The following is a 56,090-nucleotide window of genomic DNA, read 5'->3' on the forward strand; positions in this document are numbered from 1 at the left end:
CACCGCCGAACACAACGTACGAGTGTGGCCCCCGAATCACCGATTCGGGGGCCACACTCATATACACGACCCGGCCCGGTATTCGACCACCATCGAATACCGGGCCAGAGTCATATCCAGACCCATTTCGCTCGAGTCGCCTCACCGGTTCTAGGCGTGGTGAACTCGAATCGCTCGTCGTGTCCGGTACTCATACCGGCTCGGACTGGAGTGCGGGGCCGAGGAACAGTCCGCCGTCGATGACGTATTCGGATCCGGTGATGAACGACGCTTCTGATGACGTGAGGAACAGCAGAAGACGGCTGACATCGTCGGGGTCTCCGAGCCGAGGGATCGCGAACGGATCAGGGGAGTAGAAGTCGGCGATCGCCGAGGTGGCGCCCACCGCCGGTTGGTGGATGAACGGCGTGGAGATCACGCCGGGATGGATCGTGTTCACCCGGATCTGGTCGCGTCCGAGTTCGAGCGCTGCCGTTTGCGTGAGTCCCCGCACGGCCCACTTGCTGGCAACGTACGGCGCATAGTGCGCCGTACCGCCCATACCCATGATCGAGGCGATGTTGACGATGGAACCGCCGGCTGCGCGGCGCAGGGCCGGGGCTGCGACCTTGATCCCGAGGAAGCTCCCCGTCAGATTGATGTCCAGTATGCGCGACCACGTGGCCTGGTCTGTGTGTTCGATCGGTGCGGGCGGGTTCTGCACTCCGGCGTTGTTGACGAGTACGTTCAGGCCGCCGAAGGTGTTCTCGGCGGCCATGACCGCAGCAGACCACGAGCTCTGGTCGGTGACGTCGAGCCGAATGAATCGAACGCGGGCGCCGAGCTCATCCGCGAGATCGGCGCCGCGTTCCTCGTCGAGGCCACCGATCATCACGTTTGCTCCTTCCGCGTGAAAGGCGCGTACGTGGCTCGTTCCCTGGCCGCCGGTCCCGCCGGTGATGAGTACGGTCTGGTTGTCGAAGCGCGGCATCAGTTGTTCCTTCGTTACATGGGCACGGTGGGCGGAGATGGGGTGCGCAAGTGGTGAGCCGCGTGACTCGCCACTCCGAGGCTAGGACGGCATACGAGGTGAGTCAAGCCACTCACCTCGTATGCTGAGTCGATGAGCAGTTCCGTGACGACGTATCACCAGCGGGTGGCCGAAGAGAAGCGCGCGCTGATCGTGCAGGCTGCGACGGAATTGTTTCTCGAGCTCGGGTACGACCGGACCTCCTTGGCGCGTATCGCGGAGTGCTCGGGAGTATCGCGGGCAACCTTGTTCAAGCAGTTCCCGAGCAAGGCTGCCTTGTTCGACGCGATCGTGACGGAGTCGTGGTCGACAGCTGACGAGGAGGAGGCTCCGCCGGCAGGGGATGTCGTCAGGGGGCTCGGCGTCATCGGCCGCAGGTACGCAGCGTTGTTGGGCCGCGCCCAGATGAGCGATCTGTTCAGGATCGTCATCGCAGAGCTGCCGCGGTTTCCGGAGCTGGCCGACGCGCAATTCTCGAACGGCAAGATGCCGTACTTCGAGTCCCTACGCAGCTACCTCTTGGCCGAGCACGATGCGGGAACGGTGCGGATCGACGACGTGGATCTCGCGGCAACCCAGTTCTTGGGCATGATCTCCAACTACGTGTTCTGGCCCGCGCTCCTGGTGCCGGGCTGGGAGGTGAGCTCCGAACGTACCGCGCAGGTGGTCGAGGAGGCAGTCCGTACCTTCGCTGCTCGGTATGCCACGGCTGAGCCGTAAGTGGCCGTCGGCGTCCGGGCGACGCCCGCGGCAGAGGGAGCACGGGCCCCAATTGCTGCGGGGTTACACATGCAACGCTGTGACCGACCGCGGAGAGCGTCCTCAGGCAGCGTGCCCGGTGATGTGGTTGGCCGCGGCGCCAATCGCCGCGCCGTCGGAGACCATGGTGCGCATGAAGCGCTGACTCCGTCGTTCACCGCGGTCGGCGGCTCGACGGCGTCCGCCGGGAAGCGTCATCGCCGCGATGGATTCGACGAGATTGACGGGCAATCGAACTACCGGATACCAGGGCAGGCTGAAGGCAGGAAGTCCGAGTGAACGCATCCCGCCCGGCCCGAGGAATGCGCTGGTGATCCCCAGATGCTGAGCACGGGCGAGGCGTCGTCGGATGGTCGGGAACCGGTCGTAGTGCCATGCCAGAGGGTCCTCGACCATGGGCAACGAGAGTTGACGGGTGGTCTCGTCGGGCGTCGAGAGCGCCAGAGACGTGTGGTAAAGCACTCGGATGCAGTCGCGGAAGTCGGTCGGTAGGAACTCGTCGTCGATGCCCATCAGCCAACCGACGTATCGGGTCAGATGTGCCACGGCCCCGTATTCGCTGGGCCGATTGATCAGTCCCAGCCCGACGCCGCCGACCGACGGTGCGACCAGTGCGCCGACGATGGTGGCGGCCATGTCCGTCTGGTTGATCGGTAGACCGAACGCGTCGGCATCCCAATCAGGCAGGGCGGCCACATGTTTACGGACCATCGAGTGGATGAGGCGGACGCGCAATGTCGAACAGTAGCCGGCGCCACCTCGGTCCAGCCCACCTTCGGAGATGACGTCGGTGGCCCATTGCGAGGTCTCGGCGAACCGCTGGTTGGAACCCTTCTCGAGTGCGCCAGTTCGCAACAGCGTCTGATTGAACCCCGCGAACATATAGCCACCGAGGAGGGCCACGTCTCGGGCGACGTACAGCCCGTCGGCGCCGCCGCTACGCATCACCTGACCGGCGACCTCGAGTCGGCGCCGGTCGACCCATTGGGGAGTGGCCTCGACCAAGGAAAAGAACTCGACCAAGGGCTCGGGCGCGTCGGGGATGCTGTCCACCCCATGCACGAGGGCGCGCTCGAAGAGCGGTCTCGTGGTGGCCATCCCGGTCGCCGACATCCAGTCCACCAGGCGATCGGCCGGCTCGTCGCCGACGGTCAGGCATTCACCGAGTCTGCGGAACTCGGCATCGGTGGGCGGTTGGAGCCCGAGTGCGAGCGCGAAGGCGCGGATACCGATCGGGATCGCACACGGTTGGTCTGGATGTCGCGTGGGAATGGTCATCGATCCGCTCCTTCAGGCGTCCGAGATCACGCGCCCAGACGCTCGTCTCGACCGTAGCATGGACGCGAGACGATCATTCGTATGCGTCTCAAACCGCAGGCAGGGTGGATATCGAGACTAACGGGGGTGCTCCAGACGGCGGCCCTCCACGAGCAGGGCGGACTGGGGTCGATCGGAGGCGGCCACTCGTCGGCCGGTGTCCGTATGCCCTTGTTGCACGACGAAAGCACATGGATCACCGTTGACGGGTGTCGTTCGTTGTCCATGAGTATCCGGGGCCGGCCATCGTCGTGATGGGTGTGTCGGGATGCGGCAAGTCTTTGGTCGGTGAACTGTTGGCGGCGCGCCTCGGGGCGGCTTTCGCCGACGCCGACGACTTCCACAGCGAGACGAACCGAGAAAAGATGGCCGCCGGGATCCCTCTCACCGACGCCGATCGGCTACCTTGGTTGACGCGATTGGCGAGGTGGCTGCACACCGAACGGGAGCGCGGGCAGCGCCCGGTGCTGGCATGCTCGAGCCTTCGTCGGCCGTACCGCGACGTCCTGCGCAGTCTCGATGATCGGATCCTCTTCGTGCATCTCTTGGTACCGATCGACGTCGTCCGGGTGCGGGTACGTGAGCGCAGCGATCACCACTTCATGCCCGAATCGCTCGTCGACTCCCAATTCCTGGCGCTCGAACCACTGGCCGCCGACGAACCCGGCATCACCGTGGACGCTGACGTGTCACCGTCCGCGTTGGTGGATGGCATCCTCCGTCGACTCCGTTCTGCCGACGACACGCAATGACCGCGGGCTGAGCGTCAACCCGGCGAGTGATCAGTCCGGACCGCCACCCACCCCGATCTCGTTGCCGTCCGGGTCGCGGAAGACGACCTTCCGGACCCCGTTGTCGTAGGTCTCCTGAGATTGCGGTTCGACGCCACGGTCTGCGGCCGCCGACAGGAATCCGTCCAGGTCATCGAGGAACAAGGTCACGCGACCATGGCCGGCGTCTTCGGGCGCGACCACCGCATACAGATGACCGTGCTCGGTGACCGTCCATACGCGTTCGACGTCATTGGGGTCGAACGACTCGACATCACCCAGTAGTCGCTCGAACCAGGCGGCCGCCCTGGACAGGTCGCTGACCGCGATCCCGGCGAACAGATCCATTGTCATCGCCTCCTGATCAGGTCGACTCCGACGGGCGACGGAACTCATCGGGGCGATGTGCCGGGCCCGCGACGGAGCGGAGTGCTTGACTCGTGCGGCTCTGCCGAGGATGGGCCCGATGACCATTCCGATCCCGCGCGTGCCCACCGACCTCCGACTCATCGTCACCGACATGGACGGCACCCTGCTCGACGAGTCCAAGCGGACTCCGGACTCGCTGTGGCCTCTGCTCGACGAACTCACTCGCCGCGGCATCGTGTTCGGTCTCGCGAGCGGCCGGCAGGCGGCGACTCTGCCGGATCAGCTGGGGCATGCGGTGCCCGGCCTCGTGGTGATCGCCGAAAACGGGTCCGTGGTCGCCCGAGGCGACGAGATGCTCCACGTGGCGCCACTCGACGCAGGCGTCGGATCTGTGCTCGTGCGGTCGCTCCTCCCGAGATCCTCGCTGCAGCACGATATGTCGCTGCGAGGAACGACGCGAACGGCGCAGTGCGGACGATCGCTGTGGCCGTGGGGCAACCGGATCCGGGCTGAAAGTTCGCGTGACGGTGCCGAGGACGTCGGCTGAGGGGTCACACCGGTCGGAACACATGCATGACCGGTGGGGCCGACTCCAGGTCGATGGCCGTGGTCATCTCGAGCGTGCCGTCGGCGAGTGCCGCGTTGATGCGGTCGACTGTTCCAGAAACATCGTCGGGGTCGATCTCGTAGATGGCGAGGTATGGGTTGGCGGGCGCCGGTGTCTCGGCGCCCTGATCCGCATCGATCCGGTAGCGGCGGGCGCCCAATACGCCGGGAACACGTTCGATCAACTGCGGGATGTGTATCTCGTCGTACCAGCGGTTGAGCTCCTGCTCGTCCGAGGTGTCGGCGGGCCGGACGAAGGCGAGTAGCACGGCGTTTGCGGTCATGGGATCTCCGGATTCAGGCTTGCGAGTTGACGATCCAGCTGCGTGCGGCCGTGTCGACAACGGGGCGGAAAACGTGACGTGTGCGGCAACCTGAATGGTTCCAGCGTTGCCTTTCAATCATTGCAATGATAGACAAATGTAACGGGTATCACAGTTGGAATCGAGGAGTCGCTGTATGAAAACCAGGGGAGCGCTCTTGTGGGAGCCCGGGACGAAGTCCGGATGGTCGGTCGAGGACATAGAGATCGACGATCCGCAGGACCGCGAAGTCCTCGTGCGCTTGGCGGCCACCGGTATCTGCCACTCTGACGATCACGTCGATACCGGCGACATCCCTCTGGACTGGGCGCCACTGCTCGGCGGCCACGAGGGCGCAGGCATCGTGGAGCAAGTCGGTTCAGGTGTTACGGATCTCGCCGTCGGCGATCATGTCGTCTTCTCTTTCCTGCCTGCCTGTGGAAAGTGCAAGCCTTGTGTCGCAGGCGAACAGAACCTCTGTGACCTCGGAGCCGGCGTTTTGGGTGGCGTCACCCTTGATGGCGATCATCGGATTCACGCTCGTGGCCAGGGAGTCGGGGCGATGTGCTTCTTGGGTACCTTCAGCCCCTATGTGGTCGCGCCGATCGACTCGGTGATCAAGATCGACAAGGCGATTCCGCTCGACATCGCCGCATTGGTCGGATGCGGAGTGCCGACCGGATGGGGTTCTGCCGTCTACGCCGCCGAAACACAGATCGGCGACACTGTGGTGGTCTTCGGGGTTGGCGGAGTCGGCATGAACGCGGTAGGGCGCGAAGTTCGCCGGCGCCACACAGATCGTCGCGGTCGACCCAATCCCGTTCAAGCGTGAGAAGGCGATCGAATTCGGTGCCACCCACACCGCCGCGGATGCGATGGAGGCTCTCGCACTCGTCGAAGAGATCACCAACGGGCGTCTGGCCGATCGGGCCATCTTCACGGTGGGGGTTGCGGACGGCAAACTGATCCAGGGCATGCACGCCCTCGTGCGCAAGGGGGGCGTCATGGTGTGTACGTCGGCTGCGCCCGCGTTGCAGACTGAGATCAGCATCGATCTGCTCAGCCTGACGATGTCGGGAAAGCGATTGCAGGGAGCGCTGTTCGGTTCGTGCGCACCGCGCAACGACATCCCGATGTTGCTGGACCTGTATATGCGTGGCGCGTTGAAACTGGAGGAATTGGTCACCACTCGGTACGGCCTCGAGGACATCAATCTGGCGATCGCAGATCTGCGTGCGGGCACCAATATCCGCGGGTTGATCGTCTACGACTAGATCGTCATCGTGCGGCCTCCGGCGCGCTTACGGGGAGGCATCGGTTGCTGTCGCGGGAAATCTGGTTGCTGTGGCGGGGTTTTCGGTTGCTGTCGCGAGGTGGGTGCGCAGGAAACCCAGGAGTCGCGTGCCGGCCTCCTCGACCGTGCCATCGTTGACGATCTCCAGATCGACGGCATGGTCGGGTGCGGGATCGGGGCGCGTCAACCGTGCGGCGGCGGCATCGACGTCCTCGCGTCCGCGCTGTGCCAGACGGTCCCGGCGTACCTCCTCGGACACCGTGACCCGCACGACGGCGAACCGTGGGAACCGATGTGGCAGATCGCCGAGCACGGTGCGGGAAACGTTGACCACGGCGACGGCGCCGGCCGCGACCCGGTCCGCGGTGTCGGTGCCGATCCCGTACCGCAGGGCGTGCGCCCGCCAGGAGAGCGCGAAGGCCCCTGCGTCGTCAAGCGCGGCGAACTCGGAGTCGCTCACGGCCACATGGTCTTCACCGGGACCTTCGGGACGGGTGATCACCCGGCGCGGGAACACCACGCCGGGAACATCCGCGAGCTGTTCGCGCGCAACATCGATCACCGAGTCCTTACCGGCCCCACTGGGCCCGACGACGGCGACGAACACGCCGGTCACGACACCCGCCGTCCCGTCCGCCACACACCGCGCACGATCGGCACCTGGTCGACCGGTCCCACCCCTTCGGCCACCTGCGCCTGGTGTAGGTGGACCCGCACCAGGTCGGCGCGCCGACCTGGTGCCACGATGCCGCGGTCGTCGAGCCCGACGGCCGCAGCGGGGTTGGCGCTCACCAGCGCGACGCTTTCCGGCAGCGACAGCGCGCCACTGTCGGTCAGCGAGAACGCGGCCTGCAGAGGACTCGACGGCACATAATCGCTCGACAGTACGTCGAGAAGACCGGCCGCGACCAGGTCGGTCGCGGCGACGTTCCCCGAATGTGATCCCCCTCGAACAACATTCGGGGCACCCATCACCACCACCTGCCCGGCCGCGCGAGCGGCGTCGGCGGCCACGAGAGTGGTGGGGAACTCGGAGATGCGCACACCGAGCGCTGACGACTCGGCGACGTGGTCGGCCGTGGCGTCGTCGTGCGCGGCGATGGTGATCCCGCGATCGCGGGCCCGCGCCGCCAGCGCCACTCGATTGGTGTCGGAGTACTGCTCGGCCCGCGTGTGCAACTGGGCGACGTGGGCGTCGAAACCCTCGGGGCTGAGCCGGTGCTTGCCGACCATGTAGGTGCGGAAGGCCTCGATGTCGGCGTACTGCCGTTGGCCGGGTGTGTGGTCCATCAGGGAGACCAGACGCACCCGCTCGTGCGTACCGAGTTCGTCGAACGCATCGAGGACATCGGGAGTCCCCACCTCACAGCGCAGGTGGATGAAATGCTCGGCACGCAGCAACCCCGCCGTCTGCGCGTGCGTGACGGCGCCGGCCAGCGTGCCGGCGTCCCGACTGATCGTCGTGTCCCCGGGGCCGCTGCCGATACGCAATGCGTCCAGAACCGTCGTCACGCCGGAGGCGGCCATCTGGGCATCGTGTGCGACGACGGCGGGCACCGGAGCCCAGAAGCGTTGTGGCCGCGGCTGGTAATGGCTCTCCACCTGATCGGTGTGGAGTTCGACGACGCCGGGGAGCAGGTAGTCGCCGTCGAGGTCCTCGCCCGCGCTGGTCGACGTACCCGCGGAGACGTCGGTGATGACTCCGTCGACGACACGTACCGAACCGTGGATCACGTCATCCGACAGCACGATTCGCGCATTCCGGAGGATCATCTCTGAGGCAGTCATCGGTCCTTCTCTACGAGGTGGGTGCGGCCGCGGTGGCCGGCAGCGGGTGGGTGGACAACGGTCGGAAGGGATGACCGGGTTCGGGCTCGACGCAGACCGTGAGCGAGGTGAGCGCGACGTCGCATCCGACGATCTCGGCGAAATGGCGCCCGATCGCCGCATCGACGGCCGGTGCACGGGCGGCCGACAACCGATCGGTGAGCGTCATGTGAAATCGGAACTCATCGAGCACGTAGGGATACCCCCACGCCTCGAGCAACTGTCGTTGGCGCGAGGACAGTCGATCGGGACGCCGCCGCGCGCGATCGACGTCGTCGAGTGGCGCACGCAGATGGTCGAGTCCGCACACGACCTCGGCGGCGAGGGCGTCGATGTCCGCGGTCGGTCCTGACGGCACCAACGCGCGGAAGGCGCCGATGGCCGTGGGCCGCAACGAGTGCAGCGTCACCTGTCGTTGCGCGTCGGCCAGATCGGCGACCGCATCGACGATCATGTGCTCGCTCACCCCCGCGGCCGGACGGAACGGTGCCTTGATCGTGCCGTGGAATCCGTAGCGCCGGGCGTCGGTGGTGACGTCATGGAGTTCGGCCCTCGCCAACCAGGCATCGGCTGCCCTGCGCAATGCTGCTGCCGGCTCCGTCGCGCCGACGTCGATGCCGGGTATCGCATACACCGCATACCGGGTCATGCCACGGCCCCTGCCGACACCCGCGCCGGGTCCGGAGAGAACCCCGTGACGTCGACGATCATGTCGGCGACCTCTTCGCGGACCGTGGCGTCATGGAAGATCGCCAGCATGCCGACCCCACGAGCAAGGCGTTCCCGGATCAGTTCGATGACGACCGCACGGTTGGCGGCATCCAACGATGCGGTCGGCTCGTCCAGCAGCAGCAGGGGCCGTTCGGCGACGAAACCGCGGGCGATGTTCACGCGCTGCTGTTCGCCACCGGAGAAGGTCGCCGGTGGCAGGTCCCACAGGCGGCGCGGAATACCCAAGCGTTCCAACAGTTCCGCGGCATCACGTCCGGCGTCTTCGTCGGACGCTCCGCGCTCGATGAGCGGTTCGGCGACCACGTCCAGGGCACTCACGCGGGGGACCGCGCGCAGGAACTGGCTGACATATCCCACGGAGTCGCGACGGGCGGCGATGATCTCGCGCGGTTGCGCGGTCACCAGGTCGAGGATGCGGTCGCCGCGACGTATCAGAATCTGTCCACGGTCGGCGCCGTAGCTGCCGTACACCATCTTGAGGATGGTGCTCTTTCCCGCACCCGACTCGCCGCCCAGGACGACGCAGGCGCCTCGCGGGACCGCGACGTCCACGTTGCGAAGCACGGGAAGCCGTTGTCCTCCTTGGAGATGCAATGTGAAGGTCTTGGCGACGTCGACGAGTTCGAGTGCCAGGTCGTCATCCATCATGCTGGTCATCCGTTCAGCCCTGCAGAATCGAGGACACGAGTAGTTGTGTGTAGGGGGTCTGCGGGTCTTCGAGCACGCGGTCGGTGAGACCCTGCTCGATGATCCCGCCGTCTTTCATCACGAGGGTGCGATGCGAGATGAGGCGTGCGACGGCGAGGTCGTGCGTCACGATCACCACGGCCAACCCGAGATCGGCGACCAGTGAACGGATGAGATCGAGCAACCGTGCCTGGACCGATACGTCCAACCCGCTCGTCGGTTCATCCATGAACACCAGCCGGGGACCGAACACGAGATTGCGGGCGATCTGCACGCGCTGTCGCATGCCGCCGGAGAAGGTTGCCGGTGTGTCGTCCATGCGCTCCAGCGGGATCTCGACGCGTTCGAGCCACTGTCCTGCGCGCTCCCTGATGCGTCCGTAATGGCGCCAGCCGTTGGCCATCAGTGGCTCGCCCACGTTGCCGCCCGCGCTGACATGCATGCGCAGTCCGTCGGCGGCATCCTGATGGACGAACCCCCACTCGGTGCGCCACAGCCGCCGTATCTCGCGATCGCTGCGTGACGAGAGGTCGGTCAGTGCGTCGTCGATCCGGTAGCGGACGCTGCCCTCGTCGGTGGACAGTTGCTGGGCGAGCATCCCCATCAGGGTGGATTTGCCCGACCCCGACTCGCCCACAACGGCGAGTACCTCGCCCGGCCAGAGGTCGAAACCCACTCCTCGACAACCGAATCGGGAGCCGTAGCGGTGACCTGCGTCCGTGACACTCAGCAGTGGCATCTCGGCGTTCATGCGTCGACCTCTTCGTTGTCGTCGGTGGCGGTCCGATCCGCGGAGGCGCCCTCACAGTGGTCGGTGTCTGAACACACGTACATGGCGCCGCCCTGGTCGTCGAGGATCACCTCGTCGAGGTACACGTTGCGTGATCCGCAGATCTCGCAAGGGGTTTCGAACCGCTGTGGTTCGAAAGGGTGATCCTCGAATCCGAGGCTCTGCACGTCGGTGTAGGGAGGGACCGCGTAGATCCGTTTCTCTCGACCGGCACCGAACAGCTGCAATGCCGGGCTCTGGTCCATCTTGGGATTGTCGAAGCTCGGGATCGGTGAGGGTGCCATCACGTAGCGGCCGTTGACCAGCACCGGGTAGTCGTAGGTCCGCGCGATGCGACCGTAGCGGGCGATGTCCTCGTAGAGCCGGACGAACATCAACCCGTATTCCTCGAGAGCGTGCAGACGACGGGTCTCGGTCTCACGCGGCTCCAACGACCGCAGCGGTTCCGGTTGTGGCACTTGATAAACAATGATCTGCCCGTCGCGGAGGTCCGTCTCGGGGATGCGGTGGCGCGTCTGGATGACCGTCGCCTCGGCCGTGTGCGTGGTGGTCGCGACGTCGGCCACCTTCTCGAAGAACTGACGGATCGAGACGGCGTTGGTGGTGTCGTCGGCGCCCTGGTCGATCACCTTGAGCGTGTCCGCGGAGCCGATCACCGACGCGGTCACCTGGACACCCCCGGTGCCCCAGCCACGGGGCATGGGGACCTCGCGGGAGGCGAAGGGCACCTGGAAGCCCGGGATGGCCACCGCCTTCAACAGCGATCGGCGCACAACGCGTTTCGTCTGCTCGTCGAGGTAACCCTCGTTGTACACGATGCGTGGCTCGGTCACGACAGAACCTCCTGGTCGCTCTCGGTGGGCGTGGGTGTGGCCGGGGTTCGGTGACGTCGGTCGAAGTCGCGACGCAGACCGCGCAGCATCATGAGTTCGGCCTGGAAATCGACGTAGTGCGGGAGTTTGAGATGCTCGACGAATCCGGCGGCCTGCACGTTGTCGGCGTGGCTGATCACGAATTCCTCGTCCTGTGCGGGCGATTCGGTGCGTTCGCCGAACTCGTCTGCCCGCAGGGCGCGGTCGACGAGCGCCATGGACATCGCCTTGCGTTCGGAGCGGCCGAAGACGAGGCCGTACCCGCGGGTGAACTGCGGCGGTTGATCCTGGCCGCCGACGAACTGATTGACCATCTGGCATTCGGTCAGTTCGATCCGTCCGATAGGGAGGGCGTACCCGATCTCGGGTGCGAGGAACTCGACTTCGACCTCGCCGATCCTGATCTCGCCGGCGAACGGATGATTGTTGCCGAACCCACGTTGGGTGGAGTAGCCGAGAGCCAACAGGAATCCCTCGTCGCCGCGGGTGAGGGCCTGCAGTCGGCCGGCGCGGGTCATCGGGAACAGGGTCGGCTCTCGCGTCAGATCGTCGGGCTCCGGATCGTCCCACTCTCCCGCAGGTCGTTCGGGTTCGACGAGTGCGCCTGCGCCGAGAACGTCGGTCACCCGGGGCATGGGCTCGTGGACTGTCTCGTCGTCGGTCACCACGGCGGTCGCACCGGCGGCCGGATCATCGGCCAGCAATCGGTGCGTGTAATCGAATGTGGCGCCGAGCTGTTGGCCGCCGGGGATGTCCTTGAAGGTCGCAGACACCCGTCGGTCGGTGGGCAGGGCCCCGGTGTCGACCGCATCGGTCACCCCGAAGCGGGGCAGGGTGGTGCGGTAGGAACGGAGCAATGTCACCGCCTCGATGACGTCACCTTGGGCCTGTACCAACGCCTTGGCCGCGAGGTCAGGGTCGTGGAGCGATCCCTCCGCCATGACGCGTGCAACCAGAACGCCCAGTTGGTCGCGGATCTGTTGGTGTGCGACAGCCGGGAGATCCGTCGACCCACGCCCCCGGGCGGCAAGGAGCCTGTGGGCGTTGGCGATGGCTTTCTCGCCACCCTTGACAGCGACATACATCAGACGTTCTCCGATCTGGTCTCGAGCGATTCCAGGCGAGTCGTGCGCGGCAGCGCGGACACCGATTCGTGATCGGCGAGGATCAGGTCGATCCCCTGGGGGAAAGCCGATTCGTGGTCGGCGCGATAGGACAGCATCCCGGGCGGCAGGCCGCGACCGTCCCAGGTGACTGCGCCCGGCACGCCCGGCCCGGTGGCGACCAGGGGCGCCTGGGACCCTGCGGTGTCGCGGATGTCGATGATCAGCGTGGCGGAGGCGTGCGGCGACATGTCGCTGCCGGCATCGAGATCGTCCAGGGCCGGTGCATGTTGGGGACCGGAGGCCAGTGCGAAGGAGGCAGCCGCGGCATCGTCGACCACCGGTGCGCCGGTGTGGAATCGAATCCACTGTGCCACCAGATCGTTCGAACGCAGCGGCGTGTCCAGCCACAGTGGGGTGTGCTCGTCGCACAGCGTCAGCACCACGGCTGCGGCGACAGTCCCGAGTGGGGGCGGCGGGGCGAGATCGACGTGCACCGGGTGCGGTGTGGTCGGGCGGGCCATGGCGTCGAGGACACTGCGGAACACGTGCTGGGCGTCCGACACCGGGGTGTGGAATCCTCGCGTGTACACCGCATCCGACGTGGAGGTCATTCGTCGTCCTCCTCGTCGTCGCCGGAGTTCTCCCGGGCCGCGGTGAAGAACTCCACCACGGTGCTGCGAGCCTGTGCATGATGCTCGGTGTCGCGGGCTGTCTGTCGGTGCTCGAGTGGTGCCACGACGTCGCGCAGCACGGTGTCGCCGAGTGGGGAGCACAGCATGGCGTCGAATATCGCTGCGAGTTCGGCATGTTCGGGATCGCTGCCGAGCACGTAGGCGGAGCCGACCGACTCGGTTCCCGTCTGGCTCACCCGCACGGTGGCCCGGGTGACCGTGGCCTCGCCGAGATTGAAGCGCTCGCCGCCGCCTCCAATTCGCCCCTGGACCATCACCAACCCGGTCTCGGATGCCCGGAGATGGTGCACCTCGGGCGGATCCGGCCAGCTACGCCACAACTCGGACAACTCGGTGCGGGATGCGCGTGACAGCGCCCGCGCCGAACGCCGTCTGCGCTCCTGCAGTGTTTCGGTGGTGTTCATGTGGTCTACGGTCCTCCCCGTATGTGCATCGACCTCGTCGTCGTGGTTGACGTCCGGTGAACCGGTAGGCAAACTGCGGGCGACTTGTCACACAATCGCCGCAGGGCAACGCCTTACGCGACGACGCGTCGGATCCATGCCGACACGATCTCCAGTGCGAGAACCACCGCGAGAATCATCAGCAGGATGAGTGTCACTGTCTGGAACTGCTGAACCCGGTTGGCGTTCAACAGGTAATAGCCGATGCCGCCGGCGCCGACGATGCCGAGCAACGTGGCCGAGCGGATGTTGACATCGAGTTGGTACAGCACGTGGGCCACCAGCGCGGGCAACGCCTGTCGCACGGTGGCCGCCATGTGGACCTGCATACGCGAGGCGCCTGTTGCGTGTACGGCGTCCTGGACCCGGATGTCGGTCTCCTCGATCGAGTCGGCGACGAGTTTTCCGAGTAGGCCGACCGATCCGACCCCCAACGCGATGGCACCCGGCACCGGGCCGAGACCCATCATGACGATGAGGATGATCGCGAGGATCAGCTCGGGAAAGGCGCGCACGACGACGATGAGCGATCGGAAGATGTTGGCGATGACGGCGTTCGGCGCGACATTGCGGGCTGCGAGCGCACCGATCGGCACCGCGATCACCACACCGATGAGCGTTGCCGCCAGGCCGATCTGGATCGTCATGAGCATCGCCTGCACCAGGTCGTCCCACGAGCCCGCGGCGCTCGGTGGCCAGAACAGGCCCAGCGTATCGCCGATGTGAGCGAGACTTCCGACCAGGGAGCCCGGATCGATCTCGGAACCGAGCACCGCGAGCGCGATGATGAGCGCGGTGACGGCGACCGCCGCGGTGCGCCGGATACGCTCTGCATCCCACGGGGGCGCGGTGCGGATCCGTCCGGACGACAGATGTTGCGGTTCATGGGTCGCGACGGGCCGGGTCACCCATCCGTCCGCCATCCGATCCATCAGTCCAAGAAGCCCTCGGCGGCGCTCCGGTGACCGTCCGAGCAACGATCTGCGGGCGGCCCCCGAGATCATCTCGACGACCATGCACATCACGAGGACGATGAAGGCCAGCGCCATGCCGCGTTGGTAGTCCATCGTGTTGAGCGCCTCGGCCAGCGCCATGCCGAGCCCACCGACACCGACGTAACCGAGGACCACCGACGCCCGCAGGTTGATGTCGAAGCGGTGCAGCGCGGTCGCCGTGAGTTGCGGTAGCAGCAGTGGCAGGATGCCGGAGACGATCTGTTGTCGTCGACTGGCACCTGCGGTGCGGAGGGCCTCCATCGGGCCGTGATCGAGATCCTCGATCGCGTCGGCGTACAACTTTCCCACCATGCCGATCGAATGCAGTCCCATCGCCAGGATGCCGGGCACGGCACCGAGCCCGAACCAGCGAAAGAAGACGACGGCCATCACGAGGTCGGGGATCGCGCGCATGACGACGATGAAGGACCGCGACGACCACCGGCTCCACCGATGTGTCGCGGTTGTCGAGGCGGCTGCCAGGGCCAGTGGCAATCCGAGGACCACCGACAGCACCGTCGCCACGGTGACGATGGAAAGTGTCTGTGCCATCAGCGATATGGTCTCGCCGAGCGGGGGGAAGTCCAGCGGCACCATGCGGGCGATGAACGATGCGGCGTTCTCTGCTCCGGTGACGAATGCGGCAACGTCGATGCCGAGATCGACGAATGACCAGATGCCGGCGGCCAGCAGTGCCAGCAGGACGGCAGCGGCCGCCGTCGTCGAGGCCCGAGGGCGGGGGCGACGCGGTGGTGGTGGCGCCGTCTGACCGGTCTGCTCGAGCAGCGCGGACGTCATCGTCTCAGGCCCCGCTGGAGGTGAGCGCGGGATATCCCGTGCTGCGGTAGATCTGGAAGACCTCGTCACGGTCCAGACCGCTCATCGGACGGTCGAGCACGACTCGCCCGGAATCGAGCCCGGTGATGCGGTCACCGAAATCCATGGCGATGTCGACCTGATGGAGGCTGCACACCACCGTCAGGCCGAGCTCGCGGGAGATGTCGCGCAGCAGTTCCATCACACTGATCGACGAGACGGGGTCCAGAGATGCGACCGGCTCGTCGGCCAGCAGCAGCGCGGGTTCCTGGATCAGGGCGCGAGCTATCGCGACGCGTTGCTGCTGGCCACCGGAAAGAGTGTCGGCGCGCTGGAAGGCCTTGTCAGCCAGCCCGACTCGTGCCAGATGCGTCATCGCGGCCTCTTTGGTGGACCGGGGATAGGTGAACAATCCGAGTCGCGGCCCGCGCAACGTCCCCAGGCGCCCGGTGCATACGTTCTCCAGCACCGACATCGAACCGACCAGGTGGAAGTGCTGGAAGATCATGCCGACACGCGAGCGGAGCCGACGCAGATCCTTGGCGCCTGCGGTGTGCACCGGCACGCCGAGTGTGTGCACCTGGCCCCGGCTCGGTGGCTGTAACCCGTTGATGCTGCGCAGCAGCGTGGATTTCCCGGAGCCGGACAACCCCAGCAGCACGTTGATCTTGCCCGGGACGAAGTCGACCGTGACGTCGTTCAGCGCGGTCACCGACCCGAAAGTCCGGGTCACCCCGCGCAGTTGCACGCCCTGATCGACGCGATCATGTGTGATCGGCTGTGCCGTGGCGGTTTTGGACCGCCGGATCGTGATGGCGTTCGCCATGTCTGGTCCTTTCTCCCTCATGGCAAGGGGCGGGCACCGTTCGGCGCCCGCCCCTGGTTGATGTCAGGCCACGCAGGATTTCGACTTCGTGACGTCGCAGACCTGTCGTATTCCGTCGTAGGCGGAGTCCTGCACGGGGATGTACCCGTACTTCACGTCCTCGGGCAGCGAGCAGTCGTCCTCGGTGGAACAGATGCCGAGTTTCACCAGGGCAGGCCGGTTGATGTCCTGCTGGAACACCCTGGTGATCTTGTCCTGCATGTCTTTCGGGAGTTTCGTGCTGACCACGGTCGGCGACTTGGGGATGTCGTCGGACTTCCAGATCACCCGGAGGGCGCCGGCCGGGAGCTGACCTGAATCGGGAAGCTGCTGGTCGATCATCGTGTCGTAGGCGAAACCTGCATCGCACGTCCCGTTGAGCACCGACAGCGCCGATGCGTCGTGGCCGCCGGCGAAGACCGGTGTGACACCCGTGTCCGGGTTGATCCCCACCTTGAGCAGTCCCGCGGAGGGGAACAGGTACCCGGATGTCGACGTGGGATCGACGAAACAGACCTTCTTGCCTGCCATGTCGCGCAGCGAGTTGATACCGCTACCCGGCTTGGTGACCGCGTACGAGCGGTAGGTGGGTGCTTCGTCCGGTGAGTCGGCGGGCGCGCCGACCGGTTCTACGCCTGCATCGCTGTCCTTGGCCACCGTGTAGGAGAACGGGCCCAGCGCGGCGATGTCCACCTGACCGGCACGCAATGCCTCGATGACCGCGGCGTAGCTCGTGGCCTGCTGCGTCTCGACCTTCACACCGAGTTGCTTCTCCAGCGCAGCGACCACGGCCTTCGTCTTCTCGGCGATGCCGCTGGCGTTCTCCTCCGGGATCGAGGCGAACGTGAGGGTGTCGGGTTCTGCGCTGTCGCCGCCGGAATCAGATCCCGAACAACCGGACAGGGCCAGCAATCCTGCCACCGCGATCGCTGTCAGCGCGGCACGCGAGGAACTACGAGTGAACATGGGGTTTCCATCCTGGGTGTGAGAACGAGCCGCCGCGGATGCGGCGTGTTACCGGGTACACGCTCACGTCGCCGTCTGGCCCCGGACCGACACGGTCACGAATGTCTGCGAGAACTGCCGTGAACTCTCTCGGAAGTTGCGCAACAACTTGCGTCAGCACTGCCGATGCTCGTATTCCACCGAGATGCACACGCGGTCTTGACGCATCCAACCGCTGCTGACCATCAGAGGCTGACCGTCGTGTCCGTCCTTGGTGAACGTGTCGATACGCCACGCGGGGACCGGTTCGTGCATGGGCAGATGGGTGAGCATGGGTTCGGGTGTCAGGTCCGGAACGACGCGCGTCCAGCTCCGGACCGGGTTGGCGCCTGCGGCCCGGAACAATTCGGTGAGCGACTCGTATGCACGCAGGCGCACCTCCACTTCGGGGAGCACCCGCGGCGAGACCCACTCGTTGACGTAGCTGACGAGTTCGTCGCCCAGGTAACCCACCCGGATCAGGCGCAGGCTGGTGTCGCTGACCTCCGGTCCGAGGCGAGCGGCCACGTCGGCCGGTACGGGTTGTTCGGAGGCGTCGACCACAAAGGTGCGCATCACGCCGCCGGCACGGGCGAAGGTCTCGTGCAGTGACGGCGGTATCCCCGACGACAGCACGTAGTCGAGGCGGCTGTTCACAAAGGTCCCGGCGCCTTGGACCCGTCGCACCAGGAACCGGGCCTCGAGTTGGGCCAGTGCCTTGCGGACGACGTGCCGCGTGACCCCGAACCGTCGCATCAGGGTCGGTTCGCTCGGGAGTTTCGCATCCGCTTCGAGGCGTAGGAGCTCTCCCTCGAGCGCCTCGACAATCGCTCGCGTGCCGTCGTCCATGACGGCGAACGCTAGGCAACGCCCGTGAACGGGGTGCCGATCCGACGCAGACTCCGGGTTAAGACCGGGTGGACCGGGTCGCGAAGTTGCCGGTCGACGGCGGTGCCGATGTCCTACGCCGCCACCGTGTCGACGCGGCGGAGGCCGGTGTGAACGGGGCGGTTGCGTGCACGGTGATCGGTGCGGACTTGTTCCGGGCCGGGGTTTCCGGTATCTAGATTAGAACACGTTCTAATTCTGTCGCCGGTGATTGAGGAGCCTGCATGCACACCCCGATCTGCGATGAGCTCGGTATCGAGTTCCCGATCTTCGCGTTCACCCACTGCCGCGACGTGGTGGTCGCTGTCAGCAAGGCCGGCGGGTTCGGCGTGCTCGGCGCGGTCGGCTTCACCCCGGAGCAACTCGAGATCGAGCTCGACTGGATCGACGAGCACATCGGTGACCATCCCTACGGTGTCGACATCGTGATCCCGAACAAGTACGAGGGCATGGACGCCGACATGTCGGCCGAGGAGCTCACCAAGATGCTCCAGTCGATGGTCCCGCCGGAGACCCTGGATTTCGGGCGCAAGCTGCTGCTCGACCACGGAGTTCCGCTGAGCGAAGGCGACGACAACTCCCTGCAACTGCTCGGCTGGACCGAGGCCACCGCGACCCCGCAGGTGGAGATCGCATTGCAGCATCCCAAGGTCAGCCTGATCGCGAACGCGTTGGGCACGCCGCCCGTCGACATGATCGAGAAGATCCACGCCGCGGGGCGCAAGGTGGCGGCCCTGTGCGGATCGCCCCAGCAGGCTCGCAAGCACGCCGATGCCGATGTCGACATCATCATCGCGCAGGGTGGCGAGGGCGGTGGCCACTGCGGTGAGGTCGGGTCGATCGTGCTGTGGCCGCAGGTCGTCAAGGAGGTCGCCCCGCGTCCGGTGCTGGCCGCAGGAGGTATCGGCAGTGGTCAGCAGATCGCAGCAGCGTTGGCTCTCGGTGCGCAGGGTGCGTGGAGCGGTTCGCAGTGGCTGATGGTGGAAGAAGCCGAGAACACGCCCGTGCAGCAGGCGGCCTACGTGGAGGCCGGTAGCCGTGACACGGTGCGCAGCCGGTCGTTCACGGGCAAGCCGTGCCGCATGCTCCGCAATGACTGGACCGAGGCATGGGAGAACCCGGAGAATCCGGACCCGCTGGGAATGCCGTTGCAGTACATGGTTTCCGGCATGGCCGTCGCCGCGACGCACAAGTACCCCGACCAGACGGTCGACGTCGCGTTCAACCCGGTCGGACAGGTGGTCGGCCAGTTCCAGAAGGTGGAGAAGACCTCGGCCGTCATCGAACGGTGGGTGCAGGAGTACATCGACTCCACCAGCAATCTGGAGACGCTGGCAAACGCCACATAGCACGAACTTCGATGCGGCCCGGTGAATCGTCCTGGGCCGCATCGTCATTGACCGGAAGGGCGGCCGGGCAGCGACAGCCTGGGCCGTGCCGATCCTGTCGAGCCCGAGTCCGGGCCGACGAGATCGGCGCGGTCGACCTCAGAGAACCTTGTCGATGTCGCCGGTGAGTTTCTCCGGCTTCACCGTCGGTGCGAACCGGTCGACCACCGCACCGGACCGGTCGACGAGGAACTTGGTGAAGTTCCACTTGATTCGGTTGCCCAGGACGCCCGACTTCTGTTGGCGCAGCCATCGATAGAGCGGATGGGCGTCGTCGCCGTTGACCTCGATCTTCGCGAACATCGGGAAGGTGACGTCGTAGGTCAGCGAGCAGAAGTTCTTGATCTCTTCGTCGTCGCCCGGTTCCTGGTGGGCGAACTGGTCGCACGGAAAGCCCAGGACCACGAGGCCGCTTTCGGCATAAGTGCGACTGAGTTCCTCGAGACCTTGGTACTGGGGTGTGAAACCGCATTTCGATGCAGTGTTCACGATGAGCAGTGGTCGGCCGCGATAGTCGCCCAGATCGACATCGTTCCCGTCGATGTCCTTGGCGGTGAAATCGTAGGCAGTGGTCATGATGGTCCGTCCTCCCCGTCGAGCCCGATGGCTGGTCTCCAGGCTAGGCCACGGTCGACGCTGACGGAGGAAACGACGTCATCGCCATCGTCTGTAAGGGCATGCGAATGCTGTTCGTACGCAGAACAGTCGACGCCGCTCTCGATACGGATCGGCGTCGCCACGCCGCGAGGCGCGTGTCAGTGCCTGCGGAGTCGGCCGTCTCCACTGCCGGTGAGCAGGGCGAGGTCGGTATCCCACCCGCGACGACGGAAGCGGTCACCGATCTTGCGCACCGCCATGACGAGGAGGAAGCAGACCGCGATCATCGCCGCGTAGAAGGCGATGCCCACCACGACGGCGCCGAGCCGGGCGTCCGAAGCGGTGATGGGCGCATGGGTCGAGGCCCCGTTGTCGTCGACCCACACGGTGAATCGATCACCGCGCTCGGTGCTCACATCGTCGACGTGCACGGTTTCGGTGTGGGGCACCGACCGGTACGTCCAGCGCGCGGTGACGAGCCCACCGTTCTGGCCCTCGCTCACGAACCCGGAGCTGTTGTCGACGGCAGTCGCCTGGACCGGGTGGATCGTCTGGGCCTGCTCGCTCATCGCCTTCATGCGGGAGTCGTACATCCCGCCCTGCACCGAGACGGCCAACGGGATGGCGACCAGCGCGAGCGCGAATGCGAGGCAGACCATCAGGGCCTCGATGCGGTCGACCCGCCGGATCAGCGGATTACGACTGACCAACGAGGCAAGCGTCCGGCGGCGTGGGGTCCACCCGGATGACCTGGTCATCCGAGTCCGTCCCGAGAAGCCGCGCATACCTTCGATAGTGGCACCGAGTGCCGGGCTGAATCCAGTCATTCGGGTCGTCGACGACCAACATCACATCTGAGGGCCGGATGGCGTCAGCGGTCCAGGCTGCGGAAGTAGGCGCGCACCCCGACCCCAGCGATCGTGGCACCTGCCCCTGCCGCGAGCCAGGATCGCCGGTCGCGGGCCCCGGTGCGCTGTGCATAGATCAGGGCGGCTGTGCCCGCGGCATTCACCCCCGCCCACACTGCATTGAGCATCGGCGAGGAGTCTCCACGGCCGGGGGGATCGGCGAACGGGGTGGGAAAGGGCGAGCCGGACACGGCATGCGCCAGATGGGGAACGATGTTGGCAGACAGCGCGCCCGCCGATGCCCACGCCAGAATCGATCTCGCCGACATAGATGTCCTTGTCTGTCAGTCGTGGTCGTCGATGTCTCGATCCCCGACGCTACCCGGCCGACACATCCGATGCCCCCGTCGTGAGCCGGCGATGGACTGCTTGCCCCGGGCCGGATTCGCTCGCACACTGATCTGACGACGAGGTAGGAGCCCGGCGATGAGAGCATTCGTCAACGATCACTACGGTCCACCCGACGATCTCCGATGCGTCGATCTGCCCGATCCCGCCCCCGGGCCGGGACAGGTTGTCCTTCGCGTGGAGGCGGCCTCGCTCAACCCGGCGGACTGGCACTATCTGCGCGGTGACCCGTGGATCGCGCGGGCCGCGATGGGGTGGCGCCGACCACGTCGCATCATTGCCGGGATCGACGCTGCCGGAACGGTTGTCGCGATCGGATCAGGGGTCGACACGGTGTCGGTGGGGGACCCGGTCGTCGGCTACTGCGACGGCGCGTTCGCCGAGCTCGCCGTCGCCGGAGACGGACACGTCGTACGACGGCCCAAGTCCTTGTCAGCGGTCGATGCGGCGTCCCTGCCCACCGCGGCGACGACTGCGGTGCGTGCCATACGAGACGTGGCCCGGGTCGAGCCCGGCCAGCGCGTCCTCGTCAACGGGGCAGCCGGTGGTGTGGGGTCGATGGCCGTGCAGGTTGCTCGCCACCTCGGTGCGACGGTGACCGGGGTGTGCAGCGCGGCCGGGGCGGATCTGGTCCGGCGGTGCGGAGCGTCGGAGGTCGTCGACCACACCCGATCGCCACTGACGACGTCGACCGATCGATTCGACGTGGCCCTCGACAACGTCTGCAATCATCGGATCGCGTCGATGCGTCGATTGCTCACCGACCGCGGCACGCTCGTGGTCAACGGTGGTGGCTCCCCGGGAAAGGTCTTCGGTGCCGTCGGCACGCTCGCCGCCGCGGGCCTCACCGACAAGATCGTCCGGCAGCGGGTCACCACGGTGCCGTCGCGCATGGATGCCGGTGAACTGCGCGACGTGGTGGCGATGGTCGTTGCAGGAGATCTCGCGCCCACGGTGTCCGAGGAGATCGGCCCAGACCAACTCATCGACGGCCTGCGTCGGGTGGAGGACGGCCACACCCACGGCAAGATCGTGATGTGTCCGTCTCGGTGAACCTCAGGCCCGTTCGAGCACGACGACCGGGATGACCCGGGACGTCTTGGTCTGATAGTCGTCGTAGTCGGGCCACACCTCGGTCATCCGGGCCCACATGGCCGACTTCTCGTCGTCGGACGCCACGCGGGCGCGCACGGGGAACCGCTCTCCCTTCACCTGGATCTCGGCCTCGGGATTCGCCTGGAGGTTGACGTACCACGCCGGTGGTGCGTCGGTCCCACCCTTCGACGCGACCACCAGGTAGGCGTTCTCGCCCCAGGTGCGGAAGATCAGCGCGTGACGACGCTGCTCGCCGGACTTCCGTCCGATGGTGAACAGGATGAGGATCTGAGTGCCGTTCCATTCGTAACCCTCGTCGCCGTTCGTCTCGAGGTAGCGATCGACGTGCGGATTGCCGTGAAGATCATCGACTGAAGCCATGGACTCCACGATGCCAGTACTCGTCGGTTGATGCGATCATCGTCGAATTCGGTAACAGAACGGCTGCGGAGGCGTTACGCGGAGAACAATCTGTGTGATACCAGTCACGGTGGCAAATGGTCCAAAGTCCCTGGTCAAGTCCCATTGCTTGCGATTGCAAATACGCGATCCGGACGCCCTCTCAGGATTTACTCAGGATTGACAGGGGTTTCTCTCAGGTAGGTATATCAATCTGTGACCTGTCACGAAGCAGACCACGTTCTGCAGCAGCACGAGAAAGTCGAGTATAGCTATGCGGATTCATCCCGCATGGGCAACCCGCGGTCTCGCTGCGGTCGTAGAGGCCATCGCCGCCACAGCGGCCGCCTGAGCGGTTACCGCCCCGGACTCTGACATCGGTTGGGGATCCATTGCGCCATGCGTCGGGGAGGGCGCTGTCCCTTTCGTCAACAAGTCCATGTCAGCCACAACGCATTCACCCGAGTGTGTGCCCACACGTCGGGCGTTGTGTGCTGCCGGCCGCGCCGTTCGGCCGAACAATCAGGAAAAGCAGTCTCATGTTTGCAGTTTCGAAATCGTTCCGGCATGCCCGGACCCGCATGTCCCGTACTCGCACCGCATACGCGGTCGGCGCATCGTCGGTCGCACTGGCCGGCGTGATCGCGGCTGGCGCGATCAGTGTCGCCGAGCCCGCACAGGCCGAGAATCCCACCCCGGCCGCGATGCACAAGGCCGACGACGCGAAGCAGGACACCAAGAAAGACGTGACCATCGCGCCGGCCGACAAGCCCGCCGAGAAGCCTGCGGTCGAACCGGTTGCCGAGGCGCCCAAGCCCATCGCGACGCCCGCGCCCGCACCGCGGCCGGTGTACCCGGACAACCTCGACGGTTGGATCCGGCAGTCGCTGGACATCCTGAAGGCCAACCACATCCCGGCCAGCTACGAGGGCATCCACCGCAACATCATGCGCGAGTCGACCGGCAACCCGCAGGCCATCAACCTCTACGATTCGAACGCCGCAGCCGGAATCCCGTCCAAGGGTCTGCTGCAGGTGATCGACCCGACCTTCGCCGCCTACCACGTTGAAGGCACGAAGTTCGACGTGTGGGACCCGGTCTCCAACATCGTCGCCGCCTGCAACTACGCGGCACACCGCTACGGCTCGATGGACAACGTCAACTCGGCGTACTGAGTATCACCAACTCCTGGGTAGCGCGAGTCATCGCGACGTAACGATCGACAGCGCCCTCGATCCCGGACCCGAAGGCCTCGGGGTCGACGAGCACCACGAGATCGAACTCGAGGCCTTTGGCATCCGACGGAGACAGTGACCGTACGCGGTAACGCTCCTCGAAGTCGGGATCGCCTATGACACAGGCGATCCCCTCGTGGTGATCATCCGACCAGGAATCGAGAACCGAATCACGCGCAGCGGCATCTCCGTACACGACGGGGATGCCGCTGCTGCGTATCGAGGTGGGTACGTTCGCATCGGCGATCGCGGATCGGATCACCGGCTCCGCCACGGCCATGATCTCTTCGGGCGTACGGTAATTGATCGTCAGCGAGGCGGTGCGCACCTGCCGGTGGCCCACCCGCTCGAGCCGCTCCTGCCAGGTCTCGGTGAAACCGTGGCGGGCCTGCGCGCGGTCGCCGACCACGGTGAAGCTGCGAGACGGGCAGCGGCTCAACACCATCTGCCATTGCGCATCGGTGAGTTCCTGCGCCTCGTCGACGATGATGTGCGCGAACGGACCTGCCAGCGCATCCGGCGCAGCCGCCGGCGCGACTGTCTCGTCGACCAGGCTGTTGCGCAGGTCCTCTCCGCGCAACATCGTCATCACACCTTCTCCGTCGTCGTATGCATTGGAGTCCAGGAGGTCGTCGACGACACGATCCATGCGTTCGCGGTCCGCTGCCAGTGCTGCCGATCGCCGGCGTCGGCGGCCCGACTCCGCGGGGTCGCCGAACCGTCTGTATGCCGCATCCAGCAGCGGTAGGTCCGCGGTCGTCCAGGTGTAGGGGTTGTCCCGGTGGAGCTTTCGCAGGTCGTCTGCAGACAGCCACGGCGCGCACATGCGGAGGAACGCGGGCACCGCCCAGAGGTCTGCGACGATGTCGGCGGCCCGCAACAGGGGCCACGCGCGGTTGACGACCTTGGTCAGTTCGACGTTCTCCGCAAGGGATCTGCGCAGCGCCGCCGACGACACCTCCGAGCCGTGACGGCTCCCCACGAGGGCCACCAACTCCTCCCAGACGAGATCGCGCGCCTCGTTGTGCGGGGTTCCCGGCTCGACGACGTCGAACACCGACCGCCAGTCGTAGGAGGTGAGTTCTATTTCGTCCCAAGCGGTCTCGACGACGAAGCGCTCGGTCGGCGGCTCCTCGTACCATCGTGCGGCGGCCTCGATGGCCTCGATCCACCGGCGCGACGCCTTGAGACGTGCGACCTCGTCGTCGGTCTCGTCCACGGCGTCGGCGCCTTCGTCGACGAGATCGCGCACTGTACAGGTCTGCACACCCTGTTCGCCGAGGCTGGGCAAGACGTCGGCCACGTACGCCAGATACGGTTCGTGCGGGCCGACGACGAGAATCCCGCCGCGATTGCCGGAGAGTCGGGGATCGGCATACAGCAGATAGGCGGCCCGATGCAACGCCACCACCGTCTTTCCCGTGCCCGGACCGCCGTCGACGACCAGCGTGCCGCCCGAGTCGGAGCGGATGATGGCGTCCTGATCGGCCTGGATGGTGCCCAGTACATCGCGCATCTGCGTGGATCGCCCGGCGCTCAGGCCGGCGATGAGGGCCGAGTCGTCGTCGAGTGTGACGTCCCCTGCAGCGGCCTCGGCGGTGAATGCCTCATCCCAATAGTCGACGACGCGTCCCTGCGCCCAGCGATACCGACGGCGACTGACCACGCCCATTGGATTCGCGTAGGTGGCCGCAAAGAACGGTTCGGCGGCCGGCGATCGCCAGTCGACCAGGTGTTGTCGGCCGTCGCGGTCGGTGAGACCGACCCGGCCGACGTAGACGACCTCACCAGTACGGGTGACGAATCGGCCGAGGCAGAGATCGAGACGATAGCGGCGCAACGTCTGCAGCCGTGCGGTGGCCTGATGGATCTCCAGATCGCGTTCGACGGCCTGCTTGCCCTTGCCTCCGGGAGACCGGCGTAGGTCGTCGAGGCGTTCGGACAGCGTGGTGATCGACTGGCGGAGGCTTTCCTCGATGACCGCGAAATGGTCCTCGTCGCTCGCGATCAGCCGAGGCTCGGCCTTGTGGGCGGCCCGGCCGGTGAGTGCGAATGAGCTGGTGGTGCTGGGCATGAAAGGCAATGGCTCCGATACATGTCTGTGCGGTGGGCGGGTGGTGTGCGATTCAGGTCAGCCATTGTGCGCCCGCCCCGGGGCCTTGCCGCAAGCCCTGGTCTGCGCTATATCTTGAAAGTGGCGGAGAGTTGTCCTCCGCCCAGTCACCCCCAACCGCTCGCAGGGTCCGCCCTCGCGTGGTCCATCGCCTCACACCCTCGCAGCCGGTGCCGAGAATCCTTCGTCAGGAAGCGGCGCCGAGTGCTGCGTCCGCGGATTGCGATGCGACGTTGTCGTGTCGGGACAGCACGAATCCGTGGTAGCCGCAGATCGCCACTCCGTCGCCGATCTGTTTGTACATCCCGACCCCACCGACGAACGGCAGGACGACGCGGCGCTTTCCGGGGACATTCGCGCCCATGTACCAGGAGGCCGCCTCACCGAGCAGGGTGAGGTCCGCCAGATCGTTGGTCGCGTTCACCCAGTTCTCCTCGGCTTCCTCGGCGGCCTCCATCCGGGTCAGCTCGTGGTCGCGCATGTGTTGCAGCGCTTGCGTAATCCACTCCACGTGATACTCGATGGAGGTGACCATGTTGGACAGCACCGAGGGACTCTGGGGCCCGGTGACCGTGAACAGGTTGGGGAATCCGGCCGACATCAATCCGAGATAGGTCCGTGGACCGTCGACCCACTTGTCGCGCAGCGACTGCTTGCCGTTGCGGATGTCGATCGCGCCGAGCGCCCCGGTCATGGCGTCGAAACCGGTGGCCATGATGATCGCGTCGAACTCGTATTCGGTGTCCCCGGCGACGATTCCACGCTCGGTGAAGCGTCGGATCGGGTGCTCGCGCAGGTCGACCAGCGAGACGTTGGGTCGGTTGTAGACCTCGAAATAGCCTGTGTCGACGCACATTCTCTTGGTCGCTATGGGATACGACGTCGGAATCAGTGCCTGGGCGACTGCGGGATCGTCGACCTTCATGCGAATGCGGTTGCGTACGTATTCGGCGGCCCGCGCGTTGGCCTCGGGGCTCTGCAGCAGATCTCGGAACGTCTGTTGAAAGCACAATCCGCCGTCGTCCCAATGCTGTTCGAGTTCTGCGCCGATGCGCTTGTCGTCGAGGTCGTCGAAGAACGGTGGCAGTTCCACGCTGCACGGCCATCCGCCGACCGACAACCGGCTCTCCTCACGGAACTCGTCGTAGTGGGTGCGCATCTTGTGCCAGTTCGTCGGCAATGGGCCGGTTCTGGGCGGGTACGGCATACGCCGGTGTCCGCTGGAACACGGTGAGTGTGCCCACGTCGGGAGCGATCGCGGTGATGGTCTGGACGCCGGAGGATCCGGTGCCGACGACACCGACGCGTTGTCCGGAGAAGTCGACGCCTGCTTCGGGCCAGTCCCAAGTCCAGTAGACCTCGCCGGCGAAGTCGTCCATGCCGTCGAACGTCGGCACGAGTGGCTTCGACAGGCACCCTGTCGCGGCGATCACGAATCGCGCGGTCGTGTGCCCGTCGTCGTCGGTGGTCACGGTCCAGGTGTCGGTGTCCGGGTCGAAGTCGAGGGACTCGACCCGGGTGTCGAAGGAGATGTCCCTGCGTAGGTCGTGTCGGTCGGCAACGTGGCGCAGATAGGCGAGTATCTCCGGTTGGGCCGCATAACGTTCGGTCCAGTCCCAGGTCTGTTGGAGTTCGGGATCCCACGAGTAGGAATAGCCGATCGATTCGATGTCGCACCGGGCGCCCGGATATCGATTCCAGTACCAGGTGCCGCCGACCTCGGGCCCCGCCTCGATGACGTGCACGTCGAAGCCGAGGCCACGCAGCAGGTGGAGAGAGCCCGGAGAAGCCGGCCCCGATGATGAGCGCGTCATGGTCAGGCATGATCGTCCACCTCCGCGGGGACGGTGTGCGCGTGGTCGGCGACGACGGCGGTGATGTGCTCGGCGACGAGCTGCATACCGGTCTCGTATCCCGGCAGGATGTTCACCATCTGGAAGTAGATGTGCATCTGGCCTTCCGCCTCGGCCAAGGTGACCGGGACACCTGCTTCCTCGAGGGCCCGCGCGTAGGCGACGCCCTCGTCGTGCAACGGGTCGAACTCGCACACGTACACCAGGGCCGGCGGCAGATCGGTGAGAGACTCGGCACGCAGCGGCGAGGCGTCCGGATCTGTGCGGGCATCACGGTCGGGCAGGTAGTGGTCCCAGAACCAGATCATGGTGTCGCGGTTGAGCATCAGCTGGTTCTCCGGTGCCAGGTACGAAGGGGTGTTCACATCGCAGTCGGTGACCGGATAGATCAGCACCTGGGCATCGATGTGCGGGCCGCCCCGATCCCGTGCCCACCGGCACATGACGGCCGCGATGTTGCCACCGGCGCTGTCGCCCGCGACGACGAGCGAGGCACCGGGTCTCGCGAACTGCAGGGCGTGGTCGGCGGCCCAGCACAGTCCGATGAAGCTGTCGTCGACTGCGGTGGGAAATCGATGCTCGGGCGCCTTGCGGTAATTGACCAGGACCACGGTCGAATGCGTGCGGTTCGCGAGATCCCTTCCCACATGGTCGTATTGGAGGTCGATGTCGCCGAGCACCCAACCGCCGCCATGGAAGTAGACGATCACCGCCTCCGGCTCCCCGTCGGGGACCAGGACCCGGACCCGGAACGGTCCGCCGTCGGTGCCCGCGAGTTCGAGGTCGTCCACGCGGGCCACGTCGGGGCCGCGACCGCTCATGCCGGCGAAGATGGGGCCCGACATCCGCGCGACAGCAGGGGTCTGCTCGCTGATCGGCGGTTGTCGTTGCTCGGCGAGTTCGGCGATGAAGGCCTGCGATACGGGCTCGAGTGGCATCTGGTTCTCCCCTGAACTGAGATGTGATCGTGGTCACTTCACCGTAGGCCGATCAGGGTCTCGGAGAGGACGAATTCGTAGCGACCGACGGTGCCGAACCCGGCGTCGAGCGTGACGGAAAATGCGTGGCCGGGACGGGGATGCTGTGACAGCATCGGGCCATGGCTGACCCGAACGAGATCCTGTGGAAGGTGCACGACGGATTGCCGCGCGAGGCTCCCGGCTCGGCGGCGACGACCGAACTGCTCCTGAGACTCGCGGGACCGTTGCCGACGCAGCCCCGGATCGTCGACATCGGGTGTGGAACCGGTCCGGCCGCAATCGTTCTGGCCCAGCAGACCGATGGTCGGGTGACGGCGGTCGACGTACATGAGCCGTTCCTGTCCGCGGTCGGCGACCGGGCGCGCGCGGCCGGGGTGGCCGACCGCATCGACGTTCTCGACGCGTCCATGGACGACCTGCCGGTCGCCGAACGATCGGTCGACCTGATCTGGGCGGAGGGGTCGGCCTACATCATGGGTTTCGATGCGGCGTTGTCGACATGGCGGTCGTTGTTGTCCGCATCCGGCGTCATGGTGCTCACCGAACTCGAGTGGACGACGCCCACGCCGTCGGATGGTGCACGCGCGTTCTGGCGTACCGGTTATCCGGCGATCCGCACCACCGCCGAGAACGTCGCGGCGGTCCAGCGGGCCGGGTGGGACGTGTTGGCCACCTACCTCCTGCCGGACTCGGACTGGGACAACTACTACGAGCCGCTCACTCGCCGAGTCGCCGAGTTGCGTCGACTGGGAGTGTCCGACGACGAACTGGCCCCGGCGACCGAGGAGGTCGACGTCCGGGCCGCTTTCGGGGCCGATTACGGCTACACCGGATACGTGTTGCGTCCGCGATGATCTGGCTCGCGCATCGTGATGTCCTAACGGACGACTGCGGTATCACGGAGCGCGTCGGTGAGGATGTGCATCGACGCCGTGGTCGCCAAGCTGCGCACCGTCGAGCGGTCTCCGGGGAAGCGCAGGGTCCGCGTCGTCGTCGGCCTGCCCGCGATGGCCAGCCCGAAACAGACCGTGCCCACCGGTTTGAGTTCGGTGCCGCCGCCCGGCCCGGCGATCCCGCTGGTGGAGATCGCCACGTCGGCGTCGAGGCGCCGTAGCGCTCCTTCGGCCATGGCTGCGGCCACCGGCTCGCTGACCGCCCCGTATTCGGCGATCATGGTGGCGGGGACGTCGAGGACCCCGGTCTTGGCGTCGTTCGCATAGGAGACGACTCCACCCACCACGTAGGCCGACGACCCGGCCCGATCGGTGAGTCGCGCGGCGATCATGCCACCTGTGCATGATTCGGCGGTGACCACCCGGTGCCCGGCGAGCAGCTGTGCAGCCTGGTCGTCGATCGTGTCGCCGTTCGTCGAAAAGATCTGCCGGGCATGGTGTTCGGCCAGGACCGCTGCCAGTGCCCGGTAGATGGGCAGCGCGGACTCGGGGAAGCGGGTCACGATCTCGACCTCGCCGTTGCGCAGGCACGTGGTGATCTCCAGATCCGCGAATCCGGAGACGTCGGTCTCTGCGGCGCGCAGAGTGTCTGCGAGGTCTGCCTCCGACAGTCCGTACGCGCGGACGATCTCCTGTCGGTGTTCCGTGCGTCCCGCGAGCGCTTCGACGACGGGCCCGGTGTCGAGGGCGGTTGCCCACATGGCCTGTAACTCCCGAGGCGGACCGGGCAGCACGAGGATCGGCGGCACCACGGATCCGTCGGCGACCCGGGATGCGGGAACAGCGACGCCGGGAGCTGTTCCCGTCGGTGGAATGGCTTGTGCCCCCGTCGGTATCGTTGCCTGCTTGCGGGTGCCGGCCCGTGATGCCTCGTTTTCCGGGTCGGTGATCCCGCGTAATTGTCGCCACCGTCGGATGATCTGCGCGACATGGGCTTGGAGTTCGGTGTCGAGATATACACCGCGTTCGGTGAACGCGGCCACGGTGTCGACGGTCAGGTCGTCTGCGGTGGGACCGAGGCCACCGGTGGTGACGATCAGGTCCATGCCCTGGTCGGCGAGAAAGGACAGCTGCGCTGTCAGATCGGCGGGGCGATCTCCGCAGATGGTGATGTGGGCGACCTGCGCGCCCATCGCCAGCAGTTGCTCCGAGACCCACGGACCGTTGCGGTCGGTCACCCGGCCGGTCAGCACCTCGGTCCCGGTGACGACGATTCCCACGCGTGCACTCACGGCATCGAGCCTAGCCGCCCTACCGCGGGTGGGCGCGGATGTCCGGTGGCGGTGAGCTCACCGCGGCAGACCGCGCGCTGCGATCGCTTCGAGGACCCCGATCGTTGCACGGTAGGGCTCGGTCTCCCGCGGCCAGTGCACGACCACATCGGTGAATCCGAGTTCTTCTGCACGACCGACCATCTCGTCGAAAAGATCGATGCTCTCCAACGAGTTCCGCGGTGAGGCGTCGAGACTCAGGTACGTGGGGAACTCGGCGACGTCGGTGCGTTCGGCGAGGATGGCGCGCACCATCTCATGGCTGCGGGCCACACCGGCGAACCAATCGTCGAGCGAATCGGTTGCAGTCCCCGTGGTGATCCAGCCGTCGCCGTTGTGTGCTGCGAACCGAACCGAGCGGGGCCCGTTTCCGGCCAGGAGCAGAGGGATCCGGTCGCGTACCGGTCCGCCGACCAAACGCATGTCCACCGTCGCGTAATGGTCTCCGGAGAACGTCACGTGATCGTCGGTCAGCGTGCGGTCGAGGAGCGTGGTGAACTCCTGTAGGCGGTCGACGCGCCGGGGCGCGGTGAGCTCGGGTTGCCCGAGGATCGTGTCGTCGGGGCTCCCGCCGGCGCCCAGACCCACCAGCAGCCTCCCGTCGGCGATGTCGCTGACCGTCTGCAACTCGCGTGCCAGAGCGGCCGGGTGGCGGAAGTTGGGCGAGAAGACAAAGGCGCCGAGCTTGATCCGTGACGTCACCGCGGCCGCGGCGGTGAGCGTGGGGACACACGAGAACCAGCGGGAGTCCGGCAGACCACCCCACACGAGATGGTCGTATGTCCAGGCGTGATCGAATCCCATCGACTCCGCCCGTTCCCAGCGGGGGCGGGATTCTCGCCAGGTCGACTCGGGCAGGATGCAGATGCCGTAGCGCACGACTCGACTCTATGTCGGATGGTGCCCTTGGCGGGGAACCCGGTTGCCCTCGAGGCAAGACCGGTTGCTGTCGGCGGGTAAGTGGTTGCTGTCGGCGCAGATCCGGTTGCTGTCGGCGAGTGTCGAGCCGCTCGCCCCGCTGCGGGTCAGAGGTCTCGGACCGCGCTGGTCAGGTGGCTGCCGGGGAGGTGCTTGCGGTACCCGCGGATCACGAAAAGGGTGGAGGCCACGAGCACGACGAGCAGTGCACCGAGCAGCGGGAGGGTGCCGAACGGCAGGGCCGCGAGGATCGTCGGTACCACGAATCCGAGGTAGGCGACCGCGTAGAACACCCCGGTCAGTTTCGCGAGATCCTCGGGGGGCGCGATGCGTTGCACCTCGAGGAGACCCGAGACGAGACCGATGCCGAACCCGGCACCGAACACCACGCCCGCGACGATGCCGATGATCCAGCTGTCGGTGGCCACCGCGGCAATCATCACCAGGAGGCCGGCACCCAGCGTCACCAACGCGACGACGATGCCACGGGCACTCGAGGTCGAGTCGATACGTTTGGCAACCGGCTGGATGAGCGCACCGGCGACGAGCGCGATGACGCTGAGCGCGGTGGCGTAGGCGAGGCCGAGGCCGCCCGTCGAGTCGGCCAGCAACACCGGCTGGTACCCGTAGGACAGGGCGCATGCCGCGAAAAGCCAAGGGCCGCAGACAGCGACGACGCGCACGAATCGTTTGTGCCTTGCCGAGGGCACGGCGAGACGCGTTCGGAGGTCGGACGCGTGCGTATGCGCTACCACGGTTTCCGGAGGTCGGCGGACGAACCACAGAAAGGGAACCGTGGCGACGACATGGATGAGGTAGGGCAACACCTCGGGCCATGGGCCCCACTGCGCGATGCTGCCCGCCGTCAACGCACCGAGCGCCGAACCCAGCGTGAAGGCCAGCGATGCGCGTCGAGCCCCGGCCCCGGCGTCGGCCGAGGGGTCGAAGGAACCCTGCGACAACTCCTTGAGCCAGGTCGTGCCCACCGCCATCGCGGTGCCCACCGCCATGCCGGCGAACAGGCGGCCGAGATAGATGGGGACCGACGACAATTCGCCGAGTGCGAGCAGGGTGCTCGCGATGATCCCGAACCACACCGCGCAGGTCATGGGAATCCGGCGTCCCACATGGTCGGAGACCGCGCCGGCGATCACCAGCGCGGGGGCAAGGCCGGCCACGTAGATCCCGAGGAACAGTGTGACCGTGCCCGCGGAGTAGTGATCGACGTTCTGGTACAGCAGCAGCATCGGACTGAACTGATTGCCCGACCAGGCGCACATGAACAAGGTGCCGAACACCATCGGCCATGGGCGGCCCGTCCCGTCCGTCGGTCCCGGGCGGGCCGATCGTCGTGTGGCGAATGCGGTGTCGCTCGTGGTCATATCGCTCCCTGGTACCGGTCGAAATGCTCCACGAGCGCCGCGTCGAAACCGGGACGGTCGCCCGCGATGAGGCGGCCCGCGAGTCGGTGGTGGTCGCTGTGCGCAGACGCCAGGTTCGCCGGGTCGATGCGTAACAACAGGTTTCGCAGGCGTTGCTGACGGCCACGCAGCTGCTCGTAGAAGTTCTGTGCGATCGGGTTGCCGGAGGCCTCGACGATCAGCGCGTGGAAATCGTCGTCGGCGGCGACGAAGCCGTCCACGTCACTCCCGGCAACGAAGGTCGCCTGACGCTCGAGGTTCTCCCGCAGCAGCGCGGTGGTCCGTTCACTCGGTCCGCCGGCAGCGCACACCTGCCCGGCCGCCGAGGTCTCGATCCCGCGCCGCATGGCCAGGACGTCGGCCGCCTCGGTCGGTGTCATCGGCCGGACGATGGCGCCCTTGCGGGAGACCAGTTGGAGGAGTTGTTCGGCCCCCAGGCGCAGGAACGCCTCGTGCACCGGTGTGCGACTGATACCCAGTTGCGCGCCGATCGCTCCCTCGCTCACCAACTGGCCGCCGGAAAGCTCGCCGCTGAGGATTCGCGCTTTGGTGAACGCGTAGGCCTGCTCGGCGGCGACCGGACCGGTGGGCGATGTCATGCGGGGCACCCTACCTCTTGTATACAAGCTTGTATGCAAGGGGTGGGCAGCTTAGGCGCGGCTGGCGTTGATGAACGACGGGAGGATGCAGGTCTCGATCATGTCGTCGATGGCGGCATCGGTGACGTGGCCGAACACGAGTACGTCATGGCGGAGCAATGTCAGAGGTAGGGCGAGGACGCGGGGTGGCAACGGCGAATCGCCGAGTTCTCCACGGGCTCTGGCCTGGGCGAGGATGGCATCGAGGACGCCGTGAATCCGTGCGGTGAACAGGGTCCGAGTCCAGTCGGTACCGCGCGGGTCGATGTCGGCGAGAACGCCGAGTACCACGCCACGCCGCTCTTCGATGAGGTCACGCCCGCGCCTCAGGGTGACCTGCAGGTCGCCGGCGAGTGATCCCGTGTCGGCGGTGAACAGGTCTTCGATCTGCTGGTGTGCGGTGAAGGCTGCGAAGATCATCTCGGCCTTGGTGGGCCAACGCCGATAGAGCACGGCCTTCCCGGTCCCGGCTGCGGCGGCGACGCCCTCGTAGGTCGTGTTCGCGTATCCGTGTCGGGTCACCTGTTCGAGCACCGCGGACAGGATCGCCTGTTCTAGTTCCGCGCCCCGCCGTCGCTGGGTCGTCATCTGTTGCCTCGCTCCGGTAGTCAAAGAAGAGACGTTGCGTTTCTTACGCTCGGAGCTTACACTCGCCACATCAGGAAACGAACCGTTTCTTATTTCTGCCTGGAGGTGGGTCATGGCCTTTCCCGCACCTGACCGTTCAGCACCGACGTCACCGTGGAAGATCGTCGGCCTCGTCGTGGGTGTCGCGATTCTGCTGTGTTTGATGGTGATCGCGTTTGCGCTGCCGGCGGCCCGGTCGGCGCCGAACGACGTCCCCGTCGGAGTGGTGGGGACGCCCGCCCAGGTTGCCCAGGTGGAACAACGCGCGAGCGGTTTCGAACTGACCCGCTATTCCGACCCCGACGATGCTCGTTCGGCGATCCTGAATCGAGATGTATACGGCGCCATCGTTTTCGGCCCGCAAGGGCCGCAGGGTGTTCTGGTGTCGAGCGCCGCGAGTCCGACCGTGGCCACACTGCTCACCGCTGCGGGACAGCGCATGGGCGTGACCGAGCCCACCATCGACGTGCGCGCTTTTCCTGCCGACGACCCGAAGGGGGCCGGGCTGGCGGCCGGCGCATTGCCGTTGGCGCTCGGTGGCTGGATCGCCGCGATGGTGATCATGCTGCTCATCCCGTCCAACGTCGGACGGCTGGTGGCGGCGGCCTGCGTCTCTGTGGTCGGTGGGCTGGCACTGGTGGCAACGCTTCAGTTCCTGATCGGCACCTTCGATGGCAACTATTGGCTGACCGCGCTGGCCGGGATGCTCGGCATCGCCGCGACCTGCTTCATGGTCCTGGGATTCCGTGAACTGCTCGGCGGCATCGGACTGGTGATCGCGGCCATCCTGCTGATCTTCCTCGGGAACCCGTTGTCGGGGCTGGCGAGTGCACCCGAACTGTTGCCCTCGCCGTGGGGTGCGCTCGGGCAGCTGCTGCCGCCGGGCGCGACCGGCACGTTGCTGCGTGACGTCGTCTTCTTCGAGGGCAACGGGATGGCCCACGCTCTGGTGGTCCTGTTGGGCTGGTTGGCCGTCGGCCTCCTGCTCTACGGGGCCGGGATGATCAAAGCCCGTCGCAAGGCGTCGGCCGCGGACACGGCGTCCGAACCGAACTCCGCCGTGCCGGTCGGCTGACCGGCAAGCGACGACGCCTGTTCGCTTCTCCAGGGCAGACTATCCTCGCGGATGGCGAACACCGTCGTCCGTGAGGGGATCCTCAGGAAACAGTCTGTGGCAGAGGGATATTCGGATCGGCGAGCCTGTCGACGTCGACGGGTGAGCCGGACGTGATCAGTGCCTTGATGTCGTCGAGCTGGTCCCAGATGTTCACCTGCATGCCGGCGAGTATGCGGTCGTCGTCGCCGAGCCAGAACACGACGAAGGTGCGTCCCGGCACATCGCCTCGGAAGACCACGCGGGCGTAACCCGTCGACAAGCCCGTGTACTCCATACCGAGGTCGTACTGATCGGTGAAGAAGTAGGGCAGGTTGGTGTACTCGGCGTCGCCGCCGAGCATGTTGGTGACGGCCACAGTCGGCTGGTTGAGGGCATTCGCCCAGTGTTCGGTGCGCACGCGCTGCTGCAGGATCGGGTGGTCGGCGTTGGCGATGTCGCCCACCACGTAGATGTCGGCGTTGCTGCTCTGGAGTCCGGCGGTCACCAGCACCCCGCCACCTTCGGTGGCCAGGCCCGCCGAATCGGCCAGGTCCAGTTCGGGCACAGCGCCCGCGGCAACCAGGACCTGGTCGGCATCGATCGAGTCGCCGTCGGTGAGTCGGATGCCCGTCGCTGCCCCGTCCACGGTGGTGATCTCGGCCACCTCGACCCCGGTCCGCAGGTCCACTCCGTGTGCTCGGTGCAGCTCTGCGAACACCTCGGCGACCTCCGGGCCGAGTGCTCCGATCAGCGGTTGCGGTGCGGCTTCGGCGACGCTGACCTGCGCGCCGCGGCCTCGGGCACCCGCGGCGACCTCCAAACCGATCCAGCCGCCCCCGACTACCGCGAGGCGGGTGCCCTCGCCGATGGCGTCACGCAGGCGCCGGGCGTCGTCGATGGTGCGCAGGTAGTGCACTCCGGAGGCATCGGACCCCGGGATGGGGAGGTGGCGCGACCGCGAACCTGTTGCCAGCAGCAGCTTGTCGTAGGTCTCGGTGCTGCCGTCGGGGAGCTCCACGGTCTTTGCCGCGGCGTCGATCTTGGTGATGGAGGTACCCGGACGCAGATCGATATTGTTGTCGCGGTACCAGTTTCCGTCGAAGACGGTGAAGTCCTCGAGTTGTTTGTCGCCGGCCAGGAACTCCTTGGACAGCGGCGGCCGTTCGTAGGGGAGATGTTCCTCGGCGCCGAAGACGATGACGTGCCCGGCGAAATCCTGTTGGCGCAGGGCCTCGGCCGCTTTCGCGCCGGCGAGGCCTCCGCCGATGATCACGATGGTTGGCATGGGTGTTGCCTCCCTGTGCTTGTCGCTCGTGTGCTTGCGCGTGGGATCGTGCACCGGGTTCGACTCTACTCCTGAGGGTGATCGTGGCGAGGCTGCTCGACAGTGATGCGTTGCGGGAGTCGACAAATGCGGTGTCGTGGTGACCGGACAGCCCGCGACTCAGGACGATTCGGCCCACTGTGCCAACGCGTCCGGAGTGGTGATCCGATCGAGGCCGAGGAGTGCGGCGCCGACGAGCGGTCCGTCGTCGCCATGGATGCCGTCGAGGACCGGTGGCGGGGCGTTCTTCCGGAATGCCATCAGGCCGCCCAGATAAGCGCTGTCGAATTCGCCTGTGGCCGCCGCACGTAGCGGAGAGGCGAGGCCGCCGAGGGTGACGACGTCGGGGTCGTGCACGTTGACCAGGCCGGCGATCCCGCTGCCGAGGGAGCGCGCCACGGTCGTGAACGCGTGTCCAGCCGACGCGTCGGTGCCGGACGCGCGGTCGAGGAGTCGGTGCGCGTAGGCGACCGGATTGCGCGGTGGGGGATCTCCGCGCAGGTCGGCGAGGGCGTCACCGGCGACGGTGAGATTCCAGCAGCCGTGCGCGCCACACGCACACAGTTGCGTTCGATCCCCGAACGGGAGGTGCCCGTACTCACCGGCGGCTCCGTGCGCACCGGTGGTGGGTACGCCGTCGACGATGAGGGCGCCACCGATCCCGGTGGTGACGATGAGATGCAGGACGGTCCCCACGCCGCGCGCCGACCCGGTCCGCGCCTCGGCGAGTCCGGCGAGGGTCGCGTCGTTGCCCACCGACATCGGCAGGTGGACCCGCCGCGGCAGACCTGAGGTGAGTTGAGAGAGGTCCACGTCCATCCAGCCTCGAGGGGTGAACTGCACCAGCCGGTCGTCACTCACCGTTCCGGCGGCCGCGACGGACACCAGTCGGATCCGGGACGAGTCGCGTTTCTGGATCACCCGGATCGCTTCGGCCATGTCGCCGAGCACTCGTCGCGGGTCGCGATGCAGTCGTGATGCCGCCGCCTCGACGACCGGCGCGCCACCGACGTCGGCGGTGGCGACCCGCCATCCGGTGGCGCCGAGGTCGGCGGCGATGACCAGCGGGCCACGCGGGTGTGGGCGCAGCAGCGTGGTCGGTCTGCCGCGCCCCCGGGCCGGTGCGGGGACCTCGTCGACGAGTTCGGCACGGCGTAACCGCGCCAACAGGTCGGTTGCCGCGCCACTGCCGATCCCGAGCTCCGCGGCCGCGGCCGCACGGGTGATGTCCGGATGCGTACGGAGGAGATCGATCAGTCGTGCAGCCGTGAGCCAGCGGGCCGACGCTGCGCCGGTCTGATGAGACGTCACCGATTCATTATCGCTTTCCATTAAACTCGGCGTCTGAGTATATTCGTGACATGCTCGCGAATCCCACCGCGCCGGCGGCAGGCGTTCGGCAGATGTTGCCTGCGCTGATCTTGCTGTGCCTGGCCGGATGTCTGGCCGTCACCTCGGAGATGCTGCCGGTGGGATTGTTGCCGACGATCGGCGACGCGTTCGCGGTCGGCGACTCGACGACGGGCTATCTGGTCACCGTCTTCGCGGTCATGGTCGCGGTGTTCTCGGTGCCGCTCACGTTGGCCACGCGTCGCCTGCCGCGCAAGCCCCTGCTCCTGGGGACGATTGCCGGATACCTCGTCAGCAACACGGTGATCGCGCTCGCTCCCACGTTCGCACTCGTCGCGACCGGCCGGGTGATCGGCGGGATCTCGCACGCGCTGTTCTTCTCGGTGTGTATCGGCTACGTACCGAGGTTGGTCGAGGGTGCGCAGGTCGGCCGTGGTCTGGCGATTGTCGGGGCCGGGACCACCGCCGGGTTCGTGCTCGGTGTGCCGTTGTCGACGGCGCTGGGCGCCGCGGTCGGTTGGCGCAATGCCTTCGGGGTACTCGCGATCGCTGCCGTGGCGACCCTGATCCTGGCGGGACGTTTCCTTCCGCAGGTCGGTGGCAGCCGGACGCGACATTCGTCCGGCTCTCGGCGCACCGCAGTGGATCTCGGGGTTGTGGTGTCGTCCAATACCCTGACTTTCGTCGGGCAGTACACCGGCTATACCTACATCAGCGTCATCCTGATCGCGGCAGGCGCGAGCCGTTCGATGATCGGCCCGCTGTTGTTGGTGTGCGGCATCTGCGGGCTGGTCGGTCTGGCCTGTGCCGGACGCACGATCGATCGCCGCCCCCGGGCGACAGCGCTCGCGGTGCTCGCGCTGCTGGGTGTGGCCCTGCTCGGCGTCGCTGCGGCACAGGAATGGTTGGTGGCCACGGTGATCGCCGTCGCGCTGTGGAACGGCGTGTTCGGGGCCACGCCGTCGATCTACCAGTCGGCCGCGGTGCGGGCCATGCCCGACGCGCCCGAGATCGCGGGTGCCTGGATCAACGCGACCGCGAACGTGGGCATCGCCGTCGGCTCGATCCTCGGTGGCGCGGTGCTCGCCACCGGTTCATCGCCGTCGGTGTTGTCCTGGGTCGCAGCTGTTTTCGTAGCATCGGGCTTCGCCGTCGCGGTCGTGGGCAAACGGGCTTTCCCGAATCGGACCGCCGTCGGTCGGTGATCATCGCCCACACCCCGCCATTGACGGCGGCACCAAAAACCGATGCTGCTCATGGGATTCGCGATCATTTCCAGAGGTATCAGGTCATGGAGTGCAGCGACGGGCGTGGCCGCGGCGGCATCCGATGTCGCCGAGCACGATGTCGGTGTCGCGGCCGGACTCGGCGACGACACCTGCCGGCGTGCGTGGCCGCGGTGTCGCGACCTCCACCGCCCCGTCGTCGGCGTCCACGAACCACCGACCACGATCATCCCGGTGCGGCTCGACAGTTGCGTGCCCGGTCAGCGTCGCCGCGACGACCCCGGACATGGAGATGTCCCAGAGTTGTCCGGCACCGTCGTCGGGTGACGACATCGCCGCAGCGGCGGCGGTGAGGCCGGTGAGTGGATCGGCGATGGCGTCGCCGACGAACATCGGTCCCTCGTCATCGACGGCGACCAGCCCCGCCGACGCCGCGACGTCGTCACCGAAGCCGATCCGGTTCGATGCGCGTCCATGCGCGGTGATCGACACCCAGGTGGTCCCTTTCGAGACGAATTCCTCAGCGGCCAAACCGAATCCGCGTAATGCCCGCGGACGGGAGGCCTCGATGACGATGTCGGCGGCGGCAGCGAGGGACCGCAGCGCTGCACGGTCATCGTCGCGGGTGGGATCGAGGACGACGGATTCGTGACCGCCGTGCAGCAGGCGATAGAACTCGGCGTTGCCGCGTCGCGCTCCGTCGGGCCGCGACGGCGTCTCGACCTTGACGACACGTGCACCGGAGAGGCCGAGCAGGTGCGCGCACAGCGGACCCGCCCACAGTGCGCTGAAGTCGACGACGAGCAGTCCGTCGACGGAACGAGGTGTGGCCGCCGGAACGGGAGGCTGCTGGGAGGTGCCGGGCGAGACCGGCCCGGCGGCGAGCCCCAACATCTCGGCACGTTCGGCGAGTTCGGCTCCCGGATGTGCGCGGAGCCACGCGGCCACCGCGGGCCACGGATCGTCGTCGACGACCTCGGAGATCAGAGCACCCAGCAGCGAGGGGTCATCGGGGCGTGCACACGACACCGCGGCCCATCCGTCGGCGGTGGGTAACAGCCGGCACGACCCGCCGGGCGAAGTCGCGCCGGCACGGCGGTGGCCGGTGAACGCGGCACGCTCGGACAACAGGTGTGCGCCGTCGAGCCGCACCCGCCCGTTGGTCGCCTTCGCGATCCACGCGGACAGTTCCCGCGCCGCCGATGCGGCCGAACCCGGTGGGATGACCGGCGGGCCGGCAGGCCGTCCGGTGAGGGCCGCGATTCCGCTTTCTGCCCAGTCTCGCAACGGATCTCGCGCCGACGGGTTCAGGGTTGCCGCCTGACGTCGAGTGGCCGTCCGGAGGTAGGCCAGCGGAGTGCACCGGAGGTGGACGGCACCATCACACGCCTGCCGGCGAGAGATTCGTGTCGAACGTCCACGATGTCAGCGTAGTGGGCCGGGTGCCTCCCGGAGTCGGAACCTCCGATGTGTGGCGGGTGTCGTCGAACGCGCTTCAGAAGAGCCGTGATGCGCGCGTCTCGGGTGATTCCTCGAGGTCGAGGAGATGGCGTTTGCGTGCCAGTCCACCGCCGTATCCGGTGAGCGACCCGTCGGCACCGATGACGCGGTGGCAAGGGATGAACACTCCGATCGGGTTGGCCCCGACCGCCCGGCCCACGCGCCGGGCGAGGCCCGGGTCACCCAGCCGTGATGCGATTTCGCCATAGCTCACGGTGTCTCCGAACGGGATGGTGCGCACCACGGCCCACACGCGTTCGTGGAACTCATCGCCGTCGGTTCGGATGGAGAGCTCGAACTCGGTGCGATCGCCGTCGAGATACTCCCGGAACTGGGCGACGGCCGGACCGAGGACCGAATCCGTCGAGGGTGCGACGGCATCCCCACAGGTCGACGTATCGGCATCGAACCGGCAGCCGACCACATCATCGCCCTCGGCGACGAACGTCACCGCACCGAGATCTGTCCGCACCGTGGTGTGGCGCAAGGTGTTCATCAGCTACTCCTCGCCTGCCCCTGCACGATACGACCGTAGACCGACAGAGTCTCCGCTCGTGCCGGTGACAACCGAGAGGAGGGCCGGGATGACCCGACCCTCCTCTCGGCGATGTGTGGTCACCGACCACCGATCACCGCACCGCGGGATCCTTACCGGACCCGAGTCCGAGGTCGGCGGTGTTGCGTTGGCCGGAAACGACCTTGACCTGGGTGGCGGCGGGTTCGTACATGTTGGCCACGATGGTGAACTGGGCGTCGGTGAGGCCTTCGATGCGATACCGGCCGTCGCTGTCGGTGGTGACCGAGGCGACGATCGTCTGGTCGGGTCCGATCGCGGAGACGGTGGCCCCGGCCAGTGGTGTGCCGTCGACGGTGCGGACCGATCCTTGGACGCCGCCGGTGGCCACGAGCACGATGTCGACGGGGGTTTCGGTGTGGCCGGTGTCGACGGTGACCAGTTGGCTGGTCGGCTGGTAGCCGGGTGCTGACGCGGTGACCGCGACGGTGTCGCCGCCCGAGAGGCCGGTGATGGTGAACTGTCCGTCGGCGTCGGCGTGTGTCTGGGTGATCACTGCGCCGGTTTGGTCGGTGACGATCAGGTTGGCTGTCAGGGGCCGCTCGTTGTCGTGGACTCGGCCGGTGACGGTGGCTGCACCGGTGAGGGTGAAGTCGCGTCGGAACACGAGGTCGCCGACCACGGAGACGGTCAGTGCCTTGGGGGAGCGGCCGGGTGCGGTGGCGATGACGGTGTAGGTGCCGTCGGCCAGGTCGTGGACGGCGTAGGAGCCGTCGGTGGCGACGCTGGCGGTGCCTGCTTGGTGGCCGCGGGTGTCGGTGACGGTGACGGCGACCGTGTCGAGCGGTGTGCCGTCACCGGCGGTGATCCGACCCGCGATGCGCGGGCGCTCACCCTGCGACCCGGCCTCGCCGGCCGCGGTGAGGCGGTGGCGCGCAACGGCCGGATCGGTCCCGTCGGCGGGTCCCGTCGGGCCGTCGGACGTGGTGAGGGCGACTGCCGCCGGGGCGGGAACCTGCTCGGCCCCCATCGGCGCATCCGCGGCGATGCCCTGACCCTCCTGTGCCTCGGCCCAGCGGATCTCGTCGGCACTCTGGGTGTTGAGCGCGACCTCCTTGATGAAGACGATCGCCACCAGGCTGAGCGCTGCCATGACGCCGGCGACGAGGAAGATCCGTGCCGTGCCGTCGCCGTAGGCGCCGCGGACGATCTCGGCGATCGGACCCGGCAGCTCGTTCAGGTTGGACAGTCCCGCCGTGGCCCCGCCGGTCTGGGCGGGGCTGATCCCCATGGCGCTCAAGCCCTTTGCGATGAGGTCGGTGACGTGGTTGGACAGCACCGCGCCGAGCACCGAGACGCCGGCTGCGCCACCGAGCGACCGGAAGAACGCGACCGTCGATGTCGCTGAACCGAGGTCGTCGGGCCGCACGTTGTTCTGCACTGCCAGCACGAGGTTCTGCATCAGCATGCCCATACCGGTACCGACCACGAACAGGAACAGCCCCACCAGGACCATGTTGGTGTGCGCACCGATCGTCGACAGGAGGAAGAACCCGACGGTCATGCACGTGGCACCGGCGACGAGGAATCCCTTCCACCGGCCGAAGCGGGTGATCAGCTGCCCCGAGATGGTGGCCGAGAGCATCGAACCCATGATCATCGGCAGCATCAACAAACCAGCAGCGGTCGGTGAGTAGCCGCGCGCGATCTGGAAGTACTGGCCGAGGAACACCGCGCCGCCGAACAGCGCGACTCCGACCGCCACGCTGGCCAGCGTCGCGAGCGCGATGGTGCGGTCCTTGAACAGGTAGAGGGGGATGATCGGGTCCTTGACCTTCGCTTCGGTGAAGATGGCGGCGGCCAACAGCACGATGCCCAGTGCGACCAGTCCGTAGGACATCCCCGATGTCCAGTCGAAGCTCTTGCCGGCAAGCGTGACCCAGATCAGCAGCGTGCTCACACCACCGGCGATGAGCGCGGCGCCGACATAGTCGATCCGCACCTGCTTACGCACGGTCGGCAGGTTGAGCGTCCGCTGGATGACGAACAGGGCGATGACCGCGAGCGGGACACAGACGTAGAAGGTCCACCGCCACCCGAGCCAGCTGGTGTCGACGATGACACCGCCGATGAGTGGGCCTGCGACGGTCGCGATGGACATCGCCGCCGCGATCGGTCCCTGGTAGCGGCCGCGCTCGCGCGGGCTGAACATCGAGGCGATGACGATGACGACCAGCGCCTGCAGGCCACCGAGGCCGAGGCCCTGGATGACGCGGAAACCGATCAGCATGCCGACCGATTGGGAGAGTCCGCCGAGCACCGAGCCGGCAACGAAGAACAGCAGCGCCAACTGGACAAGGATCTTCTTGTTGACGAGGTCCGACAGCTTGCCCCAGAGGGGAGTGGTTGCCGTCGACGCCAGCAGCGTCGCGGTGACGACCCAGGTGTACTGATCCTGTGTGCCGTGCAGGTCGGTGATGATCGTCGGCAAGGCGTTCGACACGATCGTCGACGACAGGAACGCGACGAACATGCCGAGCAACAGGCCGATGAGCGCTTCCACCTTCTGGCGATGCGTCATCGGCGAGTCCGCGTCGGGAGCTGCTGTCCCGGCGCTCTCCGGAACGGTCTTACTCATGCGGAAACCTCCCTTGGTTCTTGTGGGACCCGCGCAGCATCGCCACGGGGCAAGTGTGATGGCATCGGACGTCGCGGCTGCCGATGCCAGGAGCGCACGACGTGCGCACGAATAGTTGAACTCTGCAACTATATCGATGATAGATGCAACATGCAACTATCTAGGTGTATTCCCGGTCCCCGAGGATTCGCTGTCGTCGAGACGGCGGAGAAGTTCGGTCAGCTGCCGAATGTCCGCGGGGTCCCACTGCGATAGCCGCTCACGCCAGTTGGACACGGCGAGTGCGACGACGTCATCGAGTTTTTGCCGTCCGACCTGCGTGAGCGCCACGATCCGGGCGCGCGCGTCGCAGGGATCGGGCCGACGCTCTACGAGTCCGAGTCGTTCTACGGCATCGATCTGACGGGTCACCGTCGACTTCTCGAGCTCGAGGTCGGCCACGAGTTTCGACGTCGGTATGGCGTCGTGGCGTGACAGAAGTATCAGTAGTGGGTAGCACGTGGGATCCAGCCGAGGGTCGATCGCTCGTGCTCGGGCTCTCGTACGGGCACGACCCCGCCTCCAGAAGTCGGCGAGTTCGGCCTCGAGGTCGGTGATCGGGTCCGAGCCCATGGTCGGTGCAGTCCCTTCGTGTCGCATCGCCGGCCGGACAGCCGACCTGCACGGACGACAGGGTACCGATCCGTGCCGGCCGGCGGCGGTCGAGGGAACGGAACATCGGTGGCCACTCTCGCGTTGTGCGTTGCGGTGTCGCAGCTGCGCGCGGCGACGGAGAGGACCCCGAATGAGTATCACGGTCGACATCTGGACGGATATCAACTGCCCGTTCTGCTATCTCGGCAAAGGTCGTTTCGAACAGGCATTGAGCCAGTTCCCGGCCCGCGACGACGTCACCGTCGTGCACCGTTCCTTCGAACTCGACCCCACCCTGTCGGTCGACGCGAGCGGATCGGTCGAAGAACACATCGCGCAGAAATACGGCATTTCGGTCGAGGAGGCGCAGGCCAATGAACGCAATGTGGCCGCACAGGCCACGGAACTCGGTCTGGCCTATCGGACCAGCGGCCGGGATTTCGGCAGCAGTTTCGACATGCACCGACTACTGCACTTCGCGCTGACCGTCGGCAAGCAGGCGGAGCTGCTCGACTCGCTGTACGCAGGGAATTTCGCCGACGATCAAACGCTTTTCGGTGATCACGAGCGACTCGTCACGGTCGCCGTGCGGGCCGGCCTCGACGAGACCGACGTGCGTGCCGTACTCGACGACCCGGATGCCCATGCCGAGGACGTCCGCCGTGACGAGCAGGAGGCGGCGTCCATCGGTGTGACCGGCGTGCCGTTCTTCGTCTTCGGCGGAAAGTACGCGGTCTCGGGTGCACAACCTACCGAGATATTCACGCGCGCACTGCAACTCGTGTCCGAGGAGCAGTTGACGACGCTCGACGCGCAGTCGGCTCAGGTGTGCGGACCCGACGGTTGCGCGGTGCCGGGCACGCAGGACTGAGCTTTCGCGGCTCGGGCGGGACCTTGATCTCGATACGCTCGCTCGGCTTGCGCCTCGCGGGCTACTCGACCGGCGGGCAGATCGGCCGTGTGGCCTTCGCCGTGATCTCGATAGCTCGCTCGGCTTGCGCCTCGCGGGCTACTCGATCAGCGCGTGGGTCGGCCGGGTGACTTTCGTCGGGCGGGCGGATCGGCCGGGTGATCGGCGGGGGTTGGCCCGGGGCTATTCGGCTGCCTGCTCTTGCTCGGCAGCGGCGATCTCGGCGCGCACCTGATCCATGTCGAGGTCGCCGACGGCTCCGATCAACTGGTCGAGCTGCCCCGGGTTCAGTGCGCCTGCCTGGTTGAAGACCAGGATGCCGTCGCGAAACGCCATCAGGGTGGGGATGGATCGGATGCCGAATCCCGCGGCGAGCTGCTGCTGAGCCTCGGTGTCGACCTTGCCGAACACGATCTCGGGGTTGGCGTCGGCGGCCTTCTCGAACACGGGCGCGAACATCTTGCAGGGGCCGCACCAGTCCGCCCAGAAATCGAGCAGCACGGTGCCGCCCGCCTTGATGGTGTCGTCGAAATTGTCCAGGGTGATCTCACGGGTGGTCATGCCACGGCCAACACCTGTCTACCTCGGGGTATTCCGCACGCCCCGCGCCGCCGACGCGTCGGGTCGGGAGGATTTCCCTTCGAAACGCCTGTACCACTCCTAGAGTTGGGAGGTCAGCAGCCGCCGATGCGGACGGTTGGACCATCCGAACCGAGGGTTAGGAGTCCTGTGGCCACGAAGGATTCGGCGCCGACCGGGGTCTCGACCCCGAGTGTCCGCGAACTGACCATCCGGGGAATCGTCCTCGGTGGCCTGATCACCCTGGTATTCACCGCGGCCAATGTGTATCTGGGGCTCAAGGTCGGTCTCACGTTCGCGACCGCGATCCCCGCGGCGGTCATCTCGATGAGCCTGTTGCGGTACTTCGCCGACCATTCGGTGGTCGAGAACAACATCGTGCAGACCATCGCCTCGGCGGCGGGCACGCTGTCGGCGATCATCTTCGTGCTCCCCGGCCTGATCATGATCGGCTGGTGGTCGGGGTTCCCGTACTGGACCACGGTGGCGGTGTGCCTCATCGGCGGAATCCTCGGCGTCATGTACTCGATCCCGCTACGTCGCGCACTCGTCACCGGGTCCGACCTCCCCTATCCCGAGGGTGCGGCGGCGGCCGAGGTGCTCAAGGTCGGTGACACCGCCCAGGGGGCTGCGGAGAATCGCCGGGGACTTCGCGTGATCCTGGTGGGAGGTGTTGTCTCCGCACTGTTCTCGATACTCACGCAGACAAAGCTGATCGCCGGGACCATCTCCGGCACCTTCCGTGTCGGCGCGGGCGGGACCATGTTCGGCGCGGGCCTGCTGTTCTCCCTGATCGGTGTCGGCCATCTCGTCGGCATCACCGTCGGTATCGCCATGCTGATCGGATTGGTCATCTCATACGGTGTGCTGCTGCCCATCCGGACATGGAACGACCTGCCCGACACCGGCTCCATCGACGACATCGTGAGCGACGCCTTCACCAATGACGTCCGTTTCATCGGTGCGGGAGCGATCGCGATCGCCGCGGTCTGGACGCTGCTCAAGATCATCGGACCGATCGCGCGGGGCATCCGGGAGTCGTTGATCTCGACACGAGCCCGTCGCGCCGGAGCGAAGGTCGATCTCACCGAGCAGGATCTCCCGATCACCTTGGTCTCGGGGGTCGTGCTGGCCGCCCTGATCCCCATCGGTTTCATGCTCTGGGATTTCGCGCACGGCACCGCCCTGCACGGGAGTGCGGCCGGGATCATCACCGTGAGTATCGTGTTCGTCTTCGTGATCGGTCTGGTGGTCGCCTCGGTCTGTGGCTACATGGCCGGACTGATCGGTTCGTCGAACAGTCCCATCTCGGGTGTCGGGATCGTCGTGGTGCTGGTCGCCGCCGTCCTGATCAAGATCACCTTCGGCTCTGCCGATGCCGACCAATCCACCGCGCTGGTGGCCTACACGCTGTTCACGGCCGCCATCGTGTTCGGTGTGGCGACCATCTCCAATGACAACCTCCAAGACCTCAAGACCGGCCAATTGGTCGGTGCCACACCGTGGAAACAGCAGGTGGCGTTGGTCATCGGCGTGGTGTTCGGTTCCGCGGTCATCCCACCGGTCCTGCAACTCATGCAGACCGCTTTCGGTTTCGTCGGGGCGCCCGGGGCAGGCGACGACGCGTTGCCCGCGCCGCAGGCCGGATTGATCTCGTCACTGGCCGAGGGCGTGTTCGGCGGCGACCTCGACTGGGCGCTGATCGGCGTGGGCGCGTTGATCGGTGCGGTGGTGATCCTCATCGACGAGGTGCTGGCGAAGACGAGTGGTCGACTTCGGTTGCCCCCGTTGGCCGTCGGAATGGGCATGTATCTGCCGATGTCGGTGACCCTCATCATCCCGTTCGGTGCGTTCATCGGTCTCTGGTACAACAAATGGGCCGAACGCACCGGTCGAGATGTCGAACGCAAGAAGCGGATGGGTGTGCTGCTCGCAACCGGTCTGATCGTGGGTGAGAGTCTGTGGAACGTGGTGTTCGCGGCCATCGTCGCTGCCACCGGCGACGACTCGGTCCTCGCACTGCCGTTCATCGGAGACGGCTGGGAGACGTGGTCGGAGATTCTCGGTGTGGTCGCTTTCGTGGCGGTCATCGCGTGGCTGTACAAATGGACGCAGAAATGGGCGTCGAAAGACTTCGGAAAGGTCGGCAGTTGACGAATACCCCGCTGGACATCACCACCGACGGTGCGATCCAGATCTGGACCATCGACCTGCCCGACGTCGGGAACGCCATCACCGGAACGGATCTGGTGGCCGCGTTCGATGCCGCGGTGGATGCAGCGAATGCCGATCCGCAGGTACGTGCCATCATCCTCACCGGTGCCGGACGGATCTTCTCAGCGGGCGGCAACGTCCGCGAGATGGCCGACGGGGAGGGGCTCTTCGGGCTCGACGGCGTCGATCAGCGTCACGGCTATGCCGATGGGATACAACGGATTCCGCGAGCCATGTTGCGGTGCGAGGTGCCCGTGATCGGCGCGGTCAACGGTGCCGCGGTGGGCGCCGGTTGCGACCTGGCGATGATGTGCGACATCCGCATCGCGGCCGAGTCGGCATTCTTCGCCGAGAGTTTCGTGCAACTCGGTCTCATTCCCGGAGACGGGGGTTCATGGTTCCTGCAGCGCGTCGTCGGGTATCAGCGAGCCGCCGAGATGACCTTCACCGGTGACCGGGTCGACTCGGCGACCGCACTCGAATGGGGGATCGTCGGGCGGGTGGTCCCCGACGACGAACTTCTCGCCGAGGCCAGATCCCTGGCACAGCGGATCGCCAAGAACCCGGGTCACGCGTTGCGGATGGCCAAGCGGCTGTTGACCGAATCACGCACCAGCACACTCGATTCGGTGCTCAATCTCGCGGCTGCGATGCAGCCGCTGGCCCATCAGACCGACGAGCATCGAGAGCGGGTGGCCCGCTGGGCCAAGCGGTGACCGCAGTTCACCGCGGTCGGGCCACGTGGTCGGTGGCGGCCCGCGCGGCGATCTCGCAGGCTTCCGGCAACGCCGTGCCTCGCGCCAGATGCGCCGCGAGGGTGCCGGCGAACACGTCGCCGGCACCGGTGGTGTCGACCGCGTCGACGTCCTCGACGGCGATGTGGCGGATGTCGTCCGGGTCGGCCGCCACCACCACGCCGTGCCCGCCGAGCGTGACCACGGCCGACCTGGCGACGCCGAGGAGTCCGCGGGCCAGGTCTGTGGGATCGTCGGTGTCGTCACCGGCGTAGAACGACGCCTCGCCGTCGTTCACCACGAGCGGGTCGGCCACGGCCAGGATGTGCTCGTCGAGTTCGGCGACAGGACTCGGATTGAGGACGAATCTGCGGTCATTGGCGATGGCCCACTGCGCGGTGGCTCGTGTCACCGCGGCAGGCGATTCCAGTTGCGTCAGCACGACGATGGGGTCCACGTCGTCGAGACCGCGGCGGACGTCCTCGGCGGTGAGGGCGGCGTTGGCTCCGGACAGGACGACGATGCGGTTGTCGCCGACCGCGTCGACCTCGATGATCGCCTGACCGCTGATGGTGTCGACCCGCTTCAGGTGGGTGACGTCGACGTCGGCCGATCGTTGCGTGGCGACCAGACGAGCTCCGGCGTCGTCGTCGCCGACGGCGCCGATCATGGCGGTGGGTGCGATCATCGCGGCCGCCAACGCCTGATTCGCACCTTTGCCGCCGGGACGGTGCCGCAGTGAGGTGCCGAGCACGGTCTGCCCGACGTCGGGCATCCGGTCCACGCGGACGATGAGATCCATGTTGAGGGTGCCGACGACGGCGACGGCCGAGTCCGGGGTATCCACGCGGCTGATTATCCGTGTCTCTCGGATACGCGGGTAGTCCACTGGTGGTGGACCATGCGTTACATCGATAAACAGCCTCGTCACACAGCGGTAATACGTGACCGGTTTCATATGGACGAACAAAGTCCACTGGCATTAGTCGCCAGGGGTGTCGTCTCATCGAACCGGAGGTAGACCCGTATGACCGTCGAGAGCACCGAGACCGCCGCGCCGTTCCTCGTGACCAGCGGTGCGTGGCAGGACCTGCCCAGGATGTCCGAATGCGAGTTTCCCGGAACCGAGGGCTTCATCGGCGACGTCTACGAGAATCCGCAGGGCAGCGTCATGTGTTCGGGCTACTTCGAACTGCGCCACACCGACGCCCCGCTGTATTACGAGTACTCCTACGACGAGATGAAGGTCGTGCTGCAGGGCGAATTCCTGTTGGAGAACAAGGAAACCGGGCAGAAGATCGTGGCCAGGGAGAAGGACGCGATCTTCTTCCCGAAGGGCTCGAAGATCTACTTCTCCACGCCCGGATACGCACTCGCGTTCTATGCCGGCCACCGCGACGCCGACCTGCTCTGACGATGTCCCAGCTCGCGTACTCGAGCGTCCCGGCATGGGCGCGGACAACGGTGACACCCGACGTCGACGGGCCCGACTGGTCGGGACGCTCGTACATTCTGGTCGGTGTCGGGCCCGCAGCGAACAATGTCCTGCGCCGGTGGATGGACCAACTGCCGCACGGAAAACACTGTCATGCACTCTGTTGCGGCCGGGCAGCCGAAGCCTGCGACGCGTTGCGTGCGGCTCTGGCGGACGCTCGGGTCGGTGTGCGAGTGCTGGTCGCAGCACCCGTCGGCGAGGCGCTCGCCCTGCGCGCCACCGCCACCACGGCGGGACTCGCTGACGACGAAATCCATGTGGAGACGACCGGTTCGGGCGTCGTCGAGGTCTTCTGTGCGCACTGCCGGCGAGTGACCTCGACGTCCGGCACGGTCGACGACGTCGTGGACTGCGTCGGATGTGGTCGGAATCTGCTCGTCTACCACCACGTCTCCCGTCGATCGGGCCGCTATCTCGGCTTCATGGTCGATGCCGAGGCGCCCACCGGCAGGGCGGAGGTGTCGTCGTGACCGCGTTCGTGTCCGCCCCGACGGCGGATACCACAACCCCGACGGGGCTGACGATGGTGGTGTCGGCGATCGCCGACCTCGTGCCGGGCATCCGCGAGTTCTCGTTCCGGTCCCCGGACGGCGGAGTATTGCCGGGGTTCGTGCCCGGCAGCCACCTCGTCGTCCACGCAGGGGAACGCGCCAACGCCTACAGCCTCACCGGCGACGGGGTGGCACCGACCCGCTATTCGATCTCGGTGCTGCGCAAGGCAGGTGGTGACGGTGGCTCGACGTGGCTGCACGACCGACTCGCCGTGGGCGACACGGTGGACGTCGAGGTGCCGCGCAGCGAGTTCGCACCCGTCATGCGGGCCGACAAGTACGTGCTCGTCGCGGGCGGGATCGGCATCACGCCGATCCTCTCGCATCTGCGCGCGGCGCGACGCTGGCAGCGAGAGGTGCAGGTGCTGTACACCTTTCGGGCCGGGCGTGGCGCCCATGTCGACGACGTCGCCGAGCTGGCCGGCGGAAGCGCCGAACTGTTCACCGACCGTACGGATTTCGCCCGAAGGCTGGGTGACGTGCTCATCGATCAACCCGTCGGAACGCACCTGTACGCCTGTGGTCCCGCAGGCATGATCGATCACGTCGTCACGACGGCCGCAACACGGGGATGGCCGCAGTCGCGCATCCACGTCGAACACTTCGGGGTCGACGCACTCGATGCAGGTGATCCGTTCGTCGTCCGCCTCACCCGCAGTGACGTCACACTCGACGTCCCGTCCGGTGTGTCGGCGCTTCAAGCTCTGCAGGACAACGGGATCGCGGTACCCAACCGATGTCGGCAGGGGGTCTGCGGCGAGTGTCGTCTACCGCTCACCGGCGGCACTGCGGCCCACCGCGACCTCTTTCTCACCGAAGACGAGAAGCGCGCGGGCGACTCGTTCATGCCCTGTGTGTCCCGCGCAAACGACGGTTGCACCTTGGAGGTACCGCTGTGACCACCACAGTCCCCGCGCGGGGGCCGCGCGTCCGCCATTTCCCCTTTCCCTTCACCGACGACACCTATCGCTACAGCACCAACGTCGAACCGTCGGGCGACGGCGTCACGACGGCAGCCGGTCGATGGGGCGACACCGGATTTCTCGATGTCGACGTCGACTACACCTATCAGCTCGACGAGCGTGCCACCATCCTGGCCGCTGATGCGACGCGGCACGCGGTACTGCCACACATGGTGCCCGCCTGCTGGGACGCGATGCTGACCATCATGCGAGAACTGGCCGCAACCCGTCCGGATGCCTTCGGCCTGGAGCTCGACGGCGACCGATGGCATTGGTGGAACGGTGTTCTCGGCATCGACCACGCCTTCGTCTACGGCGACGACACGACGTTGCCGACCGACCCGCTCGCCTATGTGTGCGCCCAGATCCAGGAGGATGTCGTGCTGCTCGATCAGCGCGACGGGCAACTCTTCGCCGACGCCGGTGTCGTCACCTTTGCCGCCGACTGGAGTTTCGGATTCGACGTCGGCATGAGCTTCCTCGAGATCCACGGACCGGTGCCGCGGGTTCGCGAAGAGGGGGTCATCACGCGCGCCCACGAGTTCATCAAACGGCTGCAGCCACACCGACCGTATCGTCGGACCAACTGGACGATGACGATCGGCCGCCGTCTCGATGTATCCACCGAGCGCTACCCCGACTGGGGACCGGACCGCGCGATGGTCGGTCACATCGACGACGACGCTTTCGGCCGGCTCGTGCACCTGCGGGTCGAGGTGCAGCATCTGGTGCGTCTACCCGACTCCGGCGCGATCATGTTCCTGATCCGGACCCATCTGTTGTCGCTCGAAGAACTCGCAACCGTCGAGCAGTGGCGAACCCGGACCGCCGCGGTACTGGCAGAACTGCCCGACGACATCGCCGACTACAAGGGCGTCATCAAGTACCGGCATCGTGCCGCGGAGTGGCTGCAAAATGCCTCTCTCCCAGAAGATTCCGTCCGCGCGTAGCCCTCACGCCTCGTTCACTCCGTCACTGCAAACAAGGGAACCGTTATGGAAGAAGCTCTCTCCGCGCATGCGGATCTGTCCTGGATGCTCGCTGCGTTCGCCTTCTTGGTGCTGATGATCTTCGGTCTGGCGCTCTACTACGGCGGCATGCTCGGGGCCCGGAATGTGCTCAACATGCTGTCGATGGTGATGGCGACGCTGGCCATCACCTGTGTCCTCTACGTTCTGTACGGATATGGTCTGGTGTCAGGCCCGTCGGTCAACGGGTGGGGCATCATCGGCAACCCGGCCGATTACATCGGCCTGAGCGATCATCTGGCCGATGATGGCTCCGGCGGCATCCAGGTGCTCTACATTGCGGCATGGTTCATCATGTTCGCCGCCATCACGGTGGCCATCGTGGCGAGCGGTGCCGCGGCCCGGATGAAGTTCGCTGCGTGGCTCGTGTTCGTGCCGATCTGGCTCACTGTCGTCTATTTCCCTGTCGCACACTGGGTCTTCGCGGCCGACAGCGACGAAGGGGCGGGCGGATTCCTGCTCAACAAGGTGGGCATCCACGATTTCGCGGGTGGCACTGCGGTGCACATGAACTCGGGCGTCGCTGCGCTCGCGCTGGCGATGGTCCTCGGTGCTCGAGGAAAGCGGATGCAGCGCCCGCACAATGTTCCCCTCGTCATGCTCGGTGGCGGCATCCTGTTCTTCGGCTGGTTCGGGTTCAACGGAAGCTGCGCGGGCGGCGCCAATTTCCTCACGCAGTACGTGGTGCTCAACACTCTGCTCGCGGGCAGCGTCGGCATGCTCGGATTCTGGGCGATCGAACGCTGGCGCGAAGGGCATGTCACGGCACTCGGGGCGACCACCGGAATGGTTGCCGGACTGGTCGGCATCACGCCGTCCGCCAACACAATGACTCCGTTGGGTGCGATCGTCGTCGGCCTTCTGGCCGCCGCCGTGGTGGGCTTCCTGATGAGCTTCAAGAGCCGTCTCAAGGTGGACGACACGCTGGATGCATTCATGGTGCACGGAATCGGCGGCATCGTCGGAACCCTGTGCATCGTCGTGTTCGCGGCTGGCTCCGCACCTGCCGGGATCACCGGAATACTCTTCGGCGGTGACGCCGACATCGTGTGGCGCGAGCTCACCGGCATCGTCGTCACCTGCACCTTCTCGTTCGTCATGACCTGGTTGATCGCCAAGGCGTTGGACAAGACGATGGGGCTGCGGGTGGATGAAGAGACCGAGGTCGCCGGCCTCGACTCGACGATCCATGCAGAATCGGCCTACGAGATCCCTGCCGCCGGTGTGGGGCACTCACCCGGGTTGACGGCGAAGGCACCCACGCAGGTGCCCGACTCGCCGGCCACCGCGAACTACTGAGACAGGGCCCCGTGAGCGGCGCCGCCGAGAACATACCCGGCGGCGCCGTTCACGGGAACGATTCGGTTGGCGCCCAGCTCAACGCATCTCGCCGGCGCCCTCGTATGGATGCAGACTCAGCAGCAGGTCGTCCTCGGCGAAGCGCGAGTATCGGAAGTCGTCGGGCTCCACGTTCTTCAGCGTCGTCGACCCGGTCAGCAGCAGGTCGGCGACGAGTTTGCCGACCGCCGGGGAGATCTTGAAGCCGTGGCCCGAGAACCCGGTGGCCAGGAACAAGCCGTCCACCGGGGCCGGTCCGATGATCGGGTTGTAGTCGGGTGTCACGTCGTAGGCCCCGACGTACGAGCTGGTGATCCGCGGGTCCGGCATGTCCGGCAGCCGGTGCATGGCCTTCATGACGACCTTGTCGACGGTGCTCTCGTCTGCGCGGTTCACATAGTCGTCCGGATCGATGTACTGAGGGGCCGAATGGTCCGAATTTCCCATGAGGAGTTCGCCATTCGGCTCTCGGCAGATGTAGGAGAGGCCGGCCAGGTCCGACAGGACCGGCACCTGGGGTGTCGGCGTGCCCTGATCGACGAGCACGAGTTGTGCGCGCTGGGCGCGGACGTCGACGGGAACACCGACCCCTTGGGTGAGAGCCGGGGTCCACGGACCCGCGGCGACGATGACGGTGTCGGCATGCACGGTGTCCCCGTTGGCCATCTGCGCGCCCATCACCCGGCCGGATGCATCCTGGAGCAGACGTGCGACCGGTGTGGACTGGCGGACCTTGACGCCCAGCGAGCGCGCAGAGGCAGCGAAGGCCATGCCGGCCATGTACGCCTCGCCTCGGCCGCCGAGGGGTTCGTAGGCGAAAGCGGCGAAATCGTCGAGATGCAGACCCGGCCAGAGTTCGGCCATCTTGTCGTGGCCGATGAACGACACGTCGATTCCCAGTCCCTGCATCATGGCGACGTTCGCCTCCAACGGAGCGATGTTGTTCTCGGCGACGCCGACGACGTAGCCGCACTGTTGGAATGCCATGTCGTCGCCGAACAACTCGGTGGCACGGCTGAAGACATCCACGCCGTACCACGACATGGCTGCCAGAGACGGGTTGCCGTAGTGGCATCGGACGACGCCACTCGACTTTCCGGTCATGCCCGAGCACAGCGTGTCGCGCTCGAC

The 56,090-nt window shown here is 66.5% G+C and carries 53 protein-coding genes and 4 pseudogenes (1 of these 57 running past the window's edge); 18 read left to right on the plus strand and 39 right to left on the minus strand.

Features of this window, described 5'->3' with window-relative positions; genetic code table 11:
* Positions 1 to 190 precede the first annotated feature (190 nt).
* Positions 191 to 970: an SDR family oxidoreductase gene (locus AAFP35_RS00005; protein ID WP_419219454.1), complete on the minus strand. Its 780-nt coding sequence runs from the start codon at positions 968 to 970 to the stop codon at positions 191 to 193.
* Between the two features lie 132 nt (positions 971 to 1,102).
* Here AAFP35_RS00005 and AAFP35_RS00010 point away from each other — a divergent pair, with 132 nt between their 5' ends.
* Positions 1,103 to 1,729 carry a TetR/AcrR family transcriptional regulator gene (locus AAFP35_RS00010; RefSeq protein ID WP_419219455.1) on the plus strand — a complete coding sequence of 209 codons (627 nt, stop codon included), beginning with the start codon at positions 1,103 to 1,105 and terminating at the stop codon, positions 1,727 to 1,729.
* 102 nt (positions 1,730 to 1,831) lie between these two features.
* On the opposite strand, the gene AAFP35_RS00015 is transcribed toward AAFP35_RS00010, so the two are convergent.
* Positions 1,832 to 3,046, minus strand: a complete 1,215-nt coding sequence (locus AAFP35_RS00015) for an oxygenase MpaB family protein (RefSeq protein ID WP_419219456.1) — start codon at positions 3,044 to 3,046, stop codon at positions 1,832 to 1,834.
* Between the two features lie 248 nt (positions 3,047 to 3,294).
* Here AAFP35_RS00015 and AAFP35_RS00020 point away from each other — a divergent pair, with 248 nt between their 5' ends.
* On the plus strand, positions 3,295 to 3,837 hold the full coding sequence (locus AAFP35_RS00020) for a gluconokinase (RefSeq protein WP_419219457.1): 543 nt from the start codon (positions 3,295 to 3,297) through the stop codon (positions 3,835 to 3,837).
* A 30-nt stretch (positions 3,838 to 3,867) separates the two neighbouring features.
* On the opposite strand, the gene AAFP35_RS00025 is transcribed toward AAFP35_RS00020, so the two are convergent.
* Positions 3,868 to 4,209, minus strand: coding sequence for a VOC family protein (locus tag AAFP35_RS00025; RefSeq protein ID WP_419219458.1), 342 nt, complete (start codon positions 4,207 to 4,209; stop codon positions 3,868 to 3,870).
* Between the two features lie 112 nt (positions 4,210 to 4,321).
* Here AAFP35_RS00025 and AAFP35_RS00030 point away from each other — a divergent pair, with 112 nt between their 5' ends.
* Positions 4,322 to 4,771: an HAD hydrolase family protein gene (locus AAFP35_RS00030; protein ID WP_419219459.1), complete on the plus strand. Its 450-nt coding sequence runs from the start codon at positions 4,322 to 4,324 to the stop codon at positions 4,769 to 4,771.
* Positions 4,772 to 4,775: 4 nt separating this feature from the next.
* Here the strand turns inward: AAFP35_RS00030 and AAFP35_RS00035 are convergent, their stop codons facing one another.
* A complete protein-coding gene (locus tag AAFP35_RS00035; RefSeq protein WP_419219460.1) occupies positions 4,776 to 5,114 on the minus strand; it encodes a hypothetical protein in 339 nt (112 codons plus the stop codon).
* A gap of 175 nt (positions 5,115 to 5,289) precedes the next feature.
* On the opposite strand from AAFP35_RS00035, the pseudogene AAFP35_RS00040 reads away from it, so the two are divergent.
* Positions 5,290 to 6,406, plus strand: a pseudogene (locus AAFP35_RS00040) (NDMA-dependent alcohol dehydrogenase).
* Positions 6,407 to 6,433: 27 nt separating this feature from the next.
* Here the strand turns inward: AAFP35_RS00040 and phnN are convergent.
* The 13 genes from phnN to AAFP35_RS00105 form a co-directional block, all read right to left on the minus strand.
* Positions 6,434 to 7,042 carry a phosphonate metabolism protein/1,5-bisphosphokinase (PRPP-forming) PhnN gene (gene phnN / locus AAFP35_RS00045; protein WP_419219461.1) on the minus strand — a complete coding sequence of 203 codons (609 nt, stop codon included), beginning with the start codon at positions 7,040 to 7,042 and terminating at the stop codon, positions 6,434 to 6,436.
* Complete coding sequence (locus tag AAFP35_RS00050) at positions 7,039 to 8,214, minus strand: alpha-D-ribose 1-methylphosphonate 5-triphosphate diphosphatase (protein WP_419219462.1); 1,176 nt, start codon at positions 8,212 to 8,214, stop codon at positions 7,039 to 7,041. Before AAFP35_RS00050 ends, phnN begins: the two co-directional genes overlap by 4 nt.
* Positions 8,215 to 8,224: 10 nt before the next feature.
* On the minus strand, positions 8,225 to 8,902 hold the full coding sequence (locus AAFP35_RS00055) for a DUF1045 domain-containing protein (RefSeq protein ID WP_419219463.1): 678 nt from the start codon (positions 8,900 to 8,902) through the stop codon (positions 8,225 to 8,227).
* Complete coding sequence (phnL, locus tag AAFP35_RS00060; protein ID WP_419219464.1) at positions 8,899 to 9,633, minus strand: phosphonate C-P lyase system protein PhnL; 735 nt, start codon at positions 9,631 to 9,633, stop codon at positions 8,899 to 8,901. The genes AAFP35_RS00055 and phnL overlap by 4 nt, the downstream gene beginning before the upstream one ends.
* A gap of 13 nt (positions 9,634 to 9,646) precedes the next feature.
* Positions 9,647 to 10,423 carry a phosphonate C-P lyase system protein PhnK gene (phnK, locus tag AAFP35_RS00065; RefSeq protein ID WP_419219465.1) on the minus strand — a complete coding sequence of 259 codons (777 nt, stop codon included), beginning with the start codon at positions 10,421 to 10,423 and terminating at the stop codon, positions 9,647 to 9,649.
* Positions 10,420 to 11,295: an alpha-D-ribose 1-methylphosphonate 5-phosphate C-P-lyase PhnJ gene (locus AAFP35_RS00070; RefSeq protein ID WP_419219466.1), complete on the minus strand. Its 876-nt coding sequence runs from the start codon at positions 11,293 to 11,295 to the stop codon at positions 10,420 to 10,422. Before AAFP35_RS00070 ends, phnK begins: the two co-directional genes overlap by 4 nt.
* Positions 11,292 to 12,419, minus strand: coding sequence for a carbon-phosphorus lyase complex subunit PhnI (locus AAFP35_RS00075; protein WP_419219467.1), 1,128 nt, complete (start codon positions 12,417 to 12,419; stop codon positions 11,292 to 11,294). Before AAFP35_RS00075 ends, AAFP35_RS00070 begins: the two co-directional genes overlap by 4 nt.
* On the minus strand, positions 12,419 to 13,051 hold the full coding sequence (gene phnH / locus AAFP35_RS00080) for a phosphonate C-P lyase system protein PhnH (RefSeq protein WP_419219468.1): 633 nt from the start codon (positions 13,049 to 13,051) through the stop codon (positions 12,419 to 12,421). The genes AAFP35_RS00075 and phnH overlap by 1 nt, the downstream gene beginning before the upstream one ends.
* Entirely contained in the window at positions 13,048 to 13,536 is a 489-nt protein-coding gene (gene phnG / locus AAFP35_RS00085; protein ID WP_419219469.1) for a phosphonate C-P lyase system protein PhnG, read from the minus strand. Before phnG ends, phnH begins: the two co-directional genes overlap by 4 nt.
* Before the next feature lie 113 nt (positions 13,537 to 13,649).
* Entirely contained in the window at positions 13,650 to 15,368 is a 1,719-nt protein-coding gene (phnE, locus tag AAFP35_RS00090) for a phosphonate ABC transporter, permease protein PhnE (RefSeq protein ID WP_419219470.1), read from the minus strand.
* A gap of 4 nt (positions 15,369 to 15,372) precedes the next feature.
* A complete protein-coding gene (gene phnC / locus AAFP35_RS00095; RefSeq protein ID WP_419219471.1) occupies positions 15,373 to 16,212 on the minus strand; it encodes a phosphonate ABC transporter ATP-binding protein in 840 nt (279 codons plus the stop codon).
* Between the two features lie 63 nt (positions 16,213 to 16,275).
* Positions 16,276 to 17,217, minus strand: coding sequence for a phosphate/phosphite/phosphonate ABC transporter substrate-binding protein (locus tag AAFP35_RS00100; RefSeq protein WP_419219472.1), 942 nt, complete (start codon positions 17,215 to 17,217; stop codon positions 16,276 to 16,278).
* Positions 17,218 to 17,370: 153 nt separating this feature from the next.
* Positions 17,371 to 18,084 carry a GntR family transcriptional regulator gene (locus AAFP35_RS00105; RefSeq protein ID WP_419219473.1) on the minus strand — a complete coding sequence of 238 codons (714 nt, stop codon included), beginning with the start codon at positions 18,082 to 18,084 and terminating at the stop codon, positions 17,371 to 17,373.
* A gap of 263 nt (positions 18,085 to 18,347) precedes the next feature.
* On the opposite strand from AAFP35_RS00105, the gene AAFP35_RS00110 reads away from it, so the two are divergent.
* Positions 18,348 to 19,472, plus strand: a complete 1,125-nt coding sequence (locus AAFP35_RS00110) for a nitronate monooxygenase (protein WP_419219474.1) — start codon at positions 18,348 to 18,350, stop codon at positions 19,470 to 19,472.
* 138 nt (positions 19,473 to 19,610) lie between these two features.
* Here the strand turns inward: AAFP35_RS00110 and AAFP35_RS00115 are convergent, their stop codons facing one another.
* The 3 genes from AAFP35_RS00115 to AAFP35_RS00125 all read right to left on the minus strand — a co-directional run bounded on the left by AAFP35_RS00115 (position 19,611) and on the right by AAFP35_RS00125 (position 21,285).
* A complete protein-coding gene (locus tag AAFP35_RS00115) occupies positions 19,611 to 20,087 on the minus strand; it encodes a glutathione peroxidase (RefSeq protein WP_419219475.1) in 477 nt (158 codons plus the stop codon).
* Between the two features lie 179 nt (positions 20,088 to 20,266).
* Complete coding sequence (locus AAFP35_RS00120) at positions 20,267 to 20,866, minus strand: hypothetical protein (RefSeq protein WP_419219477.1); 600 nt, start codon at positions 20,864 to 20,866, stop codon at positions 20,267 to 20,269.
* 113 nt (positions 20,867 to 20,979) lie between these two features.
* The gene (locus AAFP35_RS00125; RefSeq protein ID WP_419219478.1) at positions 20,980 to 21,285 is read right to left on the minus strand and encodes a hypothetical protein; all 306 of its coding nucleotides are present in this window, start codon (positions 21,283 to 21,285) and stop codon (positions 20,980 to 20,982) included.
* Positions 21,286 to 21,442: 157 nt separating this feature from the next.
* Between AAFP35_RS00125 and AAFP35_RS00130 the strand changes: the two genes are divergently transcribed.
* Positions 21,443 to 22,417: an NAD(P)-dependent alcohol dehydrogenase gene (locus AAFP35_RS00130; protein ID WP_419219479.1), complete on the plus strand. Its 975-nt coding sequence runs from the start codon at positions 21,443 to 21,445 to the stop codon at positions 22,415 to 22,417.
* A gap of 3 nt (positions 22,418 to 22,420) precedes the next feature.
* On the opposite strand, the gene AAFP35_RS00135 is transcribed toward AAFP35_RS00130, so the two are convergent.
* Positions 22,421 to 22,840, minus strand: coding sequence for a nitroreductase family deazaflavin-dependent oxidoreductase (locus AAFP35_RS00135; protein WP_419219480.1), 420 nt, complete (start codon positions 22,838 to 22,840; stop codon positions 22,421 to 22,423).
* A gap of 599 nt (positions 22,841 to 23,439) precedes the next feature.
* Between AAFP35_RS00135 and AAFP35_RS00140 the strand changes: the two genes are divergently transcribed.
* Positions 23,440 to 24,033 carry a transglycosylase SLT domain-containing protein gene (locus tag AAFP35_RS00140; protein WP_419219481.1) on the plus strand — a complete coding sequence of 198 codons (594 nt, stop codon included), beginning with the start codon at positions 23,440 to 23,442 and terminating at the stop codon, positions 24,031 to 24,033.
* Here the strand turns inward: AAFP35_RS00140 and helR are convergent.
* The 3 genes and pseudogenes from helR to AAFP35_RS00155 form a co-directional block, all read right to left on the minus strand.
* The gene (gene helR, locus AAFP35_RS00145; protein WP_419219482.1) at positions 24,017 to 26,167 is read right to left on the minus strand and encodes an RNA polymerase recycling motor ATPase HelR; all 2,151 of its coding nucleotides are present in this window, start codon (positions 26,165 to 26,167) and stop codon (positions 24,017 to 24,019) included. The two genes, AAFP35_RS00140 and helR, sit on opposite strands and share 17 nt — an antisense overlap.
* 226 nt (positions 26,168 to 26,393) lie before the next feature.
* A pseudogene (locus AAFP35_RS00150) lies at positions 26,394 to 28,030 on the minus strand (flavin-containing monooxygenase).
* The gene (locus AAFP35_RS00155) at positions 28,023 to 28,997 is read right to left on the minus strand and encodes an alpha/beta hydrolase (protein WP_419219483.1); all 975 of its coding nucleotides are present in this window, start codon (positions 28,995 to 28,997) and stop codon (positions 28,023 to 28,025) included. The pseudogene AAFP35_RS00150 and the gene AAFP35_RS00155 overlap by 8 nt, the downstream one beginning before the upstream one ends.
* Positions 28,998 to 29,158: 161 nt before the next feature.
* On the opposite strand from AAFP35_RS00155, the gene AAFP35_RS00160 reads away from it, so the two are divergent.
* Positions 29,159 to 29,893, plus strand: coding sequence for an SAM-dependent methyltransferase (locus tag AAFP35_RS00160; RefSeq protein WP_419219484.1), 735 nt, complete (start codon positions 29,159 to 29,161; stop codon positions 29,891 to 29,893).
* A 23-nt stretch (positions 29,894 to 29,916) separates the two neighbouring features.
* Here AAFP35_RS00160 and AAFP35_RS00165 read toward each other — a convergent pair whose 3' ends face one another.
* The 5 genes from AAFP35_RS00165 to AAFP35_RS00185 all read right to left on the minus strand — a co-directional run bounded on the left by AAFP35_RS00165 (position 29,917) and on the right by AAFP35_RS00185 (position 34,828).
* The gene (locus AAFP35_RS00165) at positions 29,917 to 31,224 is read right to left on the minus strand and encodes a competence/damage-inducible protein A (RefSeq protein WP_419219485.1); all 1,308 of its coding nucleotides are present in this window, start codon (positions 31,222 to 31,224) and stop codon (positions 29,917 to 29,919) included.
* 57 nt (positions 31,225 to 31,281) lie between these two features.
* Positions 31,282 to 32,142 carry an LLM class flavin-dependent oxidoreductase gene (locus tag AAFP35_RS00170; protein ID WP_419219486.1) on the minus strand — a complete coding sequence of 287 codons (861 nt, stop codon included), beginning with the start codon at positions 32,140 to 32,142 and terminating at the stop codon, positions 31,282 to 31,284.
* A 146-nt stretch (positions 32,143 to 32,288) separates the two neighbouring features.
* Positions 32,289 to 33,563, minus strand: a complete 1,275-nt coding sequence (locus AAFP35_RS00175) for an MFS transporter (RefSeq protein ID WP_419219487.1) — start codon at positions 33,561 to 33,563, stop codon at positions 32,289 to 32,291.
* Positions 33,560 to 34,201 (minus strand): GntR family transcriptional regulator, encoded by a 642-nt coding sequence (locus tag AAFP35_RS00180; protein ID WP_419219488.1) that lies wholly within the window; start codon positions 34,199 to 34,201, stop codon positions 33,560 to 33,562. The genes AAFP35_RS00175 and AAFP35_RS00180 overlap by 4 nt, the downstream gene beginning before the upstream one ends.
* A 51-nt stretch (positions 34,202 to 34,252) precedes the next feature.
* Entirely contained in the window at positions 34,253 to 34,828 is a 576-nt protein-coding gene (locus AAFP35_RS00185; protein ID WP_419219489.1) for a TetR/AcrR family transcriptional regulator, read from the minus strand.
* Positions 34,829 to 34,940: 112 nt separating this feature from the next.
* On the opposite strand from AAFP35_RS00185, the gene AAFP35_RS00190 reads away from it, so the two are divergent.
* Positions 34,941 to 35,942 (plus strand): hypothetical protein, encoded by a 1,002-nt coding sequence (locus AAFP35_RS00190; protein WP_419219490.1) that lies wholly within the window; start codon positions 34,941 to 34,943, stop codon positions 35,940 to 35,942.
* 82 nt (positions 35,943 to 36,024) lie between these two features.
* Here AAFP35_RS00190 and AAFP35_RS00195 read toward each other — a convergent pair whose 3' ends face one another.
* Together AAFP35_RS00195 and AAFP35_RS00200 are read right to left on the minus strand one after the other, a co-directional pair.
* A complete protein-coding gene (locus AAFP35_RS00195) occupies positions 36,025 to 37,248 on the minus strand; it encodes an NAD(P)/FAD-dependent oxidoreductase (protein ID WP_419219492.1) in 1,224 nt (407 codons plus the stop codon).
* A 159-nt stretch (positions 37,249 to 37,407) separates the two neighbouring features.
* A complete protein-coding gene (locus AAFP35_RS00200; protein WP_419219494.1) occupies positions 37,408 to 38,598 on the minus strand; it encodes an ROK family protein in 1,191 nt (396 codons plus the stop codon).
* A 50-nt stretch (positions 38,599 to 38,648) separates the two neighbouring features.
* Between AAFP35_RS00200 and AAFP35_RS00205 the strand changes: the two genes are divergently transcribed.
* Entirely contained in the window at positions 38,649 to 39,842 is a 1,194-nt protein-coding gene (locus AAFP35_RS00205; RefSeq protein WP_419219495.1) for an MFS transporter, read from the plus strand.
* Between the two features lie 84 nt (positions 39,843 to 39,926).
* On the opposite strand, the gene AAFP35_RS00210 is transcribed toward AAFP35_RS00205, so the two are convergent.
* From AAFP35_RS00210 to AAFP35_RS00230, 5 genes and pseudogenes are all read right to left on the minus strand, one after another.
* The gene (locus AAFP35_RS00210) at positions 39,927 to 41,150 is read right to left on the minus strand and encodes a CoA transferase (protein WP_419219496.1); all 1,224 of its coding nucleotides are present in this window, start codon (positions 41,148 to 41,150) and stop codon (positions 39,927 to 39,929) included.
* Positions 41,151 to 41,358: 208 nt separating this feature from the next.
* A complete protein-coding gene (locus tag AAFP35_RS00215) occupies positions 41,359 to 41,859 on the minus strand; it encodes a methylated-DNA--[protein]-cysteine S-methyltransferase (RefSeq protein WP_419219497.1) in 501 nt (166 codons plus the stop codon).
* Positions 41,860 to 41,992: 133 nt separating this feature from the next.
* Positions 41,993 to 42,907, minus strand: a complete 915-nt coding sequence (locus AAFP35_RS00220; protein ID WP_419219942.1) for an MSCRAMM family protein — start codon at positions 42,905 to 42,907, stop codon at positions 41,993 to 41,995.
* Between the two features lie 33 nt (positions 42,908 to 42,940).
* Positions 42,941 to 44,458, minus strand: a pseudogene (locus tag AAFP35_RS00225) (MFS transporter); the annotation flags it as partial.
* 213 nt (positions 44,459 to 44,671) lie between these two features.
* The gene (locus AAFP35_RS00230; protein WP_419219498.1) at positions 44,672 to 45,127 is read right to left on the minus strand and encodes a MarR family winged helix-turn-helix transcriptional regulator; all 456 of its coding nucleotides are present in this window, start codon (positions 45,125 to 45,127) and stop codon (positions 44,672 to 44,674) included.
* A 172-nt stretch (positions 45,128 to 45,299) separates the two neighbouring features.
* Between AAFP35_RS00230 and AAFP35_RS00235 the strand changes: the two genes are divergently transcribed.
* Positions 45,300 to 46,019: a DsbA family oxidoreductase gene (locus AAFP35_RS00235; protein ID WP_419219499.1), complete on the plus strand. Its 720-nt coding sequence runs from the start codon at positions 45,300 to 45,302 to the stop codon at positions 46,017 to 46,019.
* A gap of 222 nt (positions 46,020 to 46,241) precedes the next feature.
* Here AAFP35_RS00235 and trxA read toward each other — a convergent pair whose 3' ends face one another.
* Positions 46,242 to 46,619 (minus strand): thioredoxin, encoded by a 378-nt coding sequence (gene trxA, locus AAFP35_RS00240; protein WP_419219500.1) that lies wholly within the window; start codon positions 46,617 to 46,619, stop codon positions 46,242 to 46,244.
* Positions 46,620 to 46,745: 126 nt separating this feature from the next.
* Here trxA and AAFP35_RS00245 point away from each other — a divergent pair, with 126 nt between their 5' ends.
* On the plus strand, positions 46,746 to 48,791 hold the full coding sequence (locus tag AAFP35_RS00245) for an OPT family oligopeptide transporter (protein ID WP_419219501.1): 2,046 nt from the start codon (positions 46,746 to 46,748) through the stop codon (positions 48,789 to 48,791).
* On the plus strand, positions 48,755 to 49,567 hold the full coding sequence (locus tag AAFP35_RS00250) for a crotonase/enoyl-CoA hydratase family protein (RefSeq protein WP_419219502.1): 813 nt from the start codon (positions 48,755 to 48,757) through the stop codon (positions 49,565 to 49,567). The genes AAFP35_RS00245 and AAFP35_RS00250 overlap by 37 nt, the downstream gene beginning before the upstream one ends.
* A gap of 7 nt (positions 49,568 to 49,574) precedes the next feature.
* On the opposite strand, the gene AAFP35_RS00255 is transcribed toward AAFP35_RS00250, so the two are convergent.
* Entirely contained in the window at positions 49,575 to 50,432 is an 858-nt protein-coding gene (locus AAFP35_RS00255) for a ribokinase (protein WP_419219503.1), read from the minus strand.
* Between the two features lie 180 nt (positions 50,433 to 50,612).
* On the opposite strand from AAFP35_RS00255, the gene AAFP35_RS00260 reads away from it, so the two are divergent.
* The 5 genes and pseudogenes from AAFP35_RS00260 (at position 50,613) to AAFP35_RS00280 (ending at position 54,920) form a co-directional block, all read left to right on the plus strand.
* The gene (locus AAFP35_RS00260) at positions 50,613 to 50,999 is read left to right on the plus strand and encodes an ethanolamine utilization protein (protein WP_419219504.1); all 387 of its coding nucleotides are present in this window, start codon (positions 50,613 to 50,615) and stop codon (positions 50,997 to 50,999) included.
* A gap of 2 nt (positions 51,000 to 51,001) precedes the next feature.
* On the plus strand, positions 51,002 to 51,550 hold the full coding sequence (locus AAFP35_RS00265) for a dimethylamine monooxygenase subunit DmmA family protein (protein ID WP_419219505.1): 549 nt from the start codon (positions 51,002 to 51,004) through the stop codon (positions 51,548 to 51,550).
* Entirely contained in the window at positions 51,547 to 52,530 is a 984-nt protein-coding gene (locus tag AAFP35_RS00270) for a PDR/VanB family oxidoreductase (protein ID WP_419219506.1), read from the plus strand. Before AAFP35_RS00265 ends, AAFP35_RS00270 begins: the two co-directional genes overlap by 4 nt.
* Positions 52,527 to 53,516 (plus strand): annotated as a pseudogene (locus AAFP35_RS00275) (heme-dependent oxidative N-demethylase family protein); the annotation flags it as partial. The gene AAFP35_RS00270 and the pseudogene AAFP35_RS00275, both read left to right, overlap by 4 nt.
* A gap of 72 nt (positions 53,517 to 53,588) precedes the next feature.
* The gene (locus tag AAFP35_RS00280; RefSeq protein ID WP_419219507.1) at positions 53,589 to 54,920 is read left to right on the plus strand and encodes an ammonium transporter; all 1,332 of its coding nucleotides are present in this window, start codon (positions 53,589 to 53,591) and stop codon (positions 54,918 to 54,920) included.
* Between the two features lie 78 nt (positions 54,921 to 54,998).
* On the opposite strand, the gene AAFP35_RS00285 is transcribed toward AAFP35_RS00280, so the two are convergent.
* Positions 54,999 to 56,090: the 3' portion of an NAD(P)/FAD-dependent oxidoreductase gene (locus AAFP35_RS00285; RefSeq protein ID WP_419219508.1), read on the minus strand. It continues 102 nt past the right edge of the window; the window shows 1,092 of its 1,194 coding nt (coding positions 103-1,194); its start codon lies beyond the right edge, outside the window; it ends in the stop codon at positions 54,999 to 55,001.

Source organism: Gordonia sp. CPCC 206044 (assembly GCF_048537895.1).
Taxonomy (GTDB): Bacteria; Actinomycetota; Actinomycetes; order Mycobacteriales; family Mycobacteriaceae; genus Gordonia.

Coding starts and splice junctions, on each gene's coding strand:
- AAFP35_RS00005 (WP_419219454.1), bottom strand. CDS start 970: ATGCCGCGCTTCGACAACCAGACCGTACTCATCACCGGCGGGACCGGC.
- AAFP35_RS00010 (WP_419219455.1), top strand. CDS start 1,103: ATGAGCAGTTCCGTGACGACGTATCACCAGCGGGTGGCCGAAGAGAAG.
- AAFP35_RS00015 (WP_419219456.1), bottom strand. CDS start 3,046: ATGACCATTCCCACGCGACATCCAGACCAACCGTGTGCGATCCCGATC.
- AAFP35_RS00025 (WP_419219458.1), bottom strand. CDS start 4,209: ATGACAATGGATCTGTTCGCCGGGATCGCGGTCAGCGACCTGTCCAGG.
- AAFP35_RS00030 (WP_419219459.1), top strand. CDS start 4,322: ATGACCATTCCGATCCCGCGCGTGCCCACCGACCTCCGACTCATCGTC.
- AAFP35_RS00035 (WP_419219460.1), bottom strand. CDS start 5,114: ATGACCGCAAACGCCGTGCTACTCGCCTTCGTCCGGCCCGCCGACACC.
- AAFP35_RS00050 (WP_419219462.1), bottom strand. CDS start 8,214: ATGACTGCCTCAGAGATGATCCTCCGGAATGCGCGAATCGTGCTGTCG.
- AAFP35_RS00055 (WP_419219463.1), bottom strand. CDS start 8,902: ATGACCCGGTATGCGGTGTATGCGATACCCGGCATCGACGTCGGCGCG.
- phnL (WP_419219464.1), bottom strand. CDS start 9,633: ATGATGGATGACGACCTGGCACTCGAACTCGTCGACGTCGCCAAGACC.
- phnK (WP_419219465.1), bottom strand. CDS start 10,423: ATGAACGCCGAGATGCCACTGCTGAGTGTCACGGACGCAGGTCACCGC.
- AAFP35_RS00075 (WP_419219467.1), bottom strand. CDS start 12,419: ATGTATGTCGCTGTCAAGGGTGGCGAGAAAGCCATCGCCAACGCCCAC.
- phnH (WP_419219468.1), bottom strand. CDS start 13,051: ATGACCTCCACGTCGGATGCGGTGTACACGCGAGGATTCCACACCCCG.
- phnG (WP_419219469.1), bottom strand. CDS start 13,536: ATGAACACCACCGAAACACTGCAGGAGCGCAGACGGCGTTCGGCGCGG.
- phnE (WP_419219470.1), bottom strand. CDS start 15,368: ATGACGTCCGCGCTGCTCGAGCAGACCGGTCAGACGGCGCCACCACCA.
- phnC (WP_419219471.1), bottom strand. CDS start 16,212: ATGGCGAACGCCATCACGATCCGGCGGTCCAAAACCGCCACGGCACAG.
- AAFP35_RS00100 (WP_419219472.1), bottom strand. CDS start 17,217: ATGTTCACTCGTAGTTCCTCGCGTGCCGCGCTGACAGCGATCGCGGTG.
- AAFP35_RS00105 (WP_419219473.1), bottom strand. CDS start 18,084: ATGGACGACGGCACGCGAGCGATTGTCGAGGCGCTCGAGGGAGAGCTC.
- AAFP35_RS00110 (WP_419219474.1), top strand. CDS start 18,348: ATGCACACCCCGATCTGCGATGAGCTCGGTATCGAGTTCCCGATCTTC.
- AAFP35_RS00115 (WP_419219475.1), bottom strand. CDS start 20,087: ATGACCACTGCCTACGATTTCACCGCCAAGGACATCGACGGGAACGAT.
- AAFP35_RS00120 (WP_419219477.1), bottom strand. CDS start 20,866: ATGACCAGGTCATCCGGGTGGACCCCACGCCGCCGGACGCTTGCCTCG.
- AAFP35_RS00125 (WP_419219478.1), bottom strand. CDS start 21,285: ATGTCGGCGAGATCGATTCTGGCGTGGGCATCGGCGGGCGCGCTGTCT.
- AAFP35_RS00130 (WP_419219479.1), top strand. CDS start 21,443: ATGAGAGCATTCGTCAACGATCACTACGGTCCACCCGACGATCTCCGA.
- AAFP35_RS00135 (WP_419219480.1), bottom strand. CDS start 22,840: ATGGCTTCAGTCGATGATCTTCACGGCAATCCGCACGTCGATCGCTAC.
- AAFP35_RS00140 (WP_419219481.1), top strand. CDS start 23,440: ATGTCCCGTACTCGCACCGCATACGCGGTCGGCGCATCGTCGGTCGCA.
- helR (WP_419219482.1), bottom strand. CDS start 26,167: ATGCCCAGCACCACCAGCTCATTCGCACTCACCGGCCGGGCCGCCCAC.
- AAFP35_RS00155 (WP_419219483.1), bottom strand. CDS start 28,997: ATGCCACTCGAGCCCGTATCGCAGGCCTTCATCGCCGAACTCGCCGAG.
- AAFP35_RS00160 (WP_419219484.1), top strand. CDS start 29,159: ATGGCTGACCCGAACGAGATCCTGTGGAAGGTGCACGACGGATTGCCG.
- AAFP35_RS00175 (WP_419219487.1), bottom strand. CDS start 33,563: ATGACCACGAGCGACACCGCATTCGCCACACGACGATCGGCCCGCCCG.
- AAFP35_RS00180 (WP_419219488.1), bottom strand. CDS start 34,201: ATGACATCGCCCACCGGTCCGGTCGCCGCCGAGCAGGCCTACGCGTTC.
- AAFP35_RS00185 (WP_419219489.1), bottom strand. CDS start 34,828: ATGACGACCCAGCGACGGCGGGGCGCGGAACTAGAACAGGCGATCCTG.
- AAFP35_RS00190 (WP_419219490.1), top strand. CDS start 34,941: ATGGCCTTTCCCGCACCTGACCGTTCAGCACCGACGTCACCGTGGAAG.
- AAFP35_RS00195 (WP_419219492.1), bottom strand. CDS start 37,248: ATGCCAACCATCGTGATCATCGGCGGAGGCCTCGCCGGCGCGAAAGCG.
- AAFP35_RS00205 (WP_419219495.1), top strand. CDS start 38,649: ATGCTCGCGAATCCCACCGCGCCGGCGGCAGGCGTTCGGCAGATGTTG.
- AAFP35_RS00215 (WP_419219497.1), bottom strand. CDS start 41,859: ATGAACACCTTGCGCCACACCACGGTGCGGACAGATCTCGGTGCGGTG.
- AAFP35_RS00220 (WP_419219942.1), bottom strand. CDS start 42,907: ATGGGGGCCGAGCAGGTTCCCGCCCCGGCGGCAGTCGCCCTCACCACG.
- AAFP35_RS00230 (WP_419219498.1), bottom strand. CDS start 45,127: ATGGGCTCGGACCCGATCACCGACCTCGAGGCCGAACTCGCCGACTTC.
- AAFP35_RS00235 (WP_419219499.1), top strand. CDS start 45,300: ATGAGTATCACGGTCGACATCTGGACGGATATCAACTGCCCGTTCTGC.
- trxA (WP_419219500.1), bottom strand. CDS start 46,619: ATGACCACCCGTGAGATCACCCTGGACAATTTCGACGACACCATCAAG.
- AAFP35_RS00245 (WP_419219501.1), top strand. CDS start 46,746: ATGCGGACGGTTGGACCATCCGAACCGAGGGTTAGGAGTCCTGTGGCC.
- AAFP35_RS00250 (WP_419219502.1), top strand. CDS start 48,755: ATGGGCGTCGAAAGACTTCGGAAAGGTCGGCAGTTGACGAATACCCCG.
- AAFP35_RS00260 (WP_419219504.1), top strand. CDS start 50,613: ATGACCGTCGAGAGCACCGAGACCGCCGCGCCGTTCCTCGTGACCAGC.
- AAFP35_RS00265 (WP_419219505.1), top strand. CDS start 51,002: ATGTCCCAGCTCGCGTACTCGAGCGTCCCGGCATGGGCGCGGACAACG.
- AAFP35_RS00280 (WP_419219507.1), top strand. CDS start 53,589: ATGGAAGAAGCTCTCTCCGCGCATGCGGATCTGTCCTGGATGCTCGCT.